This window comes from Pseudofrankia sp. EUN1h (assembly GCF_001854645.1).
Lineage (GTDB): Bacteria > Actinomycetota > Actinomycetes > Frankiales > Frankiaceae > Pseudofrankia > Pseudofrankia saprophytica.
On sequence record NZ_MBLN01000050.1, the window covers coordinates 1 to 45,891 of the forward strand.

The window sequence follows — 45,891 nt, forward strand, 5'->3', positions numbered from 1 at the left end:
CTCGATCATCAGGCCTGGCGAAACGAGTGCTCGACCGCTGGCGGCTCGGACACCAATCCATCACGGATAGAACCGGTGCAGCCCCATTAGGCGAAGACGATTGTCGTGTTGCTGTGGACGATGACGCGGTCCTGGAGGTGCCAGCCGACGGCGCGCGCCAGCACCGCCCGTTCGACGTGCCGGCCGATCCGGCGCAGGTCGACGACCTGGTGGCGATGGTCGACCCGTTCGATGTCCTGCTCGATGATCGGCCCGGCGTCGAGATCGACGGTCACGTAGTGCGCCGTCGCGCCGATCAGCTTCACTCCTCGCCGGGCGGCCGCGCTGTACGGGTCCGCGCCGACGAACGCAGGCAGGAAGCTGTGGTGGATGTTGATGATCCGGTCGGGGAACGCCGCGACGAACCGTGGCGTGAGGACCTGCATGTAGCGGGCCAGCACCACGAGGTCGACCTGGCCCGCCAGTAGCGCCAGCGCCCGCCGTTCCGCCTCGTCCCGGGTCTCCGGCGACACGGGGACGTGGTGGTACGGAATTCCCCAGCCCGCCGCGGTGTCGCGCAGGTCAGGATGGTTGGAGACCACCATCCGCACGTCCATCTCCAGCTCGCCGGAGTGGGTCCGCCACAGCAGCTCCTGCAGCGCGTGATCTGCCTTTGACACGAAGATCGCCACCCGTTGCCGCACCGCCGGCGTGGCCACCCGCCACCGCATCTCGGCGCCCGTCGCCAGCTGGGCCAACCCTTCCTCGATCGCCGGCAGCCCGGCCGCGAGATCCTCGCGGTGGAACTCGATCCGCAGGAAGAAGGTGCCGCCGAACGGGTCGGTGGAGTACTGCTGCAGCTCGGTGATGTTCGCGCCGTGCCGGAAGAGCAGGCTCGAGATGGCCGAGACGATGCCCGGCCGGTCGGGGCAGGTGACCAGCACCCGCCCGACGTCCCGGTACCGCTCGGCGTGCGCGGCCACCGCCGCCGGCGTCACCAGCGGCCCGCCACCGCCCGGCGCGCCCGCCCCACCGCCGCCACCAACCTCCGCCCGTTCGGTCACGGCCTCATCGTCGCCCGTCCCGCCGCCGCGGCCGGGGTTCCCACGCCGCCAGTGCCCAGGACGGCCGACAAGTGCTGACGTTCCGCCGCGCCCCGGGCCGGGTGGGCCATGGCGCCAGGGCCGTGGTCCCCCGTTTGCCGCCGTCATCGCGGGTTAGGTGGTCAGGAGACGGAACGTCAACGGGGCCGAACCGGGAGGACACGCATGACCACAGGCGGCGAAGTGGGCCGGGGCGAAACGGGGCGGGACGAAGTGAGCCGGATCGTCGTCGGCATCGACGGCTCGGAGGGATCGCGCGAAGCCCTGCGCTGGGCGATGCGCGAGTCCGAGCTGCACGGCGCCGAACTGCTCGTGCTGCTGGCCTGGCAGCTGCCGGCCGTCGGGCCCTACCTGCCGGCCATGCCGCTGGACGCGGGCGTCTGGGAGGAGAGCGCCCGCCAGGGGCTCAGCGAGGCGCTGGCCGCGGTGTTCGGGGACAAGGTGCCCGACGGGGTGCGCGCCGAGGTGCGTCCCGGCCCGCCGGCGTCGGTGCTCGTCGAGGCCGGCCGGGACGCGGACCTGGTGGTCGTTGGCTCGCGTGGGCACGGCGGATTCGTCGGCGCGCTGCTCGGTTCCGTGAGCACGGCGGTCGTCCATCATACGACCTGCCCGGTTCTCGTCGTACGGCCGCCATCCGAGCACGACGCGGACACGAAGCACGCGGACACCAAGCACTGAGCCGCCCGGAGCCCGGTGCGCCGAGCGACCCGGCACCGAGGCAGGCGCACCGAGCGGAAACCGGGCACGGAGACCGGCGACGACCGGACGAGACCCGGGGGTGGCGGCCCCGCCCGACGCGCGCCACAACCGGAGTGGGCATTCCGCGTGCGCCGGAACCGCCGCCGCCCGGACCGCCCGGCTGTTAACGTGACCGTCGTCACAGCCATGCCAGGGGGTCGCCGTGAATCCCGCTTCGCACGCCGCCGTCGCACCGGACAAGCCCGCGGTCATCATGGCCGGCTCGGGAGTGACGCTGACCTACCGCGAGCTGGACGAGCGCTCGGCCCGGTTCGCGAACGTCCTGGCCGCCGCGGGGCTGCGGCGCGGGGACGGCATCGCGCTACTGGCGGAGAACGACCAGCACTGTTTCGAGGTCTACTGGGCGGCCCTGCGCAGCGGGCTCTACGTGACTCCCGTCAACTGGCACCTCTCCCCCGCCGAGGTCGCCTACATCGTCGACGACTGCGAGGCCGCGGCGCTGATCGTCTCCTCGCGCCAGCGCGAGCTCGCGGCCCGGATCGTGGAAGCGACCCCCCGGGTCCGGCACCGGTATGTCTTCGCCTCGGCGGATGAGCCCGCCGCCGCCGACCAGCCGGGCAGCCAGCCTGCCGGCAACGTGGATGATTGGCTCGCCGCCCACGAAAGCTACGAGCGGGCGGTCGCCGGCGCGCCGGCCGAGCGGCCCGAGGTCGAGTGGGCCGGCGCCGACATGCTCTATTCCTCCGGCACCACCGGCCGACCGAAGGGCATCCGCCCACCGCTTCCCCAGTACCGCAGCGGCGAGCCCGGGATGATCCTGCCGCCGATGCTGCAGATGCAGTACGGGATGGGCCCGGACGCGGTCTACCTATCGCCCGCGCCGGCCTACCACGCCGCCCCGCTGCGGTTCGGCGGCGCGGTGCAGGCCCTCGGCGGCACGGTCGTGATGATGGAGCGCTTCGAGCCGGTGGCCGCGCTCGCGGCGCTGGAGAAGTACCGGGTGACGCACAGCCAGTGGGTGCCGACGATGTTCGTCCGCATGCTGAAGCTGCCCACGGCGGAGCGCGAACGTTTCGACCTGTCGGCCCACCGGGCCGCGATCCACGCCGCCGCGCCGTGCCCGCCCGACGTGAAGCGGGCGATGATCGACTGGTGGGGGCCGATCCTGTACGAGTACTACGCCGCCACCGAGGCGTCGGGCATCACGTTCGTCTCGTCCGAGGAGTGGCTCCAGCGGCCGGGGACGGTCGGCCGGTCCGCGCTCGGCGTCGTCCACATCTGCGCCGAGGACGGCCGGGAGCTGCCGACCGGCGAGGACGGCGTCGTCTACTTCGAGCGGGAGGCCCTGCCGTTCACCTACCACGGCGACCCGGCCGCGACCGCCGCCGCCCAGCACCCGGCGCACCCGACCTGGACGACGGTCGGCGACGTCGGCCACCTCGACGCGGACGGCTACCTCTACCTGACCGACCGGGCGACGTTCATGATCATATCCGGCGGGGTGAACATCTACCCGCAGGAGATCGAGAACGTGCTCGCGCTGCACCCGAAGATCCTCGACGTCGCGGTCATCGGCGTCCCCGACCCGGACCTGGGCGAGCGGGTGCACGCCGTCGTCGAGCCGGCGCCCGGCGTCGAGCCGGGCCCGGGCCTGGCCGACGAGCTGATCGCCTACGTCCGGGACCGGATCGCCCACTACAAGGCGCCGCGTGGCGTCGACTTCGTCGACGAGCTGCCGCGGACGCCGACCGGCAAGCTTCGCAAGAACCTGCTCCGTAAACGCTACTGGCCCGCAACCGCGGCCACCGGTTGAGTCAACCATGTGCCCGTGAGTTGTCGATCGACTACGGTTGTGCCGTCCGCACCGGAGATCGGCGACGGGGTGATGGTGAATGACGTCGGATGGACAGGCCCAGCAGGCCCGCAAGACCGTGGCCGAGCCGGCGGTGGGCATCGACTTCGGTACCACCAACTCGGCCGTCGGCATCTTCGAGCGCGGCCGGGTCCGGCTCGTGCCGAACGCCGAGGGAACGCTGACCACGCCCAGCGTCGTCGCGTTCGTCGCCGACGGGCCGCCGCTGGTCGGGGCCACCGCCCTGCGCCAGGCGGTCACCAATCCCGCGCACACGATCCGGTCCGTCAAGCTCCGGCTGGGCAGCGACTGGTCACACGAGCACGACGGCACCCGGTACTCGGCCGAGGAGGTCGCCGCGCTCGTGCTGAAGCGGCTGCACGCGGATGTGCGGGAATACGCCGGCAGCAGCATCGGCACCGCCGTCCTGACCGTTCCCGCCTACTTCAGCCACGTGCAGCGGCGGGCGCTGGAGGACGCCGCGCGGATGGCCGACATCGAGGTCGCGAGGATCGTCAGCGAGCCGACCGCCACCGCCATCGCGCACGGCCTGCACCGCGCGCAGGAGGAGCGGAGCCTCGTCTTCGACCTCGGCGGCGGCACGTTCGACGTCTCGCTCGTCGAGATCGGCGCCGGCGTCTGCGAGGTGAAGGCGACCGCCGGGGACAACCACCTCGGCGGCGACAACTGGGACCAGGCGATCGTCGAGCACTTCGTCGCACTGCTGCGCGAGCAGCACGGGCTGGACATCAGCCAGGACCTGACGGCACTCGCCCGGCTGCGGGAGGCGGCGGAGACCGCGCGGGTCGACCTGTCCGCGGCGACCTCCGCGAATGTCTATCTTCCGCACCTCGCCCGCACCGGCGACGGCTACGCGCACGTGGACGTATCCCTGACCCGGGGCGAGCTCGAGACCATCACCCAGTCCACCCTGGAACGCTGCCGCGGGCCGTTCGAGCGGGTGCTGCGCGACGGCGCATTACGGGCCAGCGAGATCGACCACGTGATCCTGGTGGGGGGCGCGGCCCGGATGCCGGCCGTGGGCGGGCTCGTCGAGAAGCTCGCGGGCAAGCCGCCGTTCCGCACCATCTCCGAAGGGGTCGTGACGGGCGCCGCCCTCCAGGCGGCGGGCCTCACCGGCCAGGTCAAGGACCTCCGCCTGCGCGACGTCATCCCGGCGTCGGTGGGCGTCGAACAGGTCGGCGGGCTGTACCTCCCCGTGATCCAGCGCAACACGACCGTGCCGACGCGGCGCCATCAGCTGCTCACGACCGCCGTCGACAACCAGTCCTCGGTCACCGTGCTGGTGGTGGAGTCCGAGGAGGACCGGGCCGGCCGGGACGACGCGATCGCCCTCGCCAGGCTGGACATCACCGGGCTGGCCCCGGCACCGGCGTTCGCGCACCGGATCGACGTCGCCTTCGACGTCGACGCCGGTGGCACGCTGCGGGTGACCGCCACCGACCTCGGGACCGGGCGCGTCGAGTCCCGCGTCATCGACCGGGCCAGCGCCCGCGCGGCGGCCCGGCCGCGACGCCTCCACGCCATCGACGGCGGCCCCGCCATCGAGAACCTGCCCATCGTGACGACGACCGTCGCCTACCCACTCGGCATCGAGATCGCCGGAGGCAGGTTCCGCGAGGTCATCACGGCCCGCAAGTCCGTACCGGTCCGCGAGACGGTCCTCGTCACGAACGCCGCGGACGACCAGGACGCCATCACCGTGCACATCGTGGAGGACGGCGGCTACTTCGTGCCCGGGGGTACCTTCCGGCGCGTCCGGCAGTTCGAGCTGACGGGCCTCGCGGCGACCGCGGCGCGCACGGCCCGCGTCGAGATCGTCCTGGCCGTCGACCGGCGCCGCCAGCTCACCATCCACGCCCGCGACCTGGCCGGCGGCAGCGAGCACACCGAGCGCGTCGATCTCGCGACGACGTTCCAGGAGCCGATCACCCTCGGCCCGACCGGCTCGGCCGGCAACCTGCCCCTCGTCTTCTGACGCGGGCGTCCTCTAACGCGGGGCTACGAGCAGGGCCTGGGCACCGACGCCGACCGGGCCGTCGAGGTCGGACAGCACGGTGGTGGCCAGGCCGGCGCCGCCGGGACTGATCGTCGTCGTCGCGTCGACGCAGATCCACTCGCCGACCGGCTCGCGGTGCAGGTGCACGGTGAGCTCCGGATTGATGAAGTACGTCGTGAGGAAATCCGTCTCGCTGGAGATCCCGTTGCCGTTGTCGGCGAGCGCCAGCACCCGCTGCAGCGGGCTGGTCTCCTCGCCGGCGACCAGCGGGTGACACAGCCGTCCCCACAGCGCGGCCGGCCCGGGCACGCTCATCCGGCCCCGGCCGGCCGAGCGCCATTCGATCGCGCTCGCGAACCCACGCAGGCGTCCCGGCCCGGGCACGCGCGGCGGCGGCGCCTCCGGCAGCGGCGGGGGCGGCGGGTGGCGCGGCGGCACACCCGTGCCATCGGCGCGCCTGACCCGCCAGGCGGTGGCGCGGGCGACGTCCCGGCCGCCGGCGGTGAGCACCGCCTCGACCAGCTCGACGCTGCGCCCCGGCCGGGCGACCTGGGAGCGCAGGCTCAGCTCGCCGACGGGAACCGGCCCGAGCAGCTCGGTGGTGAACCGCGCGATCATCATGTCCGGGCGCGGCGCGGTCCGCTCGACGGCCCGGACGAGCAGCGCGCTCGGCGGCCCGCCGTGCTGGGCTGCCGGGTCCCACGGCCCTGCCGTGTGCTCGGTCGCGAGCCAGCGCCCGTCACCCAGGTCCACATACAGGCTCGCGGCCGGTGCCATGGGCGGCGGACCACCCGGCGCCAGGGAGGGCTCGCTCGTCGTCGACACGCCACCGTCAGACACGGCCCGACCTTAGGCCGCTTCCACCCGACCCGTCCGGTCGGGTGATCCGCATCACAGCCGAGTGGCCAACCACGCGCGGGCCCTACCGGTCGGGCGCACCAGCGGCCGTCGCGACCACGGCGGAGGCGGGCAGCGGCGGCAACGGCAGCGGGAGGGCCGGGAGGCCGTCGATGCTCTGGCCGTTGAAGTCCTTCGCCGCGCAGTAGGCGGCGAACTCCTCGTCGGTCTTGCGGCCGAAGTACTCGCCATGCAGCGCACGGTCCCCGACCGGCTCCATCAGCGGCACCTTGTACCCGCAGCTGTCGCTGACCTGCTCGGCCGTCACCACGACGACGGCGCGCACCGACGGCTGGTCCGGCCGCGGGAAGCGGGCGAGCAGCGCGCCGAACCGCGGGTCGTCGCGGAACACCACGTCTCCGCGCCCGTGCACCCGCACGATCTTCGGCGGTCCCCAGAACGCGCACCACATGAGCGTGATCCGCCCGTTCTCCCGCAGGTGCGCGATCGTCTCGGCGTGGCTGCCGCCCAGGTCCAGATAGGCCACGGTGTGCTCGTCAAACACCGCGAACGTGTCCGCGCCGCCTTTCGGGGACAGGTTCACGTGCCCTTCCCCGGACAGCGGCGCCGTGGCCACGAAGAACACCGGCTGCGCCTCGACGAAGTCCCGCAGCCGCCCGTCGATCCGCTCGTAGACCTTTCCCATGCTCCGATCCTCGCTCCGCCGCGCGGCGCCGTCGCCCCGATTTTCGTAACCGCCGACACCTTTGACAGAGCTGTCGTCGTCGTGACGTTCATCGGGGGGCGATGTTGGGCATGGTCAGTTCGCACGGTCGATCGACCTGGCGCCGACGCGGCGCCGGGGCACGGCCGGGACAGCTCTCGGAAGGGGCGCAGGCGGCGTGGACCACGACACCTTCAGCACTGTGGCACTGGTCATCCTGACCGTGTTTGGTCTGGTCGCCCTCGCCCTCACGGGCGCGGGCGCGTACGTGCTCGTCAAGTACCGGGTACCGCTGCGCGGCGTCGTCACCGCCGTCGGCGCCCTCGTCTACCTCGTGTCCCCGGTCGACGCCGTGCCGGAGGCCCTGTTCGGCCCGTTCGGGCTCGTCGACGACGGCGGTGTCCTGCTCGCCGCGGCGCTGTATGTCGCCCGGCTGGTCGCCGCCAAGCGCGCGGCGGCGCCGGGCTCGGTGATCGACGGCGAGGTCGTCCACGGCACCGGCCGGACGCCTCGCGACCGCCGCCGCATCGGGAACTGACTCCCGGTTCGGCCCTACCGGCTCACCCTCCGCGGTTCAGGGGCGGGGCGGGCGGGAGCGCGGCCGGGCGAGGCTCGCCAGGTAGCGGTTGTAGGCCTCGAACTCGTCGTCCTCGCCGCTGTCCATCCGGGCGTCCTTCGCGCGGCCGTGGCGTTCCTCGGTCCGCGCCCACTGGAAGAACAGGGCGGCGAGCACGGCCAGCGACGGCAGCTCCCCGAAACTCCACGCCATGCCGCCGCCGACCTGCTGGACGTCGAGCAGCGAGCCGCCCCACGGCCGGTCGAGCAGCCGGTAGTACGACTCGCCGATCACCTCGTTCGACACCATCAGGATCACGCCGAAGAAGGTGTGCACCGCCGAGGCGAGGAACAGCAGCATGATCCGCGCCGGGTAGGGCGGCCGGCGCGGGCCCGGGTCGACGCCGATGAGCAGCCAGAAGAACAGGTATCCGACGACGAGGAAGTGGCACATCATCGCCAGGTGCGCGAGATGGTTGCGCAGCACCCAGCCGTACAGCGGCGTCAGGTACAGCGCGTACAGCGACACCGAGTACAGGACGAACGTGACCACCGGGTGGGAGACGAACGCCAGCCAGCGGCTGTTCACGACCCGCAGCAGCCAGGCCCTGGCGCTGCGGGTGGTGCCGGTGACCCCGGTCGGCAGCGTGCGCAGCGCGAGCGTCACCGGCGCGCCGAGCACCAGCAGCACCGGAGCCAGCATCATCAGCAACAGGTGCTGGGCCATGTGGACGCTGAACAGCACCCGGCCATAGGGGCCGAGCCCGCTGCTGGTCGCGAACGCGATGACGGCGAGTCCCAGCAGCCAGCTGACGGTGCGCCCGACCGGCCAGGACGCGCCCGCACGGCGCAGCCGGACAACCCCGGTCAGGTACAGCCAGGCGCCGAGCAGGACCACCGTGAGGAACAGCAGGTCGGGCCGGGCCTCGGTGACGATCCGGCCGGCGGCGAACGGCGGTGGCAGCGGGTAGCCGAGCAGCGAGACCACCGGATCATCGGCGGCACCGCCGTCGGCGGACGCCGGCGTCGGGGTGCGCGACAGGCCGGCGCCGAGCGCGACGGCCACACCCATCAGGGCGACCTCGGCGGCCCCGAGCCGCAGGAACGGCCGGCGCCGCGAGGGCGACGCGGTGAGGCGACGGATCGTGAACCGCCGGTGCGCCGCGCCGAGACCGGCGAGCGCGACGAGGGCGACCACCTTCGCGATCACCAGGTTGCCGTAGCGGCTGTCGACCAGCGCGCTCCAGCTGCCCACCCGGACGTAGGCGTTGACGACCCCGCTAAGGGCAACGACGACGAGGCACAGCCCCGCGAGCCCGCTGTAGCGGGTGACGGCGGTGACCAGCTCGCGTCCGGCGAGCCGGCGGCCACCGGCGAGCAGCGCCGCGAGCCCGCCCACCCAGGCCGCGACCCCGAGGACGTGCAGCCCACTGCTGACCGTCGCGAGATCATGGCCGCCCGAGCCGTGGGCGTGCCCGGTCATCGCGACCGGCAGCAGTGCGCCGAGCGCCAGCACGGCGAGCCATGCCGCCGTGTCCAGCTTGCGGGCCACCCCGGCCGCGACGGCGATCGCGAACGTGAGCCCGGCGACGATCAGCAGCGCCCGTGGCTGCGGCACCGCGTCGAGGACGTTGCCGACGTTGTGACGGCTCAGCGCGGCCGGCAGGGGACGCCCGATGAGGTCCGAGACGGTGAACGCGAACTGGGCGAGCGAGGCGACGCACCACACCCAGGCGGCGACGGACGCCCAGCGCAGCAGCCGCGTTCCCGCGACGCCCGGCTTGCCGCCGGCGGCCGGGAACAGGAACGCGGCCGCGAGCAGCGCCCCGACCGTGGCGACGCCGGCCGTGTCGCACAGCAGCCGGCTGATCGGCAGCCCCCAGCCGGTGAACAGCCCGGGGTCGGCCCCGGCGAGCTCGGCCGGGAGCCGCTTCGGCGCGCCGCCGCCGGCCTCGAGCACCACGACGAGCGTCACGAGCATCGCGACGGCGCCCGCCACCACACCGGCGACCACCGGCCACCGGCCCGAGCCGCCCTCGGCACCGTCCTCGGCTTCGGCACCGCCGTCGTCCTCGCCGACCGTCCCGGGCGGCGTGTCCGCGGTCATGGGCGTGCCAGCGGGCGAAACGGCGGGGACGACGGGTAGCTCGGCCGTCCCGGCCGTGGTGGCGCCCGGCGGACCGGCGTCCGGCGGACCGGCATCCACCGCGGCGGCGTCTGCCGGGCCAGCGTCGGCCAGGTCTGTGCCGGCGACGGCCGGCGCTCCCTCAGGTCCCATCGGAACTCCCCTGCCTGCGCCGGACCAACACCGCGAGGACGGCGCCGCCGACGGCGGCCAGCACGCCGGCGCCGACCGCGACCCCGACGATCAGGCCGGTGGACCATCCGTCGTCCGTATCCGTGTCCACCCACGAGATGATCACGCCGGTCGGTTCACTGACCACCACCGGCGTCGCGGTCGGTAGGGAGGCCGGGCCGGCGGCGGCGCTCGCGGTGGAGGACGGCGACGCGGGCTGTCCCGTCGCGGCCGTCGCGGTGAAGGAGATCTCGCCGTTGACCGGGTGCCCGTCAGCGGAGACCACCCGGTAGGCGAGCCGGTAGGTTCCCGCGGGCCGGTCGGCCACCAGCGGCTGGGTGACGATCGCGCCGTCGAGGACCGGTTCGCCGGCGGCGACGCTGGCGCCGTCAGGACCCTGGACCGCGACCGCGCCGAGGCCCAGCAGGTGCTGGGCGAACACCAGCTCGACGTGGTCCGGCGCGGTCGGCACGGTGGCGCCATTGGCGGGAGTGCTCGACTTCAGCTGCGTGTGCGCGCTCGCGGGCGCCGCGCCAGCGAGGACCGCGAGCGTCACCAGCCCGCCGACCAGCGCGGCGGCGAGGACGCCCGCGCCGGGAGCCGGCCGCCACCGGGGTGGTCTCCCGCTAGGGGCACCGGCGAGACCTGCCCGCCGTCCGGCAACCACTGCGCGCATCGGCGACTCCAGCCCCTGCCCCGCCGGGCGCGGCGACGGTCGACCCGGCTCCAGGACCGTGCCGCCAACGTTCACACCCACGCTCGCTTCTACGTCACGTCGAAGATACCTGGCCCACCGTCGGTCCTCCGGCTACCGCCAGCGGACGGCGATCAGCACGTTGACGAACGCGAGGCCCCCGGCCAGGTTCACCGGCGCCCGCCAGTCGGCCGCGCGCGCCACCCGCGGCGCCGCCACGCTACCGACGGCGTCGGCGGCGGCCAGCACGGCCAGCACGGCCAGCACGGCCAGCGCGGCCAGCGCCCGACAGTCGTTGTCGCGCCGCAGTCCAAGGTAGGCGACGACGAGGACCGCCGGTCCGACGACCAGCCTGACGCCGATCTTGGCGTCGTCGACGTCAGCGACGCGGGCCGGCGCGCCCGAGCCAGCCGTCGGCGGCCCGGGCCGGGCCCACCTCGATGACGTCGACCTCCATCGGCCCGACGCCCGACGAGTTGGTAGCCGACGTCCGGGCACCGGGCGCCACGGCTCGGGCTGGCCGGGGCCGGGCAGCGGTCCCGGAACGCACCGTGCTCGCGATACCGCCAGCGGCGGCCGCCAGGGTGACGACCGCGAGCAGAGCCAGCCCACGCCGGCCAGCCCGCACCGGCTCCTTCACGCTCTCCACCGGAACGGGTGTGGCACGCGGCGCCCTCCCAGCCGCCGCGTCAAGGGCGGCGGGCGGCGGCGTGCCACCGTCCCACGGTGTGCCATCGGCCCAGATGTAGCGAGAGCCTTCCGGGGCCATGGTCATCAGGACCAACGGCCGCTCCTCGGCCAGGCCTCCGCGAGTCCCGCCCGTATAGTCCGTCGTCGCGGCGGGGCCGGAGCCCACCGGTTCCGACGGCAGGTCACGCACCGTGAACAGGGTCAGCGGCGCGCACGCGCCTACCACCAGCAGGGCGCCGACCCAGGCGACAACCCGTCTCCGGGCGGCGGAGAAGGCGGCGACCACCAGCGCGCCGAGACCGAACGCGGCGATCACGACAGGCACCGTCGCGGCGTGGACGTTGGTGACGGGCGCCCTTTCGACCGCGTACGTGAGCGTCGCGCCGCCGATCAGGAGGCAGCTGGCATGGACCAGCACGGCGCCGCGCCACCAGCGCCGCGCCACCAGCGTGGTGCCGACGCCGAGCGTGGCCGCGACCGCCTGCGCGTAGAGCATTCCCCGAGTCGTGGGAAGGTCGCCCTGCACCAGCCGATCGAGGAACGCCACCCGCGCCGCGAGCGCCCCCGCGAGCCCGAGCAGCACCACAGCCGCGGTGGCGATCCCGGCACGGCGCCGCCCGGCCGCCGACACTCCCGCTCCCGCCAGCGGCGGTGCCGCGGCGGTCGATGGCGGCTGAGCGCCGGGACCCATCGTGACGTCCCTCAACGAATGTCCTCTCGAGATGTCGTCGGCCACGGATGATGGCGGCGGGGCGCCGTAGGTGCCGTCGGGCCTCCGCGTCGGGCGGGCCGCACGACCCGCCGGAACACGTCGGCCAGGTGTCGTACGGTCGCCCGTGCGCCACAGTCGCCCGCCCGGGGCGCCGATTGTGCCAGGAATACAACGTCCACCGACAACAGGGGTGAGAGAGGACGATCTGACCCGATGACCACGCTGCCTCCGGTGGCCACGGTCGTGGCGCGGACGCCGTGGGGGGACGCGCGCGGGGTGGATCTGGGCGCGGTGCGCGTGTGGCGCGGGCTCCCGTACGCGGCGGCGCCGCTCGGGCCGGCGCGCTTCCGGCCACCACGGGCGCCCGAGCCGTGGGCGGGGGAACACGACTGCTCGGCGTTCGGCCCGACGAGCCCGCAGCTGCGGCTGCCGGGGCTGCGGGGGCCAAGACGGCGCGCCCGGGCGCCACGCGGCTCCGAGGACTGCCTTTACCTGAACGTCTGGTCGCCGGGGCCCGGCGGGCCGCCCCGACCGGTGCTGGTGTGGATCCACGGCGGCGGCTTCGTCAGCGGCGCCGGCAGCTCGTTCGACGGGGCGCGCCTGGCCGCCCGGGGCGACGCCGTCGTCGTCACGATCAACTACCGGCTCGGCCCATGGGGCCACCTCGACCTGGCACCGGACGACGCCGACCCCACCGCGCCCGCCAGCATCGGGTACAACCTGGCACTGCTCGACCAGATCGCCGCGCTGCGCTGGGTGCGCGGCGCGGTGGGCGCGTTCGGCGGCGACCCTGGCCGGGTGACCGTCTTCGGGGAGTCCGCCGGGGCGATGTGCATCGGCGCCCTGCTGGCGGCACCCGCCGCCCGTGGGCTGTTCCACCGGGGGGTGCTCCAGAGCGGCGTGGCTCACCACGTCCGGAGCCTCGCGGCCGCCGAGACCGCCCGCCACCGCTTCGTCGGGCTGCTGGACCACCCACCGGCCGAGGCGTCGACGGCCGAGCTGGTCAGCGCGGGCGAGGCGCTGCTCACCGCACTGGCGGACCCGTTCCTGCCCACCCTCGACGGTGTCGTACTGCCCGAGGCCCCGATGGCCGCCGTCGCGGGCGGGTCGGGCCGGGACGTGCCGCTGCTGGTCACGTGGTGTCGCGACGAGATCGAGCTGTTCCTGGCGCTCGCACCGGGCGTGGTGCCGGTGGCCGAGGAGGCGCGGGCGCGGGCAGTGCTCGGCGACGACCGGTGGCGGCGGCTCCTGGCCCACTACGCCGAGCACCACGGCGCCCGCGCCCGCTCCGCGCTGCTGACCGACGTGGCGTTCGCCAGGCCGGCGGCGCGCCTCGCCGACGCCGCGCACGCCGCGGGCGGCCGCGCCTGGATGCTGCGCTTCGACCACCCCGGTGCCAGCGGGCACGTCGCGCACGGCGCGGACCTGCCGCTGACCTGGGGCCGGGCCGACGCCGCGAGTCCCGACCAGGACCGGCGGGTGGCCGCGCTGTGGCAGGACATCCTGCTGGCGTTCGCCAGCTCGGGCGACCCGGCGACCCCAGCCCTGCCGCCCTGGCCCCACCACGACCCCGGCCGCCGCCCGGTCCTGCTGCTGAGTGCCTCGCCCCGGGTCGCAGAGCGCCCCGACGAGCGCCTCCACGCCGCCTGGTCCACCCTGCCGCGGCCCTAGCCAGCTCCCGCGCCGCGAACTGTGGCCGACCGCGGTGCCCCAGGACACCACCATCGGCCACGCTAGGTGATCGACGATTGAACTGTGGTCGACTGCGGTGTCCATTCGGTCGATCACCGACCACGCTTCTCCACCCGGGGCGGCCCGTTGTTGCTCGTGTGTGACAGGTAGCTCAAGACGCGATAAATCCTGCCCGCCAGGTGCATGGTGCCGAGGGTGGCGGGCGTTGTCCGTGGGGTCGGTGCGGTCGTGGGCGGAAGGAAGATCGTGAGCTCCAGGTATGTGATCATCGGCGCCGGCGCGGTGGGCGCGAGCGTCGCCGCTCAACTGACCGAGGCCGGCGTCCCGGTGCTGGTGGTCGCGCGCGGCGCGAACCTGACCGCGCTGCGTGAGCACGGGCTGCGCTACCTGCGGCCCGAAGGGGAGCGGCGGGTGGCGCTCGACGTCGCGGCCGGCCCGGACGAGGTCCGGCTGCGCGCCGGCGACGTGCTGGTGCTCGCGACCAAGTCGCAGGATGCCGAGGCGCTGCTGGCCACCTGGGCCTGGCAGCCGGTCGACGGGGTGGAGCCGGGACCCGGCAGGGCCCCGGGCGAGCCCGCCACGGCGGCCGAGGTGCTGCCCGTCGTCCTGCCGCAGAACGGGATCGACAGCGTCCGCGGCGCCCTGCGCCGGTTCGTCACCGTGATCGACACGGTGGTCGTCATTCCCGCCACGCACCTGCGTCCCGGGGAGGTCGTCTCGCCGGGGACGCCGCAGGTCGGCGGCTTCGTCCTCGGGCGGGCGCCGCGCGGTGGCGGGCCGGGGTCGGCGCACCCGGGTGACCGGGTGGCGGAGCAGGTGGCGGCCGACCTGCGGCGCGCCGGGTTCGCGACGACGGTCGTCGACGACATCGGCCGGTACAAGGCCGGCAAGCTGCTCGGCAACCTCGCCTACAACCTGGACGCGGCCGTCGGACCGGGCCCGTTGCGCGACGCCGCGGTCGCCGCCGTCGCCGACGAGGCGCGCGCCGCGTTCGCCGCGGCCGGCATCGAGCCCGCCGAGCCGATCACGGCTCCCGGCCTGGACCTGTCCGGCTGGTCGATCAAGGAGATTCCTGGCTACGAGCGCTCCGGGAGCTCCACCTGGCAGAGCCTCGCGCGCGGTGCGTCGGTCGAGTCCGACTACCTCAACGGCGAGATCGTGCTGCTCGCCCGCCTACACGGGCTCGAGGCCCCGGTGAACGCGGCGATCGCCCGCTGGATCGCCACCGCCGCCCGCACCGGCGCGGCACCGTCGTCGCTCGGCGAGGCCGAGCTCGCCGCCGTGCTCGCCGCCGCCGGCCGCCCGCTCCCCGTCACGACGGCGACATCGGCCGCGGCATCGGCGACGGTGGGTGGCGACGCGGTCGGCAGCGACGCGGTCGGTGACGGCCCGGCGCCAGTCGCCGCCGTCCTCGTCGACCCCGAGCGGCTGCACAAGGAGCTGACCGCCGCCGACTCGCCGCTGCTGCTCGACGTCCGCTGGGCGCTCGGCGACCCGAACGGGCATGACCACTACCGCGCCGACCACCTGCCGGGCGCGGTCTACGTCGACCTGGAGACCGAGCTCGCCGCGCCGGCGGCTGTCCCCGGCGGGCGCCATCCGCTGCCCGACGCGGCGGCGCTGACCGTCGCCGCCCGCCGCTGGGGCCTGACCGCCGGTCGGCGGGTCGTCGTCTACGACGACAACGGCGGTCAGTCGGCCGCACGGGCCTGGTGGCTGCTGCGCTGGGCCGGCGTCGGCGACGTGCGCATCCTCGACGGCGCACTCGCTGCCTGGCGCGCCGCCGGCCTGCCGCTGGAGACCGGGGATGTGGTCCCGGCGCCGGGTGACGTACTGCTGCGCGGCGGCGCGCTGCCGACGCTGGACGCCGCGGGGGCGGCGCGGGTCGCCGTCGAGGGGATCCTGCTCGATGCCCGGGCCGGCGAGCGCTACCGCGGTGAGCTCGAGCCCGTCGACCCGCGCGCCGGCCACATCCCGGGCGCCCGCAGCGCCCCGACCGCGGCGAACCTCGACGAGCACGGCCGGTTCCTGCCGGCGGAGGAGCTGCGTGCCCGGTTCGCCGCCCTCGGCGCCGGCGAGGGCACAGGTGTCGTCGGTGTCTACTGCGGCTCCGGCGTCACGGCCTCCCACGAGCTCGCGGCGCTGGCCGTCGCCGGGATCGACGCCGTGCTCTACCCCGGGTCGTGGTCGGACTGGTCGTCCGACCCGGACCGCCCGGTCGCGACCGGAGCGAGCTGACCGGACCGGGACCGCCCATCCGGACGCGGGCGGCGGAACCGGGCGCGGGCGGCGACGGCGTGAACGAAGGAAGCGGAAGGCGATTCCGGTTGTCGTATCATCCGGAGCGCGATTCCGCTTGTCGCCCGCCTCTCGTCCGCCCGCGAACGGAGCCCCATGTCCGCCGAACCCGGCAGTCGCCGCCCTGGCAGCGCCGCGTCTTCAGGCCCCGACGCCGCCGCAGGCGAGCGCCCAGCCGCCGGCGCGCACCCGCGTCCGCGCACCCGCGGGCGCGGCAACACAACGGTGATCTTCGTCACGCTCGCGCTCGGCGCGTCCGCGTACACGGTGCTGCAGTCGCTGGTCCTCCCAGCGCTGCCCGTGATCCAGCACGATCTGCACACCTCGCAGGCGACGGTCTCGTGGCTGCTGACCGCGTTCCTGCTCTCCGCGTCGATCGCCACGCCGATCCTTGGCCGCATCGGCGACCTGTTCGGCAAGCAGCGGATGCTGCTGGTCGTCTTCGCCGCGCTCAGCATCGGCTCGCTGATCTCGGGGCTGACCGACTCGATCGGCCTGCTCATCCTCGCCCGGGTCATCCAGGGCTTGGCCGGCGGGATCTTCCCGCTGGCGTTCGGCATCATCCGCGACGAGTTCCCGCCCGCCAAGGTCCCCGCCGCGATCGGCCTGATGTCCGGCATGCTCGGCATCGGCAGCGGCCTGGGCGTCGTGCTCGCCGGCCCGATCGTCGAGGGGCTGGGCTGGCACTGGCTGTTCTGGTTCCCGCTGATGGTGTCCGGGCTCTCGCTGATCGCCACGATCTTCTTCATTCCCGAGTCGCCGGTGCGGGCGACCGGCTCGGTGAACCTGCCGGCCGCGGGCGCGCTCGCCGCGTGGCTGGTGGCGTTGCTGCTCGGTCTGTCCAAGGGCTCCACCTGGGGCTGGGCATCGAGCGGCACGATCGGTCTGTTCGCCGCCGCGGTCGCGCTGTTCGGTGTGTGGGTGCTGGTGGAGAGCCGCTCGGCGGTGCCGCTGATCGACCTGCAGGTGATGCGGATCCCGGCGGTCTGGTGGACGAACGCCGCCGCGCTGCTGCTCGGCATCGGGATGTACGCGACGTTCATCGTCGTACCGCCGCTGATGCAGACGCCGAAGAGCGTCGGCTACGGCCTCGGCGCGTCGGTGACGCTCTCCGGCCTGTACATGCTGCCGGGCACCGTCGCGATGCTCGTCCTCGGCGTCCTGATCGGCCGGATCACCGACCGGTTCGGCTCGAAGGTGCCGCTGGTGGTCGGCTCCGTGGTCGCCGCGGCGGCCTGCGCGCTGCTGGTCGTCGATCACGGCTCGCCGTGGAACTTCATCGTGATGTCGGGCGTGCAGGGCATCGGCATCGGCCTGGCGTTCTCCTCGATGGCCAACCTGATCATCCAGTCCGTCCCGATCGAGACGACCGGCGCCGCCACCGGCATGAACGCCAACATCCGCACCATCGGCGGGTCGATCGGCAGCGGCATCGTCGCGAGCGTGCTTGCCTCCGGCGGCCTGCCCGGCGGGTACCCGAAGGAGTCCAGCTACGTCACCAGCCTGGTGCTGCTGGGCGTGGCGACGCTGGTCGCGGCGCTGGCCGGCGCGCTGGTCCCGACCATGCGGGCCAGATCGGGCCGAACCGGGGGGACGACGAGCTCGCCGGTGCCCGCCGGGGCGGCCGGCGAGGCCGTGGCCGCTTCGGCGGCGAGTTGATCGGGCGCGGGCCTAGGCTGGTGGCATGAGCTCGGTGGCCTCCGTGGCCTCGCTGACGCCGGCCCCGGCGTCCGGCACATCGGGACCGGGGGCGGCGTCGCCGCGGGCCGAACGGCTGCGCTGCGACGCGGCCCGCAACCGGGAGCGGGTGCTGGCCGCCGCGATGGAGCTCTACCGGGAGCACGGCGGCGCCTTCACCGTCGAGGAGGTCGCGAGCCGTGCCGGCGTCGGGATCGGCACCGTCTACCGGCGCTTCCCGACGAAGAACGCGCTGCTCGACGAGCTGGCCCGCCCGTTCTTCGAGCAGCTGCTGACGACGGCGCAGGTCGCCTACGCCCACCCGGAGCCGGCCGAGCGGCTCGAGGTGTTCGTCCGGGCGATGGCCGAGCAGCACGCCACCGACGGCATCCGCTCGGGCCGGCTGTGGGACCCGGCTGTCGCCCGGCCGCTGCGCGACGAGTACGTGCGCACCGTCGAGCTGATCCTCGCGGACGGGCGCGCCGCCGGTCGGGTCCGCTCGGACGTCGGCCCCTATGACGTCGGCGTGCTCATCTGGACGCTGCACGGCCTCATCGACGCCACCCACCACGCCGCCCCGGTGATCTGGCACCGGTACCTGGAGCTGCTCCTCGACGGCCTGCGCCCCGGTGGCGAGCACCCGCTGGCGACCCGCCCCATCGCGCAGGCCGACTGGGAGGACCTCGTCGCGGCCGGCCCGGTCCTGCGCCTCGGCTGACGCCACCGGCCCCGGGCCAGAGCAGGCGGCGGGCGGCGGGCGGCTGGCAGGGGTCAGGGGACGGCGACGACCTCCTTGCCGAGCGGGAGGAGCGACACCGGGATCAGCTTGAAGTTGGCCAGGCCCAGCGGGATGCCGATGATCGTCAGGCAGAGCAGGAACCCGGTGACGAGGTGGCCGAGCGCCAGCCACCACCCGGCGAAGATCACCCACAGCACGTTGCCGACGAGCGACGGCGCGCCGGCCTCCGGGTCGTCGACCACCGTCCGGCCGAACGGCCAGAGCGCGTAGTTCGCGATCCGCAGCGACGCGATCCCGAACGGGATCGTGATGATCAGGATGAAGCAGATCAACGCGGCGACCGCGTAACCGATCGCCATCCACAGCCCGCACAGCACCAGCCAGATCAGGTTCAGCACGAGGCGCATCGCGTCCTCCTCTCCCCGGCGTTCCCCGTCATGGGTGTTCCCCCGCGTCCCGCCGGCCGCCGCGACCATCGGTCCGACTACGGCGGCCGGTCCGACTACGGCGGCCATTCCCGACGCGGTCGTCACTATTGTGGCCACCGATCGCGACGTCCACACCGATGTCCGGCATCCGTCAGTGAGTCCGCCCGGCGGGCGCCCCCAGGATGCCGTCCGGCGGTATGTCCGGGCCGTCGCGGGTACAGGGGAATCATGAGCGACTCGTTCACCCCGCCGGCGGCCGAGCGGGAACCGAGAAGCCGCGCCGGATCGAGGCCCATCCGACCACGGCAGAGCCCCGCGCCGCGCCCGTCGTGGTGGCTCGCGGACTGGCGAGCCTCGCCATCGGCCGCGCGCGCCCGCGCGGAAGCCGTCGAGGACCGCGCCGTCCTGGACCTCGACGTCCAAGACTTCGACGTCCARGACTTCAGTGGCAACGACGTCGACGGCGAGGACTTCGACGCGCCGCTGTTCGCCGTGACCGAGCCGGCTCCGGTCGCCGTGACCGAGCCGACTCCGGCCGAGCCGGGACCACACCCCGATCCGGGCCCCCACCTGCCGCCCGACCCCACACCGCCGCAGCCGCCGCACACCCGGCCCACGCGCCGCGGCCGCGGCGGCACCCGGTCGGCCAACACCAGGTCACACGGGACGCGGGCCACCCTGTGATGGCCGGCGCCTCCACCGGCCGAGGCGCCGGCGACCCCGGTTCGTGCGATGTCTGCGTCGTTGGCGCCGGACCGGCCGGGCTGCTGGTGGGGCTGCTGCTCGCCCGCGCGGGAGTGCGGGTGACGGTGCTGGAGAAGCACGCCGACTTCCTGCGTGACTTCCGCGGTGACACCGTCCACCCGTCCACCCTCGACGTGCTCGACGACCTGGGGTTGGGCGACCGGGTCGACGCCCTGCCGGGCCGGCCGGTGCGCGAGCTGACCGCGACCTTCGCCGACGGCACCTACCGGGTCGCCGACTTCTCCCGGCTGCGCGTCACCCACCCTTATGTGCTCTTCCTGCCACAGTGGGACCTGTTGGAGATGCTCGCCGCGGCCGCCGCGGAGTATCCGACCTTCCTGCTGCTGCGGTCCCACGAGGCCACCGGCCTGATCTTCGACACACCGGGAGGACCGGCCCGCGGGGTCGTGGCGGCCGCTCCCGCCGCGCTGCCGGACGGGCCGGGGGCCGCGCCCCGCCAGGTCGAGATCCGCGCCMGGCTGGTCATCGGGGCGGACGGGCGGTATTCGACGGTGTGCGCGGCTCTCGACGCGGCCGGGCGGCCACTCACCCGCCAGGAGTTCGGCGCGCCGATGGACGTGCTGTGGTTCCGGCTGCCGCGCTGGCCCGACGACCCGGAGGGAGTCGCCGTACAGGTTGGCGCCGGCCGGCTGCTGGTGCTCATCGACCGCGGCCACTACTGGCAGACGGCGTACCTCATCCCGAAGGGCGGCAAGGAGGCGACGCTCGCGACCGGTACGGATGCGCTACGCGCCGGCGTCGCCGCGCTCGCGCCCTGGCTCGCGGGCCGGGTCGGCGCGCTCGTCGAAGCCGACGACGTCGCCTTCCTGCCGGTGCGGGTCAACCGGCTACGCCGCTGGCATTCCCCCGGCGTGCTGCTCATCGGTGACGCGGCGCACGCGATGTCGCCGGTCGGCGGGGTCGGTATCAACCTGGCGGTGCAGGACGCGGTCGCGGCGGCGCGGATGCTCGCCGCCCCGCTGCGTTCCAGCGTCGGGACGGACGAGATGACGAGGGTGCTGCGCGCCTTCCAGCGCCGCCGGTGGTTCCCGGCCGCGGGCACCCAGCTGTTGCAGCGCGGACTCGGCCGCGGCCTGATCGGCCCGGCACTCGCCGCCGACGTGCCGGTGCGAGCTCCGCTGCCGGTCCGCGTACTGGATCGTCAGCCGGTTCTGCGGAGCCTCGCCGGTCGCCTGGTCGGCGTCGGCCTGCGCCCCGAGCACGTAGACACACCCGTGCCGCGCGACCTGCCAACGTCCGTACCAGCCTCGCCGCGCTAGGCCAGGAAGCGCGGCGATTGACCGAACCTGCGCAGATCTTGTGGCCGGGCCGCCGTCGGCAGGGGCCTGATCGCCATCTGTGCACTCCAGTGGTCGTGATCCGGTCCCGCGGACAGCCATCGGAGGGCGGAAACCGCGATCAGCGACCGGCGCGGCAACCTGCTCAGGCTAAGCGCCGGGATCACCGGCAGGGGTAACACGGTCGGAGCGCGGCGGAGGTAGGACCAGGTCTGCTCGCTACACGCACGCTCACCCCGGCTGCACGGGCAACCTGGCCGATGGTCCACGTCTCGGCGGGCGGCTTCATGCTTCGACGCTAGAGCCTGACACAGTGACAGGATCAAGCGCGCGCAGCCCGGGCGAAGGTAACGATCCGGCCACCGTGCCGTCGGTCCCCACGATGGGATCCGAGTCACCATCTGGTACGTAGTTCGCCATTTCGGCGCGGGCACTGACCGACCAAGGCGCGGAGGTACGGCACCGCATTCCGCGGCTACGCAGGCCGCGCCACCTCGCCACCTCGCCGCCGCGCCGCCGCGCCGCCGCGCCGCCGCGCCGTGGCTGCTCGCGGCCAGCGGCCAGGACCCTCGCGAGTCCGGAGGCGCGCGTCTCGTTGGGCTCCGCCGTCGATGCCATTTGCCGGCCGTCGACGTCAGCTCACGGCCGTCGACGTCCGTTCACGACGTCGGATCGGCTTCGCCGATCGGGGAAGGGTCCCGGGCCGTGTCGGCGGGGGTCATGTCGTCGCGCAGGCCCTTGAAGGACGGGTGGCGCAGCCGGGCGTCGGGGGTCCAGTGCGCGTACTCGACCTCGGCGACCAGCTCGGGGCGCACCCAGACGGCCTTGCGGGCACGCGGCGCCGGCACGTCGAGGAACGGCGGGGTGTCCTGCCGCAGCGGCTCCAGCAGCCCGGCGAGCAGATCGAGGATGGCGTCGGAGAAGCCCGTCCCGACATGTCCCGCGTACCGGAACGCGATCCCGGCACCGACCTCGGCACCGGGCTCGCCGCCCTCCGCCCCGCCGGCATCCGCCCGGCCGGAACCCGGGCCGCCGGAGTTCGGACCGCCGGGGTCCGCGATGCCGACGAGCAGTGAGCCGATGCGGCCCTCCCGCCTGCCCGCGCCCGGCTCCCAGCCGCCGATCACCACGGTCTGGGTACGGATGTTCTTCGTCTTCACCCAGTCCGCGCCGCGCCGGCCGGGCTGGTAGACCGACGAACGGCGCTTGGCGATGACGCCCTCCAGGCCGGCGGCGGCGCTCGCGCGCAGCACCTCCGGCCCGTCGCCCGGCAGCGTGTCCGACAGTGTCAGCCCCGGGGACTGGCCGGCCGGGAACTGGGCAGCCGCGAGCTGGGCCAGCAGCGCGCGCCGCTCGTCGAAGGACAGGCCGGTCGTGGGGTGCCCCTCGAGGAAGAGCAGGTCGAAGACGAGGTAGCTCACCGGGATCTGGCGGGCCAGCCGGCGGGCCGCGGCCGCGTCGGCGACGTGGATCCGGTGTGCCAGCAGGGAGAAGTCGGGCCGGCCGTCGGGCCCGAAGGCGACGATCTCGCCATCGAGGACGGCCTGCGTCGCGCCGAGCGCGGCCCCGACCGGCCGCAGCTCCGGGAACGCGGCGGTCACGTCGCGCCCGGTCCGGCTGCGGGCCCGAACCCGGCCGCCCTCGACGAACGCGAGCACCCGCATCCCGTCCCACTTGACCTCGTACGCCCACTCGGGCCCCGACGGCAGCGGGCCGGCGACGGCGTACATCGGCTCCAGCGCGGCCGGCATCGGCTCCCGGGCCGGATCCTCGGGCGGGTCCATCCGGTGCACCATCCAGTCGTCCGGCCCGTACGGCGCGCCGCGGCGCCGGCTCCCCGCGCCGGCCTCCCGCCCCGACCGGCCTCCGGCACGGAAGAAGACGTAACGGCCGCGCACGCGTWCGCCGCTCAGCACGACCCTCACCTTGTCCGCGTCCCAGCTCTCCAGCTCATAGGTGCCGCGGTCCCAGATCTTCACCGCCCCGCCGCCATACTCTCCACGCGGGATGTCGCCGGCGAAGTCCGCGTACTCGATCGGGTGGTCCTCGGTCTGCTTCGCCAGGTGGTTGGTGTGCGGGTCGACGGGCAGGCCCTTCGGCACCGCCCACGAGACGAGCACCCCGTCGCGTTCCAGTCGCACGTCCCAGTGCAGCGCCCGCGCGTGGTGCTCCTGGATGACGAAGGTGTCGCCCCGCCCCGCCTGGTCGTCACCCGTGTGGTCGACCGCGTCGCCGTCCTCGTTCCCACCCGCGGGCGTCTCCACCGACTCAGCCGACGGTGCCGACTCAGCCGACGGTGCCGACTCGGCCGACGGCGTCGTCCCAGCCGGCGGTGCCGTCCCAACCGGCGGCGGTGACTCGTCCTGATCCGCCGGCGGCGTGGACGCGTCCAGCGAGGGAGCGGTGGGAATCGGCTCGGGGGTGCGCGCCGGGTCGCGCCGGGCGCGGTAGGCGTCCAGCGAACGCGGCTTCTCCGGCGTCACGCGCCCCACCCGTCCTTTCCCGGCGCCACCGCCGTCACCCCCGATGGCACCCGGCCACCTCCCGCGGGAACGCCCGTCGAGAAGCACGCCTTCTCCCCGCACCCGGCAGGGAAACGCGCTTGGGCACCACGTCCCCACAAGGAAACACACCGCGACCGGGCAGGCGGGCCCTGGTGCGCGGCCCGCCGCGGCGGGCCGCACGCGGGTTCCGGTACAAAGACGCGGTCCGCTCTTTGTCGTGGCAAATGCGAACGAGGTCTGTCATGTCGGACTCCGCCGTTCTGCAGGTGCTCATCGGGCTTGCCCTGGTGTTCGCCGTCTTCAGTGTCGCCGTCTCCCGGGTGAACGAGGCCGTGCTTGGCTTCTTCAACTACCGGGGACGCCAGCTGGAGGCCGAGCTACGCCGCCTCGCCTCGGAGGCCGTCCATCCCCGGGCCCTGCCCCAGGACGGCGCGGGGCGCGCGCGTGACATCACCGCCGAGCTGCTGGACGGCCCGCTGCGGGCCCTGCGGGCAGGCGGGGGCTCCAGCGTCTCCGCCGTCGGCGAGGCGCCACCGGCCCGCGGCTGGTTCGGCGCCGTTCGGCGAGCCCGCGACCTGCGGCTGCCGACCTACGTCTCGTCGACGGCGTTCGCGCGGGCCGTGCTCGAACTTGTCGAGCCGCCGGCGCGCGCCCTGCTGCACCGCGCCAGTCCCGCCGAGCTCGCGAGCGTCTTCCCCAGCGACGTCACGGACGAGCAGCGCGCTGCCTACACGGCCGCCTACCGCGCCGCCTACGACAGCCTGACCCCGGCGACCGCCCAGGCGCTGAACGCGGCCATGCCCGCTTCCAGCGAGGCCGGCCGCACGGTCACCACCGCGATCGTCGCGCTCCTGGCCCAGTCGCCGGACACGGCGATGCTGCCGCTGGGCGCGGAGATCGCCCTGCTGCCGGAGTCACCGCTCAAGATCGCGCTGACCGCGACCGCCGCACGGGCGGGCGCCGACCGGGACAAGTTGGTCGCGGAGCTCGCCCAGTGGTACGACGGCGCGATGGACCGGCTCTCCGGCTGGTACAAGCGCCGGATCGGCAAGTTCCTGCTGGTCTACGCCGTCGCGCTGACCGTCGCCTTCAACCTGGACGCGATCGGCCTGACCCGGGCGCTCTGGCAGGACAGCGCGCTGCGCGCGGTCGCCGTCTCCTCCGCCGAGACCCACGTACAGGCATCCACTCCCGCCGGTGGGGACGGCCCGTCCGGCGACGGCGCCGACGAGACGGCGGTCGAGGCGGTACGCGACATCGGCGCACTGCAGCTGCCGTTCGGCTGGACCCGGGCCGACGCGGCCACCGATCCCCGGGCCCTTCCCGACGACGCCGGCGGCTGGGCGCTGAAGGTGCTCGGCTGGCTGGTCGCCGCGGCGGCCCTGACCGTGGGGGCGCCGTTCTGGTTCGACCTGCTCGGCCGCCTCGTCAACATGCGCTCGGCCGGCCCCAAGCCGAAGCCCGCGGCCTAGCCTCCGAAGCCGAGCACCCCGGCCGGGCCGAAGCCGGTCAGGCCGGGGTGAAGGTGACGGGCAGGCTCGCCAGTCCCCGCATCCAGAGGGACTCCTCCCAGCGCAGCTCGGCCGCGGGTACGGCCAGGCTGAGGTCGGGGAGCCGGTCGAGCAGGACCTCGATGGCGGTCTCGGCGATGACCTCGGACAGCTCCTGCGCCGGGAACGGGCAGCGATGCGGGCCGTGGCCGAACGCCAGGTGCGCCTGGTTGCCGCCGACGCTGGCCGCCTGGTCCGGGCGGATGTGCGGGTCGGCGTGCGCGGCGGCGATGCTGAGCACCAGCATGTCGCCGGCCTGGACCTGGTAGCCGCCCAGCTGGCAGGTCCGGGCGGCCCAGTACGCGCTCAGGTTCGCGAGTGGGGGATCCTCCCAGAGGACCTCGCCCATCGCCTGTCCGACGCTGCGCCGGCCGCCGGCGAGCGTCATGGCGAACCGGGCGTCGGTGAGCAGCAGCCGCACCGTGTTGCCGATCCAGTAGGCCGTCGGCTGCTGCCCGGCGGTGAGCACGTACTGCATGTCCTCGACGAGCTGGTCGTCCGGCGCCGCCAGCGGGTGGTTGACCATACCGGAGGCGACGTCGAACGTCGGCCGCTCGCGCCGCTGCCGGATCAGGTCCTGCATCCGGGCCAGCAGCCGTCCGTAGGCGACCGGCGCCTCGGCCGTGAGGTCCATCAGCACGATGAGGTCGCGCACCACGGCCGACGCCTCGTCCAGCGGGATGCCCAGCAGCCAGCACACGACGTGCACGGGCATCCGCAGGGCGAACTCGCTCATCAGCTCGGCCCGGCCCGTGGCGGCGAACTCGTCGATCAGCAGGTCGGCGATCCGCTCGCAGCGCGACCGCAGCTCGAGCTGGTCGACGGCACCCAGCGCGTCGTGCAGCACGGTCGAGCGGCGTTCGTGTTCCTGGCCGCCCGACCTCATCACCGCCGCGCTGCCGAGGATCCACTGCAGCGACCAGTCCGCCGGGACGAGGTCGAGCGCGTTCCACGGCGTCTGCCGGTCGAACACCTCCGGGCGGGTCAGGACGTAGTGCATCTCCCGGTAGCTGAGCACCAGCCAGACCGGGAGGTCGCCCTCGAGCAGCGCCGGGGCCACCGCGCCGTGCCGGGCCCGCAGCTCGCGGAAGAACCCGGCCGCGTCCCGGTGGAACTCGTCGCCGTAGAGCCGGGCGGCGCCCACGTGCGCCGGGTAGCGGCTGGCCAGGACGGACGCGCGGTCCATGGCGGTGGTCAGATCAGTCATCGGGTCTCCCCCAACCCTCGAAGAGCCCGTCAGGAACCGAGGCCGGCCGGCGCACCATGCGCGGCCGGCGCACCATGCGCGGCCGGCGAGCCGTGCGCGGCGGTGGACAGCGCCAGCACATGGTCGACGAGCCCGATCAGGACCGCCTTGCTCGACTCGCGAGCACGGGCGTCGCAGTCGATCAGCGGCACCTCGGGACTGAGCGACAGCGCGTCGCGCACCTCGTCGAGCGAGTGGGCCGGCGCGCCGAAGTTGTTGCGGGCGACGACGAACGGCACCTTCTGGTGCTCCAGCCGGTCGATCGCGTACCAGGAGTCCTGGACCCGGCGGGTGTCGACCAGCACGACGGCGCCGAGCGTGCCGGCGAACAGCCGGTCCCACAGGAACCAGAACCGCTCCTGGCCCGGCGCCCCGAACAGGTAGAGCACAAGGTGGTCGTCGAGGCTGATCCGGCCGAAGTCGAAGGCGACCGTCGTGGTGTTCTTGCCTCGCAGCCCCGCGGTGTCGTCGATGCCGACGCCGGCCTCGGTCATGACCTCCTCGGTGGACAGCGGGCGGATCTCGCTGACCGCCCGCACCATCGTGGTCTTGCCGACACCGAACCCGCCGACGACGACGATCTTCAGGCCTTCGCGGACCGTCTCGCGCAGCGGCGCCAGCATCCGCGGCTCGGCGGGCTCGCCGCGCCCCGGGAAGAAGGCGGACCCGGCCCGCGGCGAGGCGGCCGTCCTAGAGCCGGCGGAGTCCAACGAGCACCTCTCTCAGCAACTCGGGGTGGGCGTACGGGAGTTCGACCGCCGAGCGGCGCGGCGCGGACCTGGCCGGCTGGCGGACCATGATGCGGCCGGCGTCGAGCAGGTCGCACAGCAGGATCCGGGTGACGCTGATCGGCAGGCGCAGGTGGGCCGCGATCTCCACGACGGCCCGCGCGGAGCGGCAGAACCGCAGGATGCCGGCGTGCTCCGACTGCATCCCCGGGCTGGGGTCGCACTCGGCGATGACGAGGGTGACCAGGTCGAAGGTGTCGACGTCCGCCCGGCTGCGCCCACCGGTGATCGTGTAGAGCCGGTCCGGGTTCTCCCGGTCGATGTTGCCGCGGGTCACGCCGGAGCCACCGTGGCCCTCAGGTCGCGGGCCGGCGCGCTGAGGTACTCGCCGATCTGCTCGACCAGCTCGTTCATGTTGTGGCCGATCACGCCCGCGTCGGCGTCCTCGGTGGCGATGACCGCGAGATGGGCGCCCTCGCCGGCCTCGACGATGAACAGCAGGCCGCCGTGGAACTCCGTCATGGACTGGCGGACCCCGCCGGTGCCGTCGCCGAACTCGGCGGACGCGCCGTGCGCGAGGCTCTGGATGCCCGACGCGATGGCCGCCAGTTGGTCGGCCGCGTCGACGGTGAGCCCGGAGGTGCGGCACATCTTCAGACCGTCCCGCGACAGCACCAGCGCGTGCCGGGCGCCCGGGGTGCGTTCGAGGAGGCTCTCGAGCAGCCAGTCGAGGTCGCGTTCGTTGGTCTTCATCATCGGGTCGCGGGGCCGCCGCGGGTCCGCTGCCCACGGCAGGTCGGCCCCTGCCTCCTATCTGGCTGGGTCGGTTGCTGGGTCGGCGGTGCCGGTGTCCTGCGCCGGCGGCTGGCCGGCGGTGCCGGCCGGGCCGGTGTCGGCGGACCGGGCCCGCGCGCCCGCCTGCTGGAAGGCGCCGAACCGCGCGCCGGGCGACGTCGTGGCCGCGGTCGGCCGGCTGGCCTCATCGGCGGGAGGGCCGTCCGGGGGAGCCGTCAGTGCCGCCACCGTGCGCGCGGAGCCGGCGAGCGTCTCGCCGCGGCCCCGCTTCGGCAGCGGATCCGGCTCGCCCGGCTGGCGCGCCGCCGCGCGCGCCGGAAGCGCCGCGGGTTCGCTGGGCTGCGCCGCCGCCGGCTGCCGGCCACTCTGCCCGGCGCCCGCCTGCCCCGCCGCCGCCGGCGCGTGCGCCCCGGGCAGCGGCGTGCCCTCCGGTCGCGGCTGGGTGATGAGCTGGCGGGGGACGATGACGATCACGCCGGTGCCACCGCGGGACGAGGGGCGGAAGGACACGGTGAGCCCGTACTTGCGGGCGAGCGAGCCGACGACGGCCAGGCCCAGGCGGGTGCCGGAAAGCGTGGTCAGGTCGAGCGCCTCGGCCGAGACGGCCCGCTCCGCCCGCCGCAGCGCCGCCGGGCCCATGACCAGGCCGCCGTCCTCGATGGTGACGACGATGCCGGCCTGGACCTCTTCGACGTAGACGTGCACCTCCTCCGACGGCGGGGAGAAGCTGGTCGCGTTGTCCATCAGCTCGGCGAGGGCGTGCATGACACCCTCGGCCGCGTAGCCGGCGACGGCGGCGGTGCAGGTCGAGTGCAGCCGGACCCGCTGGTAGGCGCTGATCCGCCCGAGCGCGCCGCGCAGGATGCTCTCCATGACGATCGGCTTGGTCCAGCGCCGGCCGGAGCGGGCGCCGGTGAGCACCGCGATGGAGTCGGCGAGCCGGCCGGCCTGGGAGACGCTGTGGTCGAGGCGCAGCAGGTCACCGAGGACCTCCTCGCTGTGCCGGTCCTCCATGTCCCGCAGGTCGGCGAGCATGCTGGTGGCCAGCGCCTGGACCCGGCCGGCGGCGTTCGCGCAGGCGGCCATCGCGGCGGCGCGCATCCGTTCGCCGCGGCCGACCTCCTCGGCCAGCGTCCGCAGGATCCGCTGCTCGGCGGCGTCGGACGGCGCCGGCCCGCCGCCCGCCAGCGCCTCCTGCGCCGAGATGCCGTCGCGCAGCTGAGCGACGATCTTCGGCAGGGTGTCGTCGGCGAGCTGGGTGAGCTCGGCTGCCCGTCGCTCGGCCTGGGCGTCGAGGGCCGCCACCCGGTCGGCGAGCCGCGCCGTGCCGGCCGCCTGGCGGATCGCGAGGACGACGGTCACGGCCGCGGCGGCCAGGCCCACGAGCACCGCGACACTGACCGAGGCCCGCGCGGACGACGGGGTCATCGCGATCGCGCACAGCGCGGCGACGGCGATGACCAGCAGCGCGGTGAGCAGCACGGTGCGGTTCGGGCCGGCGACGGGCTGGCGGCGCGCGGACGTGCCGGCCGAGAAGGTGTCGGCCCGCCCGCGAGCGGGCCCGAGTACACGTGGCATCGCGATCAGTTCCTCGTCCACATCGTCGTCCCGATCGTCGTCCCGGCCGCCCGGGCGGCCGCGCCGGCGGCGCACGCCCGGACCGGCGCGGCAGTGAGGCCGCCCGTCAAAAACTCTGGATTCACGGCCTCTGGATTCACGGCTGAGCGCGGCGGGTGCGCGGGCCGGCGCGGAATGCGCGACAGAGGCACAGCGCGCCCCGCAGGCTTTCTCGACACCGCGACCACTCCTCGGCCATCCCCCCGGACACGCAATGGAGCCGGCCGGCCGCGTGGGGCGTTTGACCCGGTGCGGGCGTTGGTCCCCTGTGCCGTCCGTCACCCGATGCTAGGGAGACCACGCGCACGGGCCCCATTCAGCCAGCGCCGCCACTGGCCGGCCGACCAGGGCCGAGTGGGTGACATGTGTTCACGTTGTTTCGCCGATGGACGCCGCGTTTCGATGCCCATCTCGCGGGGGGCCTGGATTTGGCAACCGGTAATAATCGGGTGATTACTCTGAACATCAGCACCGACTTGCCCCGGAATAGTCGTCGTGGGTGATCCTCGACGCGCATCCGGGACATTTCGCCAGCACCGCCGCGGCGCTCGCGCACTTGAACCTGGACAAATCGGGACCTTTGGTCTTAAGCGGCGTTCCCCGTCCGCCGGCCGCGCTGATCCCCGCCATCCAGGGCGCCATCGTCACAGGCAGCGACTGTCGGCGGGCGCGCCCACGGTCGCGAATGAACGATCTTGGGTCGCGCCACAACACCGAAGGCCACGCGGGAGACACGTCCGGTGTGCCGAGGTTTTCTCCTCGTTGCGTCGACGGCCAACCGTCGTCCCGGGGCGGTCGCCGAGCGCGGCCGGGCGCCTGAAAGCCCCGGTGGGCGGCCACTCGGACGAGCGGGCGGCCCACTCCGCCTCGGTGACGGTGAGTTCGGACGACGTGGCTTCGCGGGAGCTGGTGCGGCGGACTGTGGTTCGGCGGAATGGGTTCGGGCGTCAGCGACGCAGCAGGCGACCGGGGCCGCCCGGAACGACACGCATGGCGTCGGCCGGGGGGCGCCGGCCCGGCGGGAAGAGCGCGAGGACCGACCCGCCGAACCCGCCGCCGACCATCCGCGCGCCGGCCGCGCCGAGGTCCCGCAGGCGGGCCACCGTCTCCTCCACCTCGGGCACCGACACGTCGTAGAGGTCACGCAGGCTGGCGTGCGACGCGTCGAGCACCCGGCCGAGCTCCGGCAGGTCGCCAGCGCGCAGCGCCGCCACCGCGCCCCGGACCCGCTCGTTCTCCGCCAGCACGTGGCGCACCCGGCGGCCCAGGGGCTCGGGCAGCCGACCGGGCGCGTCCGGGTCCGCCTCGCGCAGCGAGCTGATCCCGAGCAGCTCGCAGGCGCGGGCGCACTCGGCCCTGCGGGTGTTGTAGCCGGACGCCGCGATCGCGTGCCGGACCCCGGAGTCGACCGTCACGAGCCGCCACCGGCCCAGGTCGAGACGCACCGCCTCGACGCCCGCCGGCACCGCCGCCGGACCGCCGCCCGTCCGGCCGGCACCGACCTGCCAGCGCCCCGGCGGGCGAGGCACGGCCCGCGCGGAAGGCGCCGCGGGCGCGGGCGGCGGTGCGGACGCGGGCGGCGGCCCTGGAGCGGGTGCCACCGCGGGGTCGGGAGCGGGCGCGCCGACGGGCGCCTGATCACCCGTGGGCACCTGACCGGCGGCCACGCCGGCGGCCGGGTTGGCGGCCACGTCGGCGGCCAGGGCCTGGATGTCCAGGCACAGGGCGTGGCCGGGCCGGCCGAACAGCGACGCGGTCTGGTCGAGCAGCCCGGTACGCGCGCCGACCCACTCGTTCTCCACCCGGGACAGCAGCCGGGCGAGCTGGCGGCGGTCCGGCTCGTCGTGCCCGCTGTGCGCCAGCAGCGCGAGCGCCAGCGCGACCTCGAGCGCCGCCGACGACGACAGGCCCGCGCCCCGGGGCAGCGTGCCGGTGACCGCCAGGCGCGCGGGCCGGACGGGGTATCCGGCCTCGGTGAGCAGGGCGACCACTCCGCGGGCGAACGAGCGCCAGCCCTCGGCGCGCGGGGGCACGGAGGCCGGGAACACGTCGTGCGAGCCGATGTCGACCGCGTGCACCCGCATCATGCCGTCCAGCGAAGGCCGTGCCCGCACCGTGACACCCAGCTCGATCGCGAACGGCAGGCACAGGCCGTCGTTGTAGTCGGTGTGCTCACCGACGAGGTTGACCCGGCCCGGCCCGAAGGCCACCGCCGTCACGGCCCCCCACCCGCCCCGGCCGGCGGGCCGGCCGCGGCGCACCCGGGACCGGCGCGGCGCGTCCACCGGCCCGTCCAGCTCGTCAGGCCCGTCCAGCTCGTCAGGCCCACCCAGCTCGCCCGGCCCACCCAGATCGCCCGGCTCCTGGCGAGAGGGCGAGCCGGAACCGGCTGACGCGGCACCCGCTGTCCTGGCGCCACCTCCCCCGGCGACCTGGCCGTCCGTCACGCATATGCGAACGCCCGGCATCCGCGAGACGATCCGCTGGCCCACCTGCGTGCGTCTCGCCGCGCCTCCGAGCCCGCCTAACCGGCGGCGCGCAGCAGGGCGGCGGCGCGCTCGGGCTCGACGTCGTTGATGTAGACCCCCATCGCGGACTCGCTGCCAGCGAGGTACTTGAGCCTGTCCGGGGCGCGCCGGTTGGAGAACACGCGCAGCCGCAGGTGTGCCCAGCGCCGGCCGGCCCGCACGGGGGCCTGCTCCCAGGCGGCGACGTAGGGCATCTTCACGCCGAGGACCCGGTCGAAACGGCGCAGGACATCCAGGTAGAGCGACGGGAACTCGGCCCGCTCGCCCTCGTCGAGGGCGGGCAGATCGGGAACATGCCGGCGCGGGTAGATCGACACCTCGAACGGCCAGCGGGCGGCGAACGGAACGAAGGCGATCCAGGCGTCCGTCGAGGCGACGACGCGGGCGCCGGCGGCCTCCTCAGCGGCGACGGCCTCGCAGTGCTGGCAGCATCCCCGCCGACGTGCGACGCGGATCATCGTCGCCAGCGGCGTCGGGACGAACGGGTAGGCGTAGATCTGGCCGTGCGGGTGGCCGAGCGTCACCCCGATCTCCTCGCCGCGGTTCTCGAAGACGAACACGCTCGCGACGGCGGGCAGGCGGCCGAGCGCCGCGGTGCGGTCGGTCCAGGCCGCGAGGACCGTCCCGGCCCGGCGCGGTGTGAGCGCCGCGAACGAGGCGTCGTGGTCGGTGGTGAAGCAGACGACCTCGCAGCGCCCCTCGCCGGGCCGGGCGGCGAACGGGCCGGCCAGCTCCCTCGGCCGGCCCGCCACCGACGCGGGCGGGCCACCCTCGCCGGGGCTCGGCGGGCCCAGCGCCGGCAGGCCCAGCGCGGGCAGGCCGAGCGCGGGGAATCGGTTCTCGAAGACCGCGACGTCGTAGTCCTCGGGAACCTCGGTCTCCCGGCCCGGCCGGCTGGGGCACAGCGGACAGTCTGCGACCGCCGGTAGATGCGTCCGCCCCTGCCGGTGCGCGGCGATGACCACCCACTCGTCGGTCAGCGGATCGTGGCGCAGCTCGGACGGCGGCCGGGCCACCGGCACGAGGCCGCGCCGGTCGGGATCGCCGTGGTGGCGGCCCGGCTCGTCGTCGAAGTAGATGAGCTCCCGGCCGTCGGACAGCAGCACCGCCGTCCGGCTGGCGCCAGCCTCGGTCACGTCCGCCGCCGTCACGCCGCCGTCACGGCCTAGACGGTACCGGTGCGCCCGATCACATCGACCGGTAGACCTCGGCCCGCGCGGCGCTGACCAGCCGGCGCCGAGCGAGCAGCCCGGCACCCGCGCACGCCAGCAGAACGATCAGGACAACTGGGCCTTCCCGCGCGAACCACGACGTCACCTCGGGCTCGCCGACGAAGAGCACCTCGGGATGCGGGACCGACAGGAACGCCCCGGCGGCGCCGACGACCATGAGCACCCGAGGGCGCGCCACCCCCCTGGCCATCACCAGCGGGACCATGCCCCAGACGAGGTACCACGGGTAGAGCACCGGCCCGAGCAGGGCGAGGCTGAGCAGCGCGAGGCCGCAGGTGGCCGGAACGTCCCGGTGGCGAACCGTGATGAGCAGCCAGCCGATCAGCAGCGCGGCCCCGGCCATCCCGGCGGCGCGGGCGAGGCCGAGCAGGTCGCTGCCCGGCAGCRCGGGGCCCGGCGTGTCGGTCACGATGGCGAGCAGGTTGGCGAGCGCCGAGACCGGCGAGTAGAGGCTCAGCCCGTGTGACGGGGTCGACGTGGCCCTGACCCAGCCCAGCCCGTCGGGCACCAGCAGCAGCGACAGGGCGGCCGCCGTCGCGGCGATCACGGCGAGGTCACGGATCACCGCCGTGAGCACCCGCGCCACAGGCCCCCGCGCCGGCCGGCCGGGCAGGGCGCCCGACCGCGGCCCACCCAGAGCGGCGCGCGCCGCCGGCTCCGGTTCCGCCGCCGGCTCCGCTGGCCCCTTCATCTCCGCCGGCTCGGCCGGGCCGACGGCCAGATCGGCCCACCGGCGGGCCAGCACCACGACCATGATCATGGCGGCCGGCCACTTGGTCAGGGCGGCGGCGGTGAGCAGGGCGAGGCCGAGGCCGACCCGCCCGCGCAGGGCGGCCAGCAGCCCCGCCGCGGCCAGCGCCATCATCACCGCCTCGAGGTGGACGGCACCGAGCAGTTCCAGCAGCACGATCGGCCCGCCGACGCCGGCGGCGAGCGCCCACGGGCGACGCTGGGCGGGCACCGAGCGGACCAGGCACCAGGCCAGCGCCGCGACCGCGACGGCGGCCACGATCCGCAGCAGGATGACCGACCGGACGACCTGGCCACCGGTCAGGGCGGCCACCGCGTGGAAGAGCCCCAGGCCGACGGGGCCGTAGGGCGACGGGGTGTCCCGCCAGATCGGGTCGGCGGCCAGCGCGGCAGGGTGGCTGCCGAGCAGCGCCGGCCCCGCCGCGTAGGGGTCGAGCCCGTTGGAGAGCATCGCGCCCTGGGCCACATAGCTGTACACGTCCAGGCTGAGGATCGGCGGGCCCACCAGCGGCGCGGCCGACCAGCAGCAGATCAGCACCGCGACGCCGCGCAGGGACAGCTCGCCGCGCTGGCTGCGGCGGCACGCCCACCACCAGGCCCCGACGAGCAGGGCCGCGCCGAAAAGCAGCACCACCGGCAGCAACGACGGCTTGTCGACCGCGACCGGGTCGAGCAGCCCGAACCAGGCCGTCGGCGGGCGCACGACGGGCCCGAGCGCGAGGCGCCCACCGGTGACGACGACGAGGGTGGCGCCCAGGGCACCGACCGCGCCGCCGAGCGCGAGCGTGCCCAGATGCCGCGCCCGGCGGCCACGGGGGCTCGCCCCGCCGGTCCGCGGGCCGTCACTCCGCGGGCCGTCCGCCGACTCGTGGCCGGCGGTACCGTCGTCGGTTCCGCCCGCGTTGGTCGCGCCAGCGTCGGTTCCGCCGGCTTTCGCCGCGTCATGGACCTGGCGGCGCCTGGTTTGCCTGTCCGGCCTGGTATCTCCCATCGCGACGTGGACGCTGCCAGCCGTGTCGCACACGCAGACGGACCCGGAGCGGACCCCGAGTGAACAGCGCGGTACCGGAGAGGTCGCCAGCGCCATCGACGTGATGCCAGTCACATGGATCGTGAAGCTGCCAGCGAGCCGTCACAACGCGGTCACAGGCCGCAGGGATCTCGCCGCGAAGGTCACAGTGGAAATACGGAGCGCGATATCGGCGCCCCCTGGCTCCTCTAACCTCGGTGTTGGACGTCGAGAACCAGCCAGCGCGCCCAGGCGACGCACGGCGAAAGGAGACGCCACGTGACGAGGGCCTCGGCTGCCGCGGGCGACATCCCGGCCCCCAGGACGGCGCCCGCGACGGTCATCCCGGCCGGCAGGGCGCCATGCCCGCCTCCTACCCGGCCCGCCGTCGTCTCACCCAGCGGCGCCAACGCGGCCGGTTTCGATCCAGCCGGTTTCGACGTGTGTGAGTACCTGGACGGCCTCGGCGCGTTCCTCGCCGGCGTCGCGAACGTCGTCATGCAGCTGAGCTGGGCGCCCGTCGGCCACGGCGTGATGGAGAGCCAGGTGCCGACCGGGCGGCTCACCCACCATCCGGTGAAGCGCTTCCGCACGACGCTGACCTACATCGCCGTCGCCATGCTCGGCACCGACGAGGAGCGCGCCCAGTACCGGGACGCGGTGAACTCGGCCCACCGGCAGGTCCGTTCCACCTCCGCGAGCTCCGTGCGCTACAACGCGCTGTGGCCGGAGCTGCAGCTGTGGGTGGCGGCCTGTATGTACCGGGGCGCCGTCGACGTCCACACCCGGMTGCACGGACCGATCGAGCCGGCGGCCGCGGACGCGTTCTACCGGCACGCCGCCCGCTTCGGCACGACCCTGCAGATGCGCCAGCGGATGTGGCCCGCCGACCGGGCCGCGTTCGACCTGTACTGGGAGGAGGCGCTCGGCCGGGTCGCCATCGACCCGGCCGTCCGCGCCTACCTGCACGGCCTCGTGACCGGCCGGGGGATGCGCTGGCCGTTCAGTCTTGGCCCGCGCCGGCTGATGATGTTCGTGACGACCGGCTTCCTGCCGCCCAGGTTCCGCGAGGAGATGCGGCTGGCCTGGTCCGCGGCCGACCAGGCCCGGTTCGACCGGACGCTGCGCCAGCTCGGCACCGTGCAGCGCCGCCTGCCCMGGTTCGCCCGCCTCTTCCCCTACAACCTGCTGCTCCTGGACATGCGCCTGCGCCGCCGGCTGGGCCAGCGGCTGGTCTGACCTCCCCAGCCGCTGGCCGTCCGCCACTGCGCCGACCCGCACAGCGCCGGCCTGCGCTCAGCCGACCTGCGCACTCAGCCGGCGTGGACGGGGGCGCCGGCGGCGGCCACGTCCGACTTCTTTGCCTTGACCAGGATGACTACCGTGACGAGCGCGGCCGCCATCAGCACGGCGCTCCAGAGGAAGGCCGTGGTGTAGCCCTCGATCTGGGACTGTGCCTGCGCGGCCGGGCCGATGCCGTGGCTGCCCAGGTAGTTCGTCACGACGGTCGCGTAGACGGTGTTGAGCAGCGCGATGCCGAGCGAGCCGCCGACCTGCTGGGTCGTGTTGACCAGGGCGCTCGCGACGCCGGCGTCGTGGTCCGACACACCGATCAGCGACAGGCTCGACATCGGGACGAACGCCATGCCCATGCCGAGGCTGATCAGGAGCTCCGCCGGCAGGACGTGCGAGGCGTAGCCGGTGTGYAGCCCGACCTGGGTGAGCAGCAGCAGGCCGACGACGGCCATCACGCCACCCACGACCATGGGCGACTTCGGGCCGACTCGCGGCAGCAGCTGGCTCGCGATGGCCGCCCCGAAGATGATCCCGCCGCTGAACGGCAGGAAGGCGAACCCGCTGCGCAGCGCGCTGTAGCCGAGCGTCTGCTGGAAGTAGAACGTCATGAACAGGAACATCGCCAGCAGCGCCGCGCCGAAGAACAGCGACGCGAGGAACGAGCCGCCGCGGTTGCGCTCGAGCACGACCCGCATCGGCAGCAGCGGCTTCGCCGTGCGCAGCTCGATCACGACGAACACCGCGCACAGCACGACCGCCGCCACCAGCAGGGAGACGGTCACCGCCGAGCCCCAGCCGTCGTCGGCCGCCTTGGTGAACCCGTACACCAGCGCGACCAGGCCGAGGGTGATCGTCGTCGCGCCCGGGATGTCGTAGCTCGGCTTGCCCTCGGCGCGGCTCTCACGGACGACCGAGATCGCGGCGACGGCCGTGACCACCGCGATCGGGACGTTGACGAACAGGCACCAGCGCCACGAGGTGTACTCGGTGAGCAGGCCGCCGACGATCAGGCCGATCGCGGCGCCGCCGCCGGAGATGCCGCCGTAGACGCCGAACGCGCGGGCGCGCTCCTTGCCGTCGGTGAACGTCACGGTGATGAGGGAGAGCGCGGCCGGCGCGAGCACCGCCGCGCAGGCGCCCTGCAGGGCGCGGGCGCCGAACAGCATCGCCGCGTTCGGGGCGAACCCGCCGAGCGCGGACGCGGCGGCGAAGCCGAACAGGCCCCAGATGAAGGCCCGCTTGCGCCCGGCGAAGTCGGCGATCCGCCCGCCGAGCAGCAGCAGGCCACCGAAGGCGAGCGTGTAGGCGGTCATCACCCACTGCCGGTTGGCGGTGGAGATGTCCAGCGCGGCCTGCGCGTGCGGGAGCGCGAGCGTCACGATCGAGCCATCGAGCACGACCATGAGCTGGGCGACGGCGATGACGGCGAGCGCGATCCAGCGGCGCGGGTCGGGTTCGCCGGCCGCCCCGTGGACCGATGCGTCGGCGGCCGGCGAGGCGGCGACCGCCGCGGCCGGCGCCACGGGCTGGGCCGGGATCACCGGCGCGGTGGCCCTGTGGTCGCCACCGTCACCCGAGGGTGTGACGTCGGTGGTTGTGGTCACTGTGTCTCCGTGTCTTCTGGGGAGGCTCCGGAGCCGCGAGGGGTGCATCGTCGCGTCTTCTCGGCGTGGGGTCTGGAATGCCGCCATGGACGTCGGTGGTTGCCAGTGGTCGGGAGCGGACGCCGGGTCACGGGCCGCACGCGGATCAGGCGAGGCGGTAGTTCACTCCCAGATAGTACGGCATCGAACAGAGCTGGCATCAAACTATCGTGATCAACTACACTCACGCCATGAAGGCCCGCACCCACGGCGCCGACGCGGGCACGCGCACCGAAGCCGCCCCGACCATCGACGTCCTCCCAGTCATTGACGACGCTCCAGCCACGGATGTGACAGTCGACGCCGGCGCGGCCGCCCTGGACTACGCGGCCGAGCCCGCCGAGTTCTGCACCGTCCCGGAGGGCGCGGCCCCAGAGGATGGACCGGACCAGGTCGACGAATTCATCGAAGGCTGGTCTCGGGAACGCCCGGACCTGGACGCCGACACCATCAGTGCCCTCGGTTGCTTCGGCCGGATGAAGTGGCTGACCAAGAACCTCGCGACCATGGCCGAACAGGTCATCCGCCGGCACGGCCTGAACGCCGGCGAGTTCGACGTCCTCGCGGCGCTGCGGCGTTCCGGCCCGCCGTGCACGCTCATCCCGTCGCAGCTCTCGTCGCTGCTGATGATGTCACGCGCCGGCATGACCAACCGGTTGGACAGGTTGGAGAAGAACGGCCTGGTCGAACGGACCCTCGACCCCGAGGACCGGCGCAGCTTCCGGGTCCACCTCACCGACAAGGGCCGCGCCGTCATCGACGCGGCGGTCACCGAGCACGCCCAGATCGTCGGCCGGTTCAGCGCGGTCCTCTCCCCCGACCAGCGCGCCAGCCTCGACGAGGCGCTGCGGACGCTGCTGCGCGCCTTCCCCTGAACACCCCACGGTTCTAACTGTCAAAAGGCGATCTTCTGGTCGTCCGACCCCTGGTACCTCCGAGGACAGGGGCCGCCAGCCCTCTATAGTGCGGGCGGTGGCGGAACAGCTGGACGGCACGGTGGCGCTCGTGACCGGCGCGAGCAGCGGCATCGGTGCGGCGGCGGCACGCGAGCTCGCCCGCCAGGGAGCGGCCGTGGCGCTCGCCGCGCGCCGGGCCCACCGGATCGGCTCACTCGCCGCCGAGATCACCGCCGCCGGCGGCGAAGCGCTCGCGATCGAGACCGATGTCACAGACCAGTCCCAGGCGATCGCCGCCGTCAAGCGGACCGTCGCCGAGCTCGGCCGGCTCGACACGGTGATCAACAACGCCGGCGTGATGCTTCTCGGCCCCGCCGTCGGCGCGCCCACCGAGGAGTGGGACCGGATGGTCCAGCTGAACATCCAGGGCCTGCTCTACGTCGCCCACGCCGCGCTGCCACACCTGCTTCGGGCCGCCGAGAGCGAGCCGCGGCGGGTCGCCGACCTGGTCAACATCAGCTCGGTCGCCGGCCGGCGCGCTACCGCCTTCTCCGGGGTCTACAACCTCACCAAGCACGGCGTGAACGCCTTCACCGAGGCGCTGCGCCAGGAGGTCACCGAACGGCACGTCCGGGTGTCGGTCGTCGAGCCGGGCGCTGTCGAGACCGAGCTCACCCACCACCTGCGCCCCCAGATCCGCGAAACCGCCCGGCAGCGGTTCGCGAACGTGGAGATGCTGCACGCCCAGGACATCGCCGACGCGATCTCCTACATCGTGACCAGGCCGCGCCGGGTCTCCGTCAACGAGATCCTCATCCGCCCCACCGACCAGCCCGGCGCCTGAGCCTCCGAGCCCGGTCCCCTGCGCCGCCAACCGGCTGCGGGTGGCGACCGACTGACTACTCGATGCGCTGACCGCCCGCCAACCCGCCCAGCCGAGCCTCCTGCCGGCCGGAACCGCCACCATCGCCCTCGCAGGCGACCCAGATCTACGGCTGACCGCCGCGGCGGCTCCCCCGGCCCGCCGCCGCGGCTCCGGGAACAGCCGGGCCATCGAGACGACCCGGGCGATCGAGCGGTGGGCCGATGGGCCTCGTCGTCTCGGGGTCGAACGGCGCCGGCTCATCGCTCCCGGCCTCCTCGACGTCAGGCCCTGGCACGTCGACCTCGTCCATGTCGGCTTCGTCGGCGCCCGCTTCGTCGACATCGTCGGCGGCGGGCTCGATCTCAAGCTCGTCGACGCCGGGCTGGTACGCCTCGGGGCCGCCGTGGGCCCACTCGATGAGCTCGCGCGCCAGATCGTCGAGCGCTTCCTGCCCGCCGGCGAGCCGGACGAGCCGACCGCGCAGCTCCTCGAGGCTCGGCCGCGCGGCCGGGTCGGCGGCGATCATCGCCGCGAGCAGCCTGACCAGCTCCTCCGGGACGCCGGACAGGTTCGGCGGGGTGTACGGATCGACGATGGCCTTGAGCAGCGACGACGCGGCCCGGTCCGGGTAGAGAATGTGCCCGCTCGCCGCGTACACCAGGGTCGCGCCCAGCGCGTAGACGTCAGCCGCCGTGGTATCGGCCTGGCCAGCCACCTGCTCGGGGGCCCGGTAGGCCGGCCCGAACGGCTCTGTCAGCACGGCGAGCCCAGCATCGATGGTCTTCGGCCCGTCCGGGCCGAGAATGACGTTGCGTGGCTTGAGGTCGCGATGCAGCGACCCGGCGTCGTGCAGCTCTCCCAGCGCGTCCGCCAGCATGATCCCGAGGGCGGCGGTCAGCGGCGCGTCCAGCGGGCCCTCGCGCAGCACGTGCTCGCCCAGCGTGCGGCCCGGGACGTACTCGGCCGCGAGCCAGGGCGGGTCGCCGTGCAGGTCGGCGTTGTCGAGCCGGGCGGCCCGCGGGCCCGTGACCCGGTACAGCGCCCGGACTTCGGCGGCCAGCCGCCACCGGGCGTCGGCGCGCGCCAGCAGGTCCCGATTGATCACCCTGAGCGCGACGCACTCCCCGGCCGCCGACCGGGCGAGATAGACCCGTCCCGCCCCACCGACGCCAAGCCGCGCGTCGAGCCGGTACCGACCAACCACCTCCGGGTCGGACGGCAGCAGCGGCTCCGCCACCATCTCCTCCGCCACCGCGGCCCCCCGGACCGCCTGCCAACGATCTGCGCCACCCACCATGCCACGGACCCCGGGGCGGAGCTGCAAATAGGGCCAAATAGGGCGATGAAGTCCGCAGCCGCGTGCGGGTGACTAGCGCTGTGCTGCCGGGACGCGGGCGAGCCGGTCCGACAGGGTGGCGATCTCCTCAGCGGAGTACGACAGGTGGATCCTGGTCGTCGACGCCGGGCGGGTGGCCAGCGACAGACCGGGGCGCCACTCGCCGGCCGGACGGATCGGGCGTGGGGTGAACCCGCCGCCGCAGTTCGGACAGACGTCGCGCAGCCTGCCGACGCAGTCGGCGCAGAAGGTGCACTCGTAGCTGCAGATCATCGCGTCCGGGGCGCCGGCCGGCAGATCCTTGTCGCAATACTCGCAGTTTGGTCGCAGTTCGAGGGCCATCAGCCGATTCTTGCCGAGCACATCGCGCTCGCAAGGTCCGGCCGCACTCAGCCGAACACCCAGCCGAACACCCGGCCGGACACGCGGGCGGCCGCGGCAGGCGAGGGCAGGTGTGGGCGCACGCGCCGCACGATTCCGACGGCGGCAGTCGGAATCCCGACTGTCCGCACCCCCGCCGGGCGGCGACGCTGAGGCCATGCCGCTCGCGACTCCATCGACACCGGCCACGCCGGCCACGCCGGCACCGTCCACGCCGCCTACGCCGTCCAGGCCCCTGCTCGTCGACGTCGTCGTGTTCGACGGGGTCGACGAGCTGGACGTCGTCGGCCCGCTGGAGGTCTTCCGCGACGCCGAGCGCCGTGGCTGCCCGCTGACCAGCCGGCTCGTGACCCGCACCGAGGCCGGCGAGGTCGTCGGGAGCTTCGGGCTTCGCTTCCGGTCGGACGCCGTGCTCGAGCCCGGCTGCGACGTCCTGGTCGTCCCGGGTGGGAACTGGATCGCCCGTGGCGAGACCGGGGCCTGGGCGGAGGTCCGCCGCGGCGAGCTGCTCCCGCCGTTGCGCGCCGCGGCTGGGCGGGCGTCCGTGACGGCGGGCGTCTGCACGGGCACCCTCGTCCTGGCCGCGGCCGGCCTCGTCGGCGGCCGGCCGGCGGCCACGCATCACGGCGCCGCGGCGGACCTGGCCGGCTACGGCGCCGCCGTCACCGACGCCCGGGTCGTCGACGACGGCGACCTCGTGACCGCCGGCGGCGTCACCAGCGGCATCGACCTGGCCCTCTGGCTCGTCGAGCGCTTCTTCGGCGCCCACCACGCGGACGCCATCGCCGACCGCCTGGAGTACCACCGCGCCCGGGCCGTGACCGTCGAAGCGGCCGCCGCGCCCAAGGACCGCGGGGCGAGAACCTAGGAAGCTCCTGGGGAACGATCGTCACGGGCGAGCGTCGCAACACCGACGAGCGCGCCAGATCATGGTTCAGTTCATGATCCGGTGGATGTTTGCCGCTCTGGCACGCAAGAACGCAATCACCCTGGGAACGTCTTGACGATCGCGGAGTCAACCCCGCTTGGAGCCCGGCCCGAGCTCGGTCGGGGTGCCGCTCGTGCGGTCGGGCGTTCATCCTGTCCGACGTCAGAGTCACAACCAGCGCCGTTTGGCGCCCCTGACGTCTGACCCGACGCCCGGGATCCCCCGGCGCCTGCCACGACGCAGAACGGAGGCGACCGGGGTGGCGCTGCGCGCCGCCCGCTCATCCATCCATGGGCTGTGGCGGGCGGGAAGCCAAGGATCCGCCCCACAAGCCATGACCGGATCCGATGAGGGATCTGAGTAATTAGGGTTCCTCGTTCTGGCGCCGACAGGCCCACCGGATCGCCACTGGGCTCCAGCACCGCCGGTCACCAGCGGCTCTCCCCGGCCCACGTGCAGGCCGAGTCGGGTCTGATCACTCGAAGAGCCGAGGCACCACCTCGCGGCTGGTGCGCCCGGCGCCGCCCGGCGGGGCCCGCTGCCCGCTCGGGGATCTCCGTCCGGCCGGCATGTGAGGCGACCTTATGATCCTAAGGATTGTGACGGGGGACGCGGCAGAAAATGACGCAGCGGCACAGGATGCCAACTCTTCGCTATCGTCTGGTAACAGAATGGTGGCGGACTTCCTGTTCAGCTATGTCGACTCGGACCGGCCCTGGGCCGAGTGGCTCGCCTGGGAGCTCGTCGAGGCGGGGTACCTGCCCGCGGTGCGGGCCTGGGATCTCGTTCCTGGTCGGCTGGTCCTCGACTGGGAGAACCAACGGGTGTCCACGGCACGACGCACGCTGGTAGTGCTGTCGCCAGACGCGCTGGACTCGCGAGAACTCGTGGCGCAGTGGGAGGCCGCGTTCAGCGCCGACCCACTGGGAGAGGACCGCCGGCTGGTACCGGTCGTCGTGCGGCGCTGCTCCCCGGCGGGTCTTCTCGGCGGCCGCGTCCCGATCGACCTGGCCGGACTCGACGAGCACGAGGCTCGGGAGAAACTGCTAGCCGGGATCAAGGCGGTGGTGCTGGGCCCTCGTAGGCCGGCCGTGAGACCGCCGTTTCCCAGGCCGGAGCACGAGCGCGCGGGCGGGTCGCGGCCCGGATATCCCGGCGTGCGGCTCCCAGCCGAGATGACGGATCTGCTGGCCAGGGTCGCGCAGGCCTACCGGGAACGCTTCCCAGGCGCGTCGGTCACCCGCGCCGTCGGTCCCGGTGGCCGGGTCCGCTACCTGCGGGTCCGGGCCGACGTCGAGGGCAGGACGCGCCGCTGGCCTGTGGGAGTCCACGATGGCGACCTCGACGAGGCGGCGTTGGCGTCCTTCGTCGACGAGGTGCACACCGTGTACGAGAGACGCATCCCGTACGTCGAATCCGAGCTGGTCCACAGCGGGCGTCTCACCGACGAGGTCCTGGCCGGCAAGGCCCGCAGACATGGGGTGCAGCTGCTCAGCGTCCTCGCCGCGGAGCGAGGCTGGGACCCGACTGGCTACCGCGACCGTCTGGCCGCCAGCCTGGCCGACGACCGGATCTATCCTGCGGACCTGTACGTCCCGCAGCGCTACGCCGTCGTCCGGTTCGGTGAGCCGGAGGCCGAGCCGCCCCGGGACGACGTCCTCGGGACGATCGAAAACTGGCTCGACGTCCGCGACCCCCGGCTCGTGCTCGTGCTCGCCGATTTCGGCCTCGGGAAGACCTTCCTTGCCCGGGAACTGGCCCGCCAGCTCCCGGAGCGGCTGCCGCGGCTGACCCCGATGCTGATCAACCTGCGGGCCTTCGAGAAGAGTCACAGCCTCGACACGGTGCTCGCCGTGCATCTGCAGGAGTCAGGCGAGGACGGGGTGCGCGTCCAGGCGGTGCGGCGGATGCTGGACCGCGGCGAACTGTTGCTGATCTTCGACGGATTCGACGAGCTGGCGGTGCGACTGACCTACGATGCCGCCGCCGACCACCTGCGGATGATCCTCTCGGCGGTGTCCGGCCGCGCGAAGGTGCTGCTGACCAGCAGGACCCAGCATTTCGCCCACGACGACCAGTGGCGTACCCCGCTCGCCGAGCAGGTCGAGCGCGTCCCGGTGGCCCGCACGGTGGTCCGGCTCGCCGACTTCGACGACGCGCAGATCCTGGATTTCCTCACGCGTTCCTTCACCCGGTCGCCCGACCCGGACGAGCCGTCGCCGTGGGAGGCGGCGCGCCAGCGGATGGACCTGCTGGCCGTGGTGCCCGACCTGCGCGGGCTGTCCCGCACACCGCGCATGCTCGAGTTCATCGCCGCCCTGCCCAAGAAGGACCTGGAAGCCGCCCGCTCGGCGGGCGGCATGGTCACCAGGACCGACCTGTACCGGGTGCTCGTCGACCGCTGGCTGGACTTCGAATCCCGGCGGAAGCGCCCCAGTCCCGGTTCCCGGCCCGGCCTGGACATCAGCCAGCTCCGGACGGTGGCGATCGCCATCGCCGAACGGCTCTGGGCCGGCGGCCGGCTGGGCCTGGACCTCGTGGAGCTCGCCGCCGTTGTCGAGGGGGCGCTGCCCGGTCTGGGCACGACGAGCCTGCGGACCGCGGAGGCGGTGTTCTCGGTCGGGTCGGGGAGCCTGCTGGTACGTGATGAGGCCGACCTGTTCTGCTTCCTGCACTCCTCGGTGCTGGAGTTCCTGATCGCCGAGGCCATCGCCCGGCAGTTCGACGCCGACGGCGACAGTGTTCTGGCCCGCGCGGCGGCGATGTCCGAGCTGGTCGTCGACTTCCTCGTCGGCGCCGCGTCCCGTCCGGTGCTGGAACGCTGGGTCCGCGGCGCGCTGGCGGGCCCGCGCGGCGCACCCGGTGCAGCCGGCGCATCCGGCGCCGCGGTCGCCCGTGGGAACGCGCTCGCCGTCGGCAGGCGTCTCGGGATGCCTGTCGGGCGTGACCTGGCCGGGCTGGATCTGCGCGACCTCGACCTGTCCCGCGAGACCCTGCGCCATGCCGACCTGCGCGGCGCCGTCCTCGCGGGGGTGCGCCTGGGCGACGTCGACCTCACCGGCGCCGACCTTCGCGGCGCCGACCTGCGCGGCGCCACGCTGGTGCGCCCTCGCCTCGCCGGAGCCGAGCTCGCGGACAGCCGCTGGCATGGGGCCGCGCTGCTGGCACATGATCTGGACCCCGCGGACCTTCCCGCCGAACTCGCCCCGGCCGCCGTCACCGGTCGCGACGCCGTGGAACCGATGCTCCTGCCCGCGGCGACCGCGATCCTCACGCTTTCCTGGTCCCGCGATGGGAGCCTGGTCGCCGCGACGTGGGGCTCCCAGCTCGTCGTGACCACCGCGGACCTGCGTCCACTGCGCGTGCTGTCCGGCCACCATGGCGGGGTGTTGGCCGCGGCGTTCGCCCCGGACGGCACCACCCTCGCCAGCGCGGGGAACGACCGCACCGTCCGCCTGTGGGACGTCGCCACCGGCCGGGAGACCCGCACCCTCACCGGCCACGGCGATGGGGTGCTGGCGGTGGCGTTCTCCCCGGACGGACGCACCCT

General features: G+C 74.1%; 36 protein-coding genes. 16 read left to right on the forward strand and 20 right to left on the reverse strand.

Annotation, left to right across the window (positions count from 1 at the left end):
- Positions 1 to 86: 86 nt before the first annotated feature.
- The gene (gene purU / locus BCD49_RS16440) at positions 87 to 977 is read right to left on the reverse strand and encodes a formyltetrahydrofolate deformylase (protein ID WP_007518117.1); all 891 of its coding nucleotides are present in this window, start codon (positions 975 to 977) and stop codon (positions 87 to 89) included.
- Positions 978 to 1,247: 270 nt separating this feature from the next.
- Here purU and BCD49_RS16445 point away from each other — a divergent pair, with 270 nt between their 5' ends.
- The 3 genes from BCD49_RS16445 to BCD49_RS16455 all read left to right on the forward strand — a co-directional run bounded on the left by BCD49_RS16445 (position 1,248) and on the right by BCD49_RS16455 (position 5,632).
- Positions 1,248 to 1,760, forward strand: a complete 513-nt coding sequence (locus BCD49_RS16445) for a universal stress protein (protein WP_007518118.1) — start codon at positions 1,248 to 1,250, stop codon at positions 1,758 to 1,760.
- Positions 1,761 to 1,983: 223 nt separating this feature from the next.
- Positions 1,984 to 3,594, forward strand: coding sequence for an acyl-CoA synthetase (locus BCD49_RS16450; RefSeq protein WP_007518119.1), 1,611 nt, complete (start codon positions 1,984 to 1,986; stop codon positions 3,592 to 3,594).
- A gap of 79 nt (positions 3,595 to 3,673) precedes the next feature.
- A complete protein-coding gene (locus BCD49_RS16455; RefSeq protein ID WP_007518120.1) occupies positions 3,674 to 5,632 on the forward strand; it encodes an Hsp70 family protein in 1,959 nt (652 codons plus the stop codon).
- Positions 5,633 to 5,644: 12 nt separating this feature from the next.
- Here BCD49_RS16455 and BCD49_RS16460 read toward each other — a convergent pair whose 3' ends face one another.
- Together BCD49_RS16460 and BCD49_RS16465 are read right to left on the reverse strand one after the other, a co-directional pair.
- On the reverse strand, positions 5,645 to 6,430 hold the full coding sequence (locus BCD49_RS16460) for a thioesterase family protein (protein WP_007518122.1): 786 nt from the start codon (positions 6,428 to 6,430) through the stop codon (positions 5,645 to 5,647).
- Between the two features lie 145 nt (positions 6,431 to 6,575).
- Entirely contained in the window at positions 6,576 to 7,196 is a 621-nt protein-coding gene (locus tag BCD49_RS16465) for a pyridoxamine 5'-phosphate oxidase family protein (protein ID WP_007518124.1), read from the reverse strand.
- 196 nt (positions 7,197 to 7,392) lie between these two features.
- Between BCD49_RS16465 and BCD49_RS16470 the strand changes: the two genes are divergently transcribed.
- The gene (locus BCD49_RS16470) at positions 7,393 to 7,752 is read left to right on the forward strand and encodes a YkvA family protein (RefSeq protein ID WP_007518125.1); all 360 of its coding nucleotides are present in this window, start codon (positions 7,393 to 7,395) and stop codon (positions 7,750 to 7,752) included.
- A gap of 36 nt (positions 7,753 to 7,788) precedes the next feature.
- Here the strand turns inward: BCD49_RS16470 and BCD49_RS16475 are convergent, their stop codons facing one another.
- The 4 genes from BCD49_RS16475 to BCD49_RS16485 all read right to left on the reverse strand — a co-directional run bounded on the left by BCD49_RS16475 (position 7,789) and on the right by BCD49_RS16485 (position 12,140).
- A complete protein-coding gene (locus BCD49_RS16475) occupies positions 7,789 to 10,047 on the reverse strand; it encodes a cytochrome c oxidase assembly protein (protein ID WP_007518127.1) in 2,259 nt (752 codons plus the stop codon).
- Entirely contained in the window at positions 10,037 to 10,822 is a 786-nt protein-coding gene (locus BCD49_RS16480; protein ID WP_083401500.1) for a copper resistance CopC family protein, read from the reverse strand. Before BCD49_RS16480 ends, BCD49_RS16475 begins: the two co-directional genes overlap by 11 nt.
- 51 nt (positions 10,823 to 10,873) lie before the next feature.
- Positions 10,874 to 11,026, reverse strand: coding sequence for a hypothetical protein (locus BCD49_RS43575; RefSeq protein ID WP_007518130.1), 153 nt, complete (start codon positions 11,024 to 11,026; stop codon positions 10,874 to 10,876).
- Between the two features lie 112 nt (positions 11,027 to 11,138).
- Positions 11,139 to 12,140 carry a hypothetical protein gene (locus BCD49_RS16485; protein ID WP_007518132.1) on the reverse strand — a complete coding sequence of 334 codons (1,002 nt, stop codon included), beginning with the start codon at positions 12,138 to 12,140 and terminating at the stop codon, positions 11,139 to 11,141.
- Positions 12,141 to 12,374: 234 nt separating this feature from the next.
- Between BCD49_RS16485 and BCD49_RS16490 the strand changes: the two genes are divergently transcribed.
- The 4 genes from BCD49_RS16490 (at position 12,375) to BCD49_RS16505 (ending at position 18,546) form a co-directional block, all read left to right on the forward strand.
- Positions 12,375 to 13,832, forward strand: a complete 1,458-nt coding sequence (locus tag BCD49_RS16490) for a carboxylesterase/lipase family protein (RefSeq protein WP_007518134.1) — start codon at positions 12,375 to 12,377, stop codon at positions 13,830 to 13,832.
- 267 nt (positions 13,833 to 14,099) lie between these two features.
- Positions 14,100 to 16,091 carry a rhodanese-like domain-containing protein gene (locus tag BCD49_RS16495; protein ID WP_007518135.1) on the forward strand — a complete coding sequence of 664 codons (1,992 nt, stop codon included), beginning with the start codon at positions 14,100 to 14,102 and terminating at the stop codon, positions 16,089 to 16,091.
- Positions 16,092 to 16,247: 156 nt separating this feature from the next.
- Positions 16,248 to 17,810 carry an MFS transporter gene (locus BCD49_RS16500; RefSeq protein ID WP_007518137.1) on the forward strand — a complete coding sequence of 521 codons (1,563 nt, stop codon included), beginning with the start codon at positions 16,248 to 16,250 and terminating at the stop codon, positions 17,808 to 17,810.
- A gap of 25 nt (positions 17,811 to 17,835) precedes the next feature.
- The gene (locus BCD49_RS16505; RefSeq protein ID WP_007518139.1) at positions 17,836 to 18,546 is read left to right on the forward strand and encodes a TetR/AcrR family transcriptional regulator; all 711 of its coding nucleotides are present in this window, start codon (positions 17,836 to 17,838) and stop codon (positions 18,544 to 18,546) included.
- Positions 18,547 to 18,599: 53 nt separating this feature from the next.
- On the opposite strand, the gene BCD49_RS16510 is transcribed toward BCD49_RS16505, so the two are convergent.
- Complete coding sequence (locus BCD49_RS16510) at positions 18,600 to 18,974, reverse strand: YccF domain-containing protein (RefSeq protein WP_007518140.1); 375 nt, start codon at positions 18,972 to 18,974, stop codon at positions 18,600 to 18,602.
- Positions 18,975 to 19,223: 249 nt separating this feature from the next.
- Here BCD49_RS16510 and BCD49_RS16515 point away from each other — a divergent pair, with 249 nt between their 5' ends.
- On the forward strand, positions 19,224 to 19,679 hold the full coding sequence (locus BCD49_RS16515; RefSeq protein WP_007518142.1) for a hypothetical protein: 456 nt from the start codon (positions 19,224 to 19,226) through the stop codon (positions 19,677 to 19,679).
- Positions 19,679 to 21,019 carry an FAD-dependent oxidoreductase gene (locus tag BCD49_RS16520; protein ID WP_007518143.1) on the forward strand — a complete coding sequence of 447 codons (1,341 nt, stop codon included), beginning with the start codon at positions 19,679 to 19,681 and terminating at the stop codon, positions 21,017 to 21,019. Before BCD49_RS16515 ends, BCD49_RS16520 begins: the two co-directional genes overlap by 1 nt.
- Before the next feature lie 677 nt (positions 21,020 to 21,696).
- On the opposite strand, the gene BCD49_RS16525 is transcribed toward BCD49_RS16520, so the two are convergent.
- A complete protein-coding gene (locus BCD49_RS16525; protein ID WP_071041649.1) occupies positions 21,697 to 23,520 on the reverse strand; it encodes a DNA polymerase ligase N-terminal domain-containing protein in 1,824 nt (607 codons plus the stop codon).
- A gap of 263 nt (positions 23,521 to 23,783) precedes the next feature.
- Here BCD49_RS16525 and BCD49_RS16530 point away from each other — a divergent pair, with 263 nt between their 5' ends.
- Positions 23,784 to 25,013, forward strand: a complete 1,230-nt coding sequence (locus tag BCD49_RS16530; RefSeq protein ID WP_007518145.1) for a hypothetical protein — start codon at positions 23,784 to 23,786, stop codon at positions 25,011 to 25,013.
- 37 nt (positions 25,014 to 25,050) lie between these two features.
- Here BCD49_RS16530 and BCD49_RS16535 read toward each other — a convergent pair whose 3' ends face one another.
- From BCD49_RS16535 to mptB, 8 genes are all read right to left on the reverse strand, one after another.
- Positions 25,051 to 26,298, reverse strand: a complete 1,248-nt coding sequence (locus BCD49_RS16535) for a cytochrome P450 (protein ID WP_007518147.1) — start codon at positions 26,296 to 26,298, stop codon at positions 25,051 to 25,053.
- A gap of 29 nt (positions 26,299 to 26,327) precedes the next feature.
- Positions 26,328 to 27,047, reverse strand: a complete 720-nt coding sequence (locus BCD49_RS16540; protein ID WP_007518149.1) for an ATP/GTP-binding protein — start codon at positions 27,045 to 27,047, stop codon at positions 26,328 to 26,330.
- On the reverse strand, positions 27,028 to 27,402 hold the full coding sequence (locus BCD49_RS16545; protein ID WP_007518151.1) for a DUF742 domain-containing protein: 375 nt from the start codon (positions 27,400 to 27,402) through the stop codon (positions 27,028 to 27,030). Before BCD49_RS16545 ends, BCD49_RS16540 begins: the two co-directional genes overlap by 20 nt.
- The gene (locus BCD49_RS16550; protein WP_007518153.1) at positions 27,399 to 27,821 is read right to left on the reverse strand and encodes a roadblock/LC7 domain-containing protein; all 423 of its coding nucleotides are present in this window, start codon (positions 27,819 to 27,821) and stop codon (positions 27,399 to 27,401) included. Before BCD49_RS16550 ends, BCD49_RS16545 begins: the two co-directional genes overlap by 4 nt.
- 54 nt (positions 27,822 to 27,875) lie before the next feature.
- Positions 27,876 to 29,438, reverse strand: a complete 1,563-nt coding sequence (locus tag BCD49_RS16555; RefSeq protein ID WP_083401504.1) for an ATP-binding protein — start codon at positions 29,436 to 29,438, stop codon at positions 27,876 to 27,878.
- 986 nt (positions 29,439 to 30,424) lie between these two features.
- Complete coding sequence (locus tag BCD49_RS16560) at positions 30,425 to 31,924, reverse strand: galactokinase (protein WP_051467405.1); 1,500 nt, start codon at positions 31,922 to 31,924, stop codon at positions 30,425 to 30,427.
- 77 nt (positions 31,925 to 32,001) lie between these two features.
- On the reverse strand, positions 32,002 to 33,141 hold the full coding sequence (galT, locus tag BCD49_RS16565) for a galactose-1-phosphate uridylyltransferase (RefSeq protein ID WP_007514222.1): 1,140 nt from the start codon (positions 33,139 to 33,141) through the stop codon (positions 32,002 to 32,004).
- Positions 33,142 to 33,193: 52 nt separating this feature from the next.
- Positions 33,194 to 35,011 (reverse strand): polyprenol phosphomannose-dependent alpha 1,6 mannosyltransferase MptB, encoded by a 1,818-nt coding sequence (gene mptB, locus BCD49_RS16570; protein ID WP_241832344.1) that lies wholly within the window; start codon positions 35,009 to 35,011, stop codon positions 33,194 to 33,196.
- 264 nt (positions 35,012 to 35,275) lie between these two features.
- Between mptB and BCD49_RS16575 the strand changes: the two genes are divergently transcribed.
- On the forward strand, positions 35,276 to 36,235 hold the full coding sequence (locus BCD49_RS16575) for an oxygenase MpaB family protein (RefSeq protein ID WP_198939444.1): 960 nt from the start codon (positions 35,276 to 35,278) through the stop codon (positions 36,233 to 36,235).
- Between the two features lie 74 nt (positions 36,236 to 36,309).
- Here the strand turns inward: BCD49_RS16575 and BCD49_RS16580 are convergent, their stop codons facing one another.
- The gene (locus BCD49_RS16580; protein ID WP_007514225.1) at positions 36,310 to 37,896 is read right to left on the reverse strand and encodes an MFS transporter; all 1,587 of its coding nucleotides are present in this window, start codon (positions 37,894 to 37,896) and stop codon (positions 36,310 to 36,312) included.
- A 443-nt stretch (positions 37,897 to 38,339) separates the two neighbouring features.
- Here BCD49_RS16580 and BCD49_RS16585 point away from each other — a divergent pair, with 443 nt between their 5' ends.
- Both BCD49_RS16585 and BCD49_RS16590 read left to right on the forward strand, forming a co-directional pair.
- Positions 38,340 to 38,810 carry a MarR family winged helix-turn-helix transcriptional regulator gene (locus BCD49_RS16585; protein ID WP_035931410.1) on the forward strand — a complete coding sequence of 157 codons (471 nt, stop codon included), beginning with the start codon at positions 38,340 to 38,342 and terminating at the stop codon, positions 38,808 to 38,810.
- A gap of 97 nt (positions 38,811 to 38,907) precedes the next feature.
- Positions 38,908 to 39,675 carry an SDR family NAD(P)-dependent oxidoreductase gene (locus BCD49_RS16590; protein ID WP_027141244.1) on the forward strand — a complete coding sequence of 256 codons (768 nt, stop codon included), beginning with the start codon at positions 38,908 to 38,910 and terminating at the stop codon, positions 39,673 to 39,675.
- A gap of 145 nt (positions 39,676 to 39,820) precedes the next feature.
- Here BCD49_RS16590 and BCD49_RS16595 read toward each other — a convergent pair whose 3' ends face one another.
- The gene (locus BCD49_RS16595; protein ID WP_083401503.1) at positions 39,821 to 40,993 is read right to left on the reverse strand and encodes a serine/threonine-protein kinase; all 1,173 of its coding nucleotides are present in this window, start codon (positions 40,991 to 40,993) and stop codon (positions 39,821 to 39,823) included.
- 72 nt (positions 40,994 to 41,065) lie between these two features.
- Positions 41,066 to 41,374, reverse strand: a complete 309-nt coding sequence (locus tag BCD49_RS16600; RefSeq protein WP_027141245.1) for a DUF1272 domain-containing protein — start codon at positions 41,372 to 41,374, stop codon at positions 41,066 to 41,068.
- A 196-nt stretch (positions 41,375 to 41,570) separates the two neighbouring features.
- Here BCD49_RS16600 and BCD49_RS16605 point away from each other — a divergent pair, with 196 nt between their 5' ends.
- Together BCD49_RS16605 and BCD49_RS16610 are read left to right on the forward strand one after the other, a co-directional pair.
- Positions 41,571 to 42,281: a DJ-1/PfpI family protein gene (locus BCD49_RS16605; RefSeq protein ID WP_007514230.1), complete on the forward strand. Its 711-nt coding sequence runs from the start codon at positions 41,571 to 41,573 to the stop codon at positions 42,279 to 42,281.
- A gap of 731 nt (positions 42,282 to 43,012) precedes the next feature.
- Positions 43,013 to 45,891, forward strand: a 2,879-nt coding sequence (locus BCD49_RS16610) for a TIR domain-containing protein (protein WP_116439404.1), incomplete at its 3' end; no start/stop codon positions are given.

What these genes read in the sequence shown, in the direction of transcription:
- BCD49_RS16445 (WP_007518118.1), top strand. Translation starts at nt 1,248, where the DNA reads ATGACCACAGGCGGCGAAGTGGGCCGGGGCGAAACGGGGCGGGACGAA.
- BCD49_RS16455 (WP_007518120.1), top strand. Translation starts at nt 3,674, where the DNA reads ATGACGTCGGATGGACAGGCCCAGCAGGCCCGCAAGACCGTGGCCGAG.
- BCD49_RS16460 (WP_007518122.1), bottom strand. Translation starts at nt 6,430, where the DNA reads ATGGCACCGGCCGCGAGCCTGTATGTGGACCTGGGTGACGGGCGCTGG.
- BCD49_RS16465 (WP_007518124.1), bottom strand. Translation starts at nt 7,196, where the DNA reads ATGGGAAAGGTCTACGAGCGGATCGACGGGCGGCTGCGGGACTTCGTC.
- BCD49_RS16475 (WP_007518127.1), bottom strand. Translation starts at nt 10,047, where the DNA reads ATGGGACCTGAGGGAGCGCCGGCCGTCGCCGGCACAGACCTGGCCGAC.
- BCD49_RS16485 (WP_007518132.1), bottom strand. Translation starts at nt 12,140, where the DNA reads ATGGGTCCCGGCGCTCAGCCGCCATCGACCGCCGCGGCACCGCCGCTG.
- BCD49_RS16490 (WP_007518134.1), top strand. Translation starts at nt 12,375, where the DNA reads ATGACCACGCTGCCTCCGGTGGCCACGGTCGTGGCGCGGACGCCGTGG.
- BCD49_RS16500 (WP_007518137.1), top strand. Translation starts at nt 16,248, where the DNA reads ATGTCCGCCGAACCCGGCAGTCGCCGCCCTGGCAGCGCCGCGTCTTCA.
- BCD49_RS16505 (WP_007518139.1), top strand. Translation starts at nt 17,836, where the DNA reads ATGAGCTCGGTGGCCTCCGTGGCCTCGCTGACGCCGGCCCCGGCGTCC.
- BCD49_RS16510 (WP_007518140.1), bottom strand. Translation starts at nt 18,974, where the DNA reads ATGCGCCTCGTGCTGAACCTGATCTGGCTGGTGCTGTGCGGGCTGTGG.
- BCD49_RS16530 (WP_007518145.1), top strand. Translation starts at nt 23,784, where the DNA reads ATGTCGGACTCCGCCGTTCTGCAGGTGCTCATCGGGCTTGCCCTGGTG.
- BCD49_RS16535 (WP_007518147.1), bottom strand. Translation starts at nt 26,298, where the DNA reads ATGACTGATCTGACCACCGCCATGGACCGCGCGTCCGTCCTGGCCAGC.
- BCD49_RS16550 (WP_007518153.1), bottom strand. Translation starts at nt 27,821, where the DNA reads ATGATGAAGACCAACGAACGCGACCTCGACTGGCTGCTCGAGAGCCTC.
- BCD49_RS16555 (WP_083401504.1), bottom strand. Translation starts at nt 29,438, where the DNA reads ATGCCACGTGTACTCGGGCCCGCTCGCGGGCGGGCCGACACCTTCTCG.
- BCD49_RS16595 (WP_083401503.1), bottom strand. Translation starts at nt 40,993, where the DNA reads ATGGTGGGTGGCGCAGATCGTTGGCAGGCGGTCCGGGGGGCCGCGGTG.
- BCD49_RS16600 (WP_027141245.1), bottom strand. Translation starts at nt 41,374, where the DNA reads ATGGCCCTCGAACTGCGACCAAACTGCGAGTATTGCGACAAGGATCTG.
- BCD49_RS16605 (WP_007514230.1), top strand. Translation starts at nt 41,571, where the DNA reads ATGCCGCTCGCGACTCCATCGACACCGGCCACGCCGGCCACGCCGGCA.